Annotated in this window: 56 protein-coding genes (1 of these 56 cut by a window edge); 37 read left to right on the forward strand and 19 right to left on the reverse strand. The window is 60.7% G+C overall.

All coding sequences use genetic code 11. The annotated features are described in order from the left end of the window. The 8 genes from C1X29_RS09105 to C1X29_RS09140 all read left to right on the forward strand — a co-directional run. Window positions 1-208, forward strand: the 3' end of a protein-coding gene (locus tag C1X29_RS09105) for an ATP-binding protein (protein WP_162803872.1). 1220 nt of this gene lie to the left of the window's left edge; only the last 208 of its 1428 coding nucleotides appear in the window; its start codon lies beyond the left edge, outside the window; the stop codon is at window positions 206-208. A gap of 295 nt (window positions 209-503) precedes the next feature. Next, the gene (locus C1X29_RS09110) at window positions 504-1763 is read left to right on the forward strand and encodes an AGE family epimerase/isomerase (protein WP_102717275.1); all 1260 of its coding nucleotides are present in this window, start codon (window positions 504-506) and stop codon (window positions 1761-1763) included. A gap of 118 nt (window positions 1764-1881) precedes the next feature. Beyond that, window positions 1882-3183 carry an ABC transporter substrate-binding protein gene (locus C1X29_RS09115; RefSeq protein WP_007951167.1) on the forward strand — a complete coding sequence of 434 codons (1302 nt, stop codon included), beginning with the start codon at window positions 1882-1884 and terminating at the stop codon, window positions 3181-3183. A 110-nt stretch (window positions 3184-3293) separates the two neighbouring features. Then, entirely contained in the window at window positions 3294-4202 is a 909-nt protein-coding gene (locus C1X29_RS09120) for a carbohydrate ABC transporter permease (RefSeq protein ID WP_007951166.1), read from the forward strand. Beyond that, entirely contained in the window at window positions 4195-5040 is an 846-nt protein-coding gene (locus C1X29_RS09125) for a carbohydrate ABC transporter permease (protein ID WP_007951164.1), read from the forward strand. Before C1X29_RS09120 ends, C1X29_RS09125 begins: the two co-directional genes overlap by 8 nt. A gap of 2 nt (window positions 5041-5042) precedes the next feature. Then, window positions 5043-6203, forward strand: coding sequence for an ABC transporter ATP-binding protein (locus C1X29_RS09130; protein WP_085606573.1), 1161 nt, complete (start codon window positions 5043-5045; stop codon window positions 6201-6203). A 132-nt stretch (window positions 6204-6335) separates the two neighbouring features. Then, window positions 6336-7682 (forward strand): carbohydrate porin, encoded by a 1347-nt coding sequence (locus C1X29_RS09135; RefSeq protein WP_085745182.1) that lies wholly within the window; start codon window positions 6336-6338, stop codon window positions 7680-7682. Window positions 7683-7798: 116 nt separating this feature from the next. Continuing rightward, window positions 7799-8653 carry a D-hexose-6-phosphate mutarotase gene (locus tag C1X29_RS09140; RefSeq protein ID WP_102717276.1) on the forward strand — a complete coding sequence of 285 codons (855 nt, stop codon included), beginning with the start codon at window positions 7799-7801 and terminating at the stop codon, window positions 8651-8653. Between the two features lie 203 nt (window positions 8654-8856). Here C1X29_RS09140 and C1X29_RS09145 read toward each other — a convergent pair whose 3' ends face one another. Beyond that, window positions 8857-9717 (reverse strand): MurR/RpiR family transcriptional regulator, encoded by an 861-nt coding sequence (locus C1X29_RS09145; protein WP_169842436.1) that lies wholly within the window; start codon window positions 9715-9717, stop codon window positions 8857-8859. Window positions 9718-9943: 226 nt separating this feature from the next. On the opposite strand from C1X29_RS09145, the gene zwf reads away from it, so the two are divergent. The 4 genes from zwf to C1X29_RS09165 all read left to right on the forward strand — a co-directional run bounded on the left by zwf (window position 9944) and on the right by C1X29_RS09165 (window position 13711). Next, entirely contained in the window at window positions 9944-11410 is a 1467-nt protein-coding gene (gene zwf, locus C1X29_RS09150; protein WP_007951158.1) for a glucose-6-phosphate dehydrogenase, read from the forward strand. Further along, window positions 11397-12110, forward strand: a complete 714-nt coding sequence (pgl, locus tag C1X29_RS09155; protein ID WP_085606568.1) for a 6-phosphogluconolactonase — start codon at window positions 11397-11399, stop codon at window positions 12108-12110. Before zwf ends, pgl begins: the two co-directional genes overlap by 14 nt. A gap of 17 nt (window positions 12111-12127) precedes the next feature. Next, on the forward strand, window positions 12128-12793 hold the full coding sequence (locus C1X29_RS09160) for a bifunctional 4-hydroxy-2-oxoglutarate aldolase/2-dehydro-3-deoxy-phosphogluconate aldolase (RefSeq protein ID WP_064383724.1): 666 nt from the start codon (window positions 12128-12130) through the stop codon (window positions 12791-12793). A 201-nt stretch (window positions 12794-12994) separates the two neighbouring features. Further along, on the forward strand, window positions 12995-13711 hold the full coding sequence (locus tag C1X29_RS09165) for an intradiol ring-cleavage dioxygenase (protein WP_102717277.1): 717 nt from the start codon (window positions 12995-12997) through the stop codon (window positions 13709-13711). Here C1X29_RS09165 and C1X29_RS09170 read toward each other — a convergent pair. Then, the gene (locus C1X29_RS09170) at window positions 13708-14889 is read right to left on the reverse strand and encodes an aminotransferase class V-fold PLP-dependent enzyme (RefSeq protein ID WP_102717278.1); all 1182 of its coding nucleotides are present in this window, start codon (window positions 14887-14889) and stop codon (window positions 13708-13710) included. The genes C1X29_RS09165 and C1X29_RS09170 overlap by 4 nt on opposite strands. A 30-nt stretch (window positions 14890-14919) precedes the next feature. Then, window positions 14920-15156, reverse strand: coding sequence for a DUF3820 family protein (locus C1X29_RS09175; protein ID WP_003213031.1), 237 nt, complete (start codon window positions 15154-15156; stop codon window positions 14920-14922). Window positions 15157-15361: 205 nt separating this feature from the next. Between C1X29_RS09175 and C1X29_RS09180 the strand changes: the two genes are divergently transcribed. After that, a complete protein-coding gene (locus C1X29_RS09180; RefSeq protein ID WP_007951153.1) occupies window positions 15362-15829 on the forward strand; it encodes a PA2169 family four-helix-bundle protein in 468 nt (155 codons plus the stop codon). A gap of 69 nt (window positions 15830-15898) precedes the next feature. Here the strand turns inward: C1X29_RS09180 and C1X29_RS09185 are convergent, their stop codons facing one another. Together C1X29_RS09185 and C1X29_RS09190 are read right to left on the reverse strand one after the other, a co-directional pair. Next, complete coding sequence (locus tag C1X29_RS09185; RefSeq protein ID WP_003227420.1) at window positions 15899-16369, reverse strand: MaoC family dehydratase; 471 nt, start codon at window positions 16367-16369, stop codon at window positions 15899-15901. 42 nt (window positions 16370-16411) lie between these two features. After that, complete coding sequence (locus C1X29_RS09190; protein WP_102717279.1) at window positions 16412-17356, reverse strand: alpha/beta hydrolase; 945 nt, start codon at window positions 17354-17356, stop codon at window positions 16412-16414. Between the two features lie 248 nt (window positions 17357-17604). On the opposite strand from C1X29_RS09190, the gene fadD2 reads away from it, so the two are divergent. Both fadD2 and fadD1 read left to right on the forward strand, forming a co-directional pair. Then, window positions 17605-19293: a long-chain-fatty-acid--CoA ligase FadD2 gene (gene fadD2, locus C1X29_RS09195; RefSeq protein ID WP_007951151.1), complete on the forward strand. Its 1689-nt coding sequence runs from the start codon at window positions 17605-17607 to the stop codon at window positions 19291-19293. A gap of 347 nt (window positions 19294-19640) precedes the next feature. Continuing rightward, window positions 19641-21338, forward strand: a complete 1698-nt coding sequence (fadD1, locus tag C1X29_RS09200) for a long-chain-fatty-acid--CoA ligase FadD1 (protein WP_064598913.1) — start codon at window positions 19641-19643, stop codon at window positions 21336-21338. 238 nt (window positions 21339-21576) lie between these two features. On the opposite strand, the gene C1X29_RS09205 is transcribed toward fadD1, so the two are convergent. Further along, window positions 21577-21954, reverse strand: a complete 378-nt coding sequence (locus C1X29_RS09205) for a hypothetical protein (RefSeq protein WP_007951149.1) — start codon at window positions 21952-21954, stop codon at window positions 21577-21579. A 197-nt stretch (window positions 21955-22151) separates the two neighbouring features. Between C1X29_RS09205 and C1X29_RS09210 the strand changes: the two genes are divergently transcribed. The 3 genes from C1X29_RS09210 (at window position 22152) to def (ending at window position 24013) form a co-directional block, all read left to right on the forward strand. Then, window positions 22152-22343 carry a CsbD family protein gene (locus C1X29_RS09210; protein ID WP_102687273.1) on the forward strand — a complete coding sequence of 64 codons (192 nt, stop codon included), beginning with the start codon at window positions 22152-22154 and terminating at the stop codon, window positions 22341-22343. A gap of 177 nt (window positions 22344-22520) precedes the next feature. Beyond that, entirely contained in the window at window positions 22521-23471 is a 951-nt protein-coding gene (locus C1X29_RS09215) for a YihY/virulence factor BrkB family protein (protein ID WP_102717280.1), read from the forward strand. A gap of 2 nt (window positions 23472-23473) precedes the next feature. Next, window positions 23474-24013 carry a peptide deformylase gene (def, locus tag C1X29_RS09220; protein ID WP_102717281.1) on the forward strand — a complete coding sequence of 180 codons (540 nt, stop codon included), beginning with the start codon at window positions 23474-23476 and terminating at the stop codon, window positions 24011-24013. Here def and C1X29_RS09225 read toward each other — a convergent pair whose 3' ends face one another. After that, a complete protein-coding gene (locus C1X29_RS09225; RefSeq protein WP_102717282.1) occupies window positions 24014-24433 on the reverse strand; it encodes a GNAT family N-acetyltransferase in 420 nt (139 codons plus the stop codon). Between the two features lie 324 nt (window positions 24434-24757). Here C1X29_RS09225 and C1X29_RS09230 point away from each other — a divergent pair, with 324 nt between their 5' ends. From C1X29_RS09230 to C1X29_RS09250, 5 genes are all read left to right on the forward strand, one after another. After that, window positions 24758-25699, forward strand: a complete 942-nt coding sequence (locus C1X29_RS09230; protein WP_102717283.1) for a fatty acid desaturase — start codon at window positions 24758-24760, stop codon at window positions 25697-25699. A 7-nt stretch (window positions 25700-25706) separates the two neighbouring features. After that, entirely contained in the window at window positions 25707-26498 is a 792-nt protein-coding gene (locus C1X29_RS09235; protein WP_085745172.1) for a phosphate/phosphite/phosphonate ABC transporter substrate-binding protein, read from the forward strand. 126 nt (window positions 26499-26624) lie between these two features. Then, window positions 26625-27170: a sigma-70 family RNA polymerase sigma factor gene (locus tag C1X29_RS09240; RefSeq protein ID WP_085745171.1), complete on the forward strand. Its 546-nt coding sequence runs from the start codon at window positions 26625-26627 to the stop codon at window positions 27168-27170. Further along, complete coding sequence (locus tag C1X29_RS09245) at window positions 27167-28180, forward strand: ABC transporter substrate-binding protein (RefSeq protein ID WP_085745170.1); 1014 nt, start codon at window positions 27167-27169, stop codon at window positions 28178-28180. Before C1X29_RS09240 ends, C1X29_RS09245 begins: the two co-directional genes overlap by 4 nt. A 589-nt stretch (window positions 28181-28769) precedes the next feature. Continuing rightward, window positions 28770-30089 (forward strand): PAS domain-containing methyl-accepting chemotaxis protein, encoded by a 1320-nt coding sequence (locus C1X29_RS09250; protein ID WP_102717284.1) that lies wholly within the window; start codon window positions 28770-28772, stop codon window positions 30087-30089. A 57-nt stretch (window positions 30090-30146) separates the two neighbouring features. On the opposite strand, the gene C1X29_RS09255 is transcribed toward C1X29_RS09250, so the two are convergent. The 3 genes from C1X29_RS09255 to C1X29_RS09265 form a co-directional block, all read right to left on the reverse strand. Then, on the reverse strand, window positions 30147-30713 hold the full coding sequence (locus C1X29_RS09255) for a hypothetical protein (protein ID WP_102717285.1): 567 nt from the start codon (window positions 30711-30713) through the stop codon (window positions 30147-30149). A gap of 153 nt (window positions 30714-30866) precedes the next feature. Then, complete coding sequence (locus C1X29_RS09260) at window positions 30867-32288, reverse strand: MFS transporter (protein ID WP_007951130.1); 1422 nt, start codon at window positions 32286-32288, stop codon at window positions 30867-30869. Between the two features lie 125 nt (window positions 32289-32413). Next, window positions 32414-32854, reverse strand: coding sequence for a PACE efflux transporter (locus tag C1X29_RS09265; RefSeq protein WP_102687278.1), 441 nt, complete (start codon window positions 32852-32854; stop codon window positions 32414-32416). A gap of 121 nt (window positions 32855-32975) precedes the next feature. Between C1X29_RS09265 and C1X29_RS09270 the strand changes: the two genes are divergently transcribed. Continuing rightward, window positions 32976-33848, forward strand: coding sequence for a LysR family transcriptional regulator (locus C1X29_RS09270; RefSeq protein WP_102717286.1), 873 nt, complete (start codon window positions 32976-32978; stop codon window positions 33846-33848). A 51-nt stretch (window positions 33849-33899) separates the two neighbouring features. Here C1X29_RS09270 and C1X29_RS09275 read toward each other — a convergent pair whose 3' ends face one another. Beyond that, window positions 33900-34931 (reverse strand): LacI family DNA-binding transcriptional regulator, encoded by a 1032-nt coding sequence (locus C1X29_RS09275; RefSeq protein ID WP_039766142.1) that lies wholly within the window; start codon window positions 34929-34931, stop codon window positions 33900-33902. Between the two features lie 216 nt (window positions 34932-35147). Between C1X29_RS09275 and C1X29_RS09280 the strand changes: the two genes are divergently transcribed. Continuing rightward, entirely contained in the window at window positions 35148-35681 is a 534-nt protein-coding gene (locus tag C1X29_RS09280) for a gluconokinase (RefSeq protein ID WP_007951121.1), read from the forward strand. An 82-nt stretch (window positions 35682-35763) separates the two neighbouring features. Then, window positions 35764-37116 (forward strand): GntP family permease, encoded by a 1353-nt coding sequence (locus tag C1X29_RS09285; RefSeq protein WP_102717287.1) that lies wholly within the window; start codon window positions 35764-35766, stop codon window positions 37114-37116. A 180-nt stretch (window positions 37117-37296) separates the two neighbouring features. Here C1X29_RS09285 and alaC read toward each other — a convergent pair whose 3' ends face one another. Further along, a complete protein-coding gene (alaC, locus tag C1X29_RS09290) occupies window positions 37297-38505 on the reverse strand; it encodes an alanine transaminase (RefSeq protein ID WP_085697117.1) in 1209 nt (402 codons plus the stop codon). Window positions 38506-38645: 140 nt separating this feature from the next. Between alaC and C1X29_RS09295 the strand changes: the two genes are divergently transcribed. The 3 genes from C1X29_RS09295 to C1X29_RS09305 all read left to right on the forward strand — a co-directional run bounded on the left by C1X29_RS09295 (window position 38646) and on the right by C1X29_RS09305 (window position 40676). Further along, on the forward strand, window positions 38646-39308 hold the full coding sequence (locus C1X29_RS09295) for a LysE family translocator (protein ID WP_039766147.1): 663 nt from the start codon (window positions 38646-38648) through the stop codon (window positions 39306-39308). A 68-nt stretch (window positions 39309-39376) separates the two neighbouring features. Next, the gene (locus C1X29_RS09300; protein ID WP_102687283.1) at window positions 39377-39871 is read left to right on the forward strand and encodes a GyrI-like domain-containing protein; all 495 of its coding nucleotides are present in this window, start codon (window positions 39377-39379) and stop codon (window positions 39869-39871) included. Window positions 39872-40187: 316 nt separating this feature from the next. Then, a complete protein-coding gene (locus C1X29_RS09305) occupies window positions 40188-40676 on the forward strand; it encodes a GNAT family N-acetyltransferase (protein ID WP_011335577.1) in 489 nt (162 codons plus the stop codon). A gap of 5 nt (window positions 40677-40681) precedes the next feature. Here the strand turns inward: C1X29_RS09305 and C1X29_RS09310 are convergent, their stop codons facing one another. Next, window positions 40682-41287 carry a pyridoxamine 5'-phosphate oxidase family protein gene (locus C1X29_RS09310; RefSeq protein WP_102717288.1) on the reverse strand — a complete coding sequence of 202 codons (606 nt, stop codon included), beginning with the start codon at window positions 41285-41287 and terminating at the stop codon, window positions 40682-40684. A gap of 17 nt (window positions 41288-41304) precedes the next feature. Further along, window positions 41305-41790 (reverse strand): N-acetyltransferase, encoded by a 486-nt coding sequence (locus C1X29_RS09315; protein WP_102717289.1) that lies wholly within the window; start codon window positions 41788-41790, stop codon window positions 41305-41307. Between the two features lie 141 nt (window positions 41791-41931). Here C1X29_RS09315 and C1X29_RS09320 point away from each other — a divergent pair, with 141 nt between their 5' ends. Genes C1X29_RS09320 through C1X29_RS09330 form a run of 3 tightly spaced genes read left to right on the forward strand, consistent with a single transcriptional unit; the run spans window position 41932 to window position 43979 of the window. Beyond that, a complete protein-coding gene (locus tag C1X29_RS09320) occupies window positions 41932-42357 on the forward strand; it encodes a nuclear transport factor 2 family protein (RefSeq protein WP_102717290.1) in 426 nt (141 codons plus the stop codon). A gap of 40 nt (window positions 42358-42397) precedes the next feature. Continuing rightward, window positions 42398-42742, forward strand: a complete 345-nt coding sequence (locus tag C1X29_RS09325) for a YciI family protein (RefSeq protein ID WP_102717291.1) — start codon at window positions 42398-42400, stop codon at window positions 42740-42742. Beyond that, window positions 42735-43979, forward strand: coding sequence for an RNA polymerase sigma factor (locus C1X29_RS09330; protein ID WP_102717292.1), 1245 nt, complete (start codon window positions 42735-42737; stop codon window positions 43977-43979). Before C1X29_RS09325 ends, C1X29_RS09330 begins: the two co-directional genes overlap by 8 nt. 195 nt (window positions 43980-44174) lie before the next feature. Here the strand turns inward: C1X29_RS09330 and C1X29_RS09335 are convergent, their stop codons facing one another. Beyond that, the gene (locus C1X29_RS09335; protein WP_102717293.1) at window positions 44175-44900 is read right to left on the reverse strand and encodes an SDR family oxidoreductase; all 726 of its coding nucleotides are present in this window, start codon (window positions 44898-44900) and stop codon (window positions 44175-44177) included. 111 nt (window positions 44901-45011) lie between these two features. On the opposite strand from C1X29_RS09335, the gene C1X29_RS09340 reads away from it, so the two are divergent. Beyond that, window positions 45012-45848, forward strand: a complete 837-nt coding sequence (locus C1X29_RS09340) for a LysR family transcriptional regulator (protein WP_102717294.1) — start codon at window positions 45012-45014, stop codon at window positions 45846-45848. Between the two features lies 1 nt (window position 45849). On the opposite strand, the gene C1X29_RS09345 is transcribed toward C1X29_RS09340, so the two are convergent. Continuing rightward, window positions 45850-46704 (reverse strand): LysR family transcriptional regulator, encoded by an 855-nt coding sequence (locus C1X29_RS09345; RefSeq protein WP_102717295.1) that lies wholly within the window; start codon window positions 46702-46704, stop codon window positions 45850-45852. A gap of 88 nt (window positions 46705-46792) precedes the next feature. Between C1X29_RS09345 and C1X29_RS09350 the strand changes: the two genes are divergently transcribed. Beyond that, entirely contained in the window at window positions 46793-47230 is a 438-nt protein-coding gene (locus C1X29_RS09350; RefSeq protein WP_085745155.1) for a multidrug/biocide efflux PACE transporter, read from the forward strand. A 57-nt stretch (window positions 47231-47287) separates the two neighbouring features. Here C1X29_RS09350 and C1X29_RS09355 read toward each other — a convergent pair whose 3' ends face one another. Beyond that, the gene (locus C1X29_RS09355) at window positions 47288-48043 is read right to left on the reverse strand and encodes an SDR family NAD(P)-dependent oxidoreductase (protein WP_064598857.1); all 756 of its coding nucleotides are present in this window, start codon (window positions 48041-48043) and stop codon (window positions 47288-47290) included. Between the two features lie 120 nt (window positions 48044-48163). Between C1X29_RS09355 and C1X29_RS09360 the strand changes: the two genes are divergently transcribed. Next, on the forward strand, window positions 48164-49060 hold the full coding sequence (locus tag C1X29_RS09360; RefSeq protein ID WP_102717296.1) for a LysR family transcriptional regulator: 897 nt from the start codon (window positions 48164-48166) through the stop codon (window positions 49058-49060). A gap of 53 nt (window positions 49061-49113) precedes the next feature. Here the strand turns inward: C1X29_RS09360 and C1X29_RS09365 are convergent, their stop codons facing one another. Both C1X29_RS09365 and C1X29_RS09375 read right to left on the reverse strand, forming a co-directional pair. Further along, on the reverse strand, window positions 49114-50727 hold the full coding sequence (locus C1X29_RS09365) for an inorganic phosphate transporter (RefSeq protein WP_102687290.1): 1614 nt from the start codon (window positions 50725-50727) through the stop codon (window positions 49114-49116). Window positions 50728-50983: 256 nt separating this feature from the next. Further along, window positions 50984-52006 carry a transporter gene (locus C1X29_RS09375; RefSeq protein ID WP_085606510.1) on the reverse strand — a complete coding sequence of 341 codons (1023 nt, stop codon included), beginning with the start codon at window positions 52004-52006 and terminating at the stop codon, window positions 50984-50986. Window positions 52007-52276: 270 nt separating this feature from the next. Here C1X29_RS09375 and C1X29_RS09380 point away from each other — a divergent pair, with 270 nt between their 5' ends. Further along, on the forward strand, window positions 52277-53902 hold the full coding sequence (locus tag C1X29_RS09380) for a methyl-accepting chemotaxis protein (RefSeq protein WP_173940182.1): 1626 nt from the start codon (window positions 52277-52279) through the stop codon (window positions 53900-53902). 112 nt (window positions 53903-54014) lie between these two features. After that, complete coding sequence (locus tag C1X29_RS09385; RefSeq protein WP_102717298.1) at window positions 54015-54458, forward strand: hypothetical protein; 444 nt, start codon at window positions 54015-54017, stop codon at window positions 54456-54458. Window positions 54459-54636 lie beyond the last annotated feature (178 nt).

Consider the following 54636-nt stretch of genomic DNA (forward strand, 5'->3'; position numbering starts at 1 on the left):
CGATGATGAAGGTCCGGGGGTGCCGGAGCAGCGGTTGGAGCAGGTGTTCGAGCCGCACTTCCGGTTGGCGGGGCAGCAGCAGGGTTACGGTCTCGGTTTGGGGATTGCCCGCAACATTGCCCATAGCCATGGCGGTGAGGTGACGTTGCAGAATCTGCGTGAGGGTGGATTGCGCGTGACCCTGCAATTGCCGCGTTCGGCGGATTAAGTCAAAAGCTTGCCCTCACCCTAACCCTCTCCCGGAGGGAGAGGGGACCGATCGGGGGATGCTTTAAAGATGCATCGACTTGATCCTGCTTTACCGAATCCATAATCGACTCGGTTTTTCAGGTCGATGTATGACGCCAGACACCTCGGTCAGCTCCCTCTCCCTCCGGGAGAGGGCTGGGGTGAGGGTTGCTCTTTTGTCACCGATCGGTGACAAAACCCGCCCCCTTCGTTACAAGCCCCTCCCGGCTCGTTGTTTAGACTGCCCGCAGTCATAACAACAAAAAAGGCCACCCATGGATCACTTCAATCCGGGCTTCAGCAGTTGGCTGAACGCCCCTGCCCACCAGCAATGGCTCGCCGACGAAGGCCTGCGCCTGCTGGCGTTTGCCAAGGCTTCGCGACTGCCCGAAGGCTTCGGCAATCTCGATGAGCGCGGCCAGCTCCAGGCCGGCGCGCAAGCCGAAACCATGAACACCGCACGCATGACCCACAGCTTCGCCATGGCCCACATTCAGGGCCTGCCGGGGTTCGCCGAGCTGATCGATCACGGCATTGCGGCCCTGCGTGGCCCGTTGCGCGATGCGCTGCACGGCGGTTGGTTCGCTGTCGCCGAGCACCGTGACGGCAACACCGGCAAGAACGCTTATCTGCATGCTTTCGTCGCGCTGGCGGCCAGTTCCGCGGTGGTCGCGCAACGCCCCGGTGCGCAGGCATTGCTGGATGACGCCGTCGACATCATCGACACCTATTTCTGGAGCGAAGAAGAGGGCGCCATGCGCGAATTCTTCAATCGCGACTGGCGCGAAGAAGAAGCCTACCGCGGTGCCAACAGCAACATGCACGCCACCGAAGCCTTCCTTGCGCTGGCCGATGTCACCGAAGACCCGCGCTGGCTGGTGCGTGCGCAACGCATCGTCGAGCGGGTGATTCACGGTCACGCTGCCGCCAACGATTACCTGGTGATCGAGCATTTCGACCGCGACTGGCAGCCGCTGCGTGAATACAACCATGACAATCCCGCCGACGGTTTCCGTCCCTACGGCACCACGCCGGGCCACGGTTTCGAGTGGGCGCGGCTGTTGCTGCACCTCGAAGCCGCGCGGGTTCAGGCCGGCATGCTCACGCCCGGCTGGCTGGCCACTGACGCGCAAAAGCTGTTCGAGAACAACTGCCGTCATGGCTGGGACGTCGATGGCGCGCCAGGCATCGTCTACACCCTCGACTGGAACAACAAAGCGGTGGTGCGTCATCGCCTGCACTGGACTCACGCCGAAGCCAGCGCTGCCGCCAGTGCCTTGCTCAAACGCACCGGCGATGCGCAGTACGAAACCTGGTATCGCCTGTTCTGGGAATTTTGCGAAACGCATTTCATCGACCGCTGCGACGGCAGCTGGCACCACGAACTCGATCCGCAGAACCGCCCAAGTGCCGATATCTGGGCGGGCAAACCGGATCTGTACCACGCCTGGCAGGCCGTGCTGATTCCGCGTCTGCCGCTGGCGCCGAGCATGGCCAGTGCTCTGGCACAGCTTTCCCGAAGCGTTCCTGTGTAACCATGTGGTGACATTCGCGCGTCCCTTCGTTACCTGCGAGGGGAAACGCTCTGTTTAAACTCGTGTGCAGCGCAAGCACCAGACTTGCATGCATAACAACAAGAAAGGTACATCTCAGATGAATGCGATTTCTCGCCTCGCTACTGTCATTTCTGTCGCCTCCCTGTTCCCGCTCGCTGTGCTGCCCCTGAGTGTTTCCGCTGCCGAATCCAAAGGTTCGGTGGAAGTCGTGCATTGGTGGACGTCCGGTGGCGAAAAAGCTGCCGTCGATGTGCTCAAGGCACAAGTCGAGAAAGACGGTTTCACCTGGAAAGACGGCGCTGTCGCCGGTGGTGGCGGTGCGACTGCCATGACCGTGCTGAAAAGCCGCGCGGTAGCCGGCAACCCGCCAGGCGTTGCCCAGATCAAAGGCCCGGACATCCAGGAATGGGCGTCGACCGGTCTGCTTGACACTGACGTCCTGAAGGACGTTTCCAAGTCCGAGAAGTGGGACAGCCTGCTCGACAAAAAAGTCTCCGACACCGTGAAGTTCGAAGGTGATTACGTGGCCGTACCGGTGAACATTCACCGGGTGAACTGGCTGTGGATCAACCCGGAAGTCTTCAAGAAAGCCGGTATCGAAAAAGCCCCGACCACCCTCGAAGAATTCTACGCCGCCGGCGACAAGCTGAAAGCGGCGGGCTTCATCCCGCTGGCCCACGGCGGTCAGCCTTGGCAGGACAGCACCGTGTTCGAAGCGGTCGTGCTGTCGGTGATGGGCGTTGATGGTTACAAGAAAGCCCTGGTCGACCTGGACAACGCTGCCCTGACCGGCCCGGAAATGGTCAAGGCCCTGACCGAGCTGAAGAAAGTCGCGACCTACATGGACCAGGACGGCAAAGGCCAGGACTGGAACCTGGAAGCGGCCAAGGTCATCAACGGCAAGGCCGGCATGCAGATCATGGGTGACTGGGCCAAGTCCGAATGGACCGCCGCCAAGAAAGTCGCCGGCAAGGACTACGAGTGCGTAGCCTTCCCGGGCACCGACAAGGCGTTCACCTACAACATCGACTCGCTGGCCGTGTTCAAGCAGAAGGACGCGGGCACCGCGGCCGGTCAGCAGGACATCGCCAAAGTCGTGCTGGGTGAAAACTTCCAGAAAGTCTTCAGCATCAACAAGGGCTCGATCCCGGTGCGTAACGACATGCTCGCCGACATGGGCAAGTACGGTTTCGACTCCTGCGCCCAGACCGCTGCCAAGGACTTCCTGGCAGACGCCAAGAACGGCGGCCTGCAACCGAGCATGGCGCACAACATGGCGACCACGCTGGCAGTTCAGGGCGCGTTCTTTGATGTCGTGACCAACTACATCAACGACCCGAAAGCCGACCCGGCCGACGCTGCCAAAAAACTCGGCACTGCCATCAAGGCTGCCAAGTAAGCGGTAGCGACGAGCTGCGAGCTACAAGCTGCGAGACAAGAGCGCTGCTCTGCTGGTCTTGCAGCTCTCAACTCGTAGCTGCTCTTCTCTTTTTTTTATTGGATCTTCCCATGAGTTCTGTTGCTGTGTTCAGCAAGGCCTCGCCGTTCGACGCATTGCAGCGCTGGCTACCGAAACTGGTGCTGGCGCCGAGCATGTTCATCGTTCTGGTGGGCTTCTATGGCTATATCCTCTGGACGTTTGTCCTGTCGTTCACCACGTCGACCTTCCTGCCGAACTACAAGTGGGCAGGCCTGGCGCAATACGAGCGTCTGTTCGACAACGATCGCTGGTGGGTGGCGAGCAAGAACCTGGCCGTGTTCGGCGGCATGTTCATCGGCATCACCCTCGTAATCGGCGTGACACTGGCGATTTTCCTCGACCAGAAAATCCGTCGCGAAGGCTTTATCCGCACCATTTACCTGTACCCGATGGCGCTCTCGATGATCGTGACCGGTACTGCGTGGAAATGGCTGCTCAACCCGGGCATGGGCCTGGACAAATTGCTGCGGGACTGGGGCTGGGAAGGCTTCCGTCTCGACTGGCTGATCGACCCGGATCGCGTGGTGTATTGCCTGGTGATCGCGGCGGTCTGGCAGGCCTCGGGCTTCATCATGGCGATGTTCCTCGCCGGCCTGCGTGGCGTTGATCAATCGATCATCCGTGCCGCCCAGATCGACGGCGCGAGCATGCCGCGCATCTACTGGAAAGTGGTGCTGCCAAGCCTGCGTCCGGTGTTCTTCAGTGCGGTGATGATCCTGGCGCACATCGCGATCAAGAGCTTCGACCTGGTGGCGGCCATGACGGCCGGCGGCCCGGGTTATTCCTCCGATTTGCCGGCGATGTTCATGTACTCGTTCACGTTCAGCCGTGGACAGATGGGCATGGGCTCGGCCAGTGCAATCCTGATGCTCGGTGCGATCCTCGCGATCATCGTGCCTTACCTGTACTCCGAGCTGAGGACCAAGCGTCATGACTAGTCTCGCCTCCAAACCGGCCATCAGCCTGAGTCGCATCGCGATCTACGCGGTGCTGATCCTTGCGGTCCTGCTGTATCTGGTACCGCTGGTGGTCATGCTGCTGACCAGCTTCAAGACCCCGGAAGACATCTCCACCGGCAACCTGCTGAGCTGGCCGACCGTGGTCAGCGGCATCGGCTGGGTGAAAGCCTGGGCGACCGTTGACGGCTACTTCTGGAACTCGATCAAGATCACCGTTCCGGCCGTGATCATCTCCACCGCCATCGGTGCGTTGAACGGTTATGTGCTGTCGTTCTGGCGCTTCCGCGGTTCGCAGCTGTTCTTCGGCCTGCTGTTGTTCGGCTGCTTCCTGCCGTTCCAGACCGTGCTGCTGCCGGCGTCGTTCACCCTCGGCAAGATGGGCCTGGCGAGCACCACTACCGGCCTGGTGTTCATCCATGTGGTCTACGGTCTGGCGTTCACCACGCTGTTCTTCCGTAACTACTACGTGAGCATTCCGGATGCGCTGATCAAGGCCGCGCGTCTCGATGGCGCGGGGTTCTTCACGATCTTCCGCCAGATCATCCTGCCGATGTCCACTCCGATCATCATGGTCTGCCTGATCTGGCAGTTCACCCAGATCTGGAACGACTTCCTGTTCGGCGTGGTGTTCTCCAGCGGTGATTCGCAACCGATCACGGTGGCGCTGAACAACCTGGTCAACACCAGCACCGGGGCCAAGGAATACAACGTGGATATGGCGGCGGCGATGATCGCCGGGCTGCCGACCCTGCTGGTCTATGTGGTCGCAGGCAAGTATTTCGTGCGCGGGCTGACGGCCGGCGCAGTCAAGGGGTAATCATGGCTACGCTCGAACTTCGCAATGTAAACAAGACCTACGGTACCGGCCTGCCGGACACCCTGAAGAACATCGAACTGTCGATCAAGGACGGTGAGTTCCTGATCCTCGTCGGGCCCTCGGGCTGCGGCAAGTCGACCCTGATGAACTGCATCGCCGGCCTGGAAACCATCACCGGCGGCGCGATCATGATCGGTGACCAGGATGTCAGCGGCATGAGCCCGAAAGATCGCGACATCGCCATGGTGTTCCAGTCCTACGCGCTGTATCCGACCATGAGCGTGCGCGAGAACATCGAGTTCGGTCTGAAGATCCGCAAGATGAGCCAGTCGGCCATCGACGAAGAAGTCGCCCGCGTGGCCAAGCTGCTGCAGATCGAGCACCTGCTCAATCGCAAGCCGGGTCAGCTCTCCGGCGGCCAGCAACAGCGCGTGGCGATGGGCCGTGCCCTGGCGCGTCGGCCGAAGATCTATCTGTTCGACGAACCGCTGTCCAACCTCGACGCCAAGCTGCGTGTCGAGATGCGCACCGAAATGAAACTGATGCACCAGCGCCTGAAAACCACCACGGTCTACGTGACCCACGACCAGATCGAAGCGATGACCCTGGGCGACAAAGTGGCGGTGATGAAGGACGGGATCATCCAGCAGTTCGGTACGCCGAAAGAGATCTACAACGACCCGGCCAACCTGTTCGTCGCGAGCTTCATCGGTTCGCCGCCGATGAACTTCATCCCGCTGCGTCTGCAACGCAAGGACGGCCGTCTGGTGGCGCTGCTCGACAGCGGCCAGGCCCGTTGCGAATTGCCGATGGCAATGCAGGACGCCGGTCTTGAAGACCGTGAAGTGATCCTCGGCCTGCGCCCGGAGCAGATTGCTCTGGCCTACGGCGAGGGCAATGGCCTGCCGAGCATCAAGGCTGAAGTGCAGGTCACCGAGCCGACCGGTCCGGACACCCTGGTGTTCGTCAACCTCAACGACACCAAGGTCTGCTGCCGTCTGGCGCCGGACGTGGCGCCGCAGGTGGGCGAAACCCTGACCCTGCAATTCGATCCGTCGAAAGTGCTGCTGTTCGACGCCAAGTCCGGTGAGCGTCTGGGGGTTGCAGGCCTGCCGAAAACCGAATCGCACAGCGCCAACGTGGCCCAGTTCAAGGGTCGCTGATCAACTAATGCGGGAGCGGGTTCGCCCGTTCCTGCAGGGAGCACGCGGTGCGCGGCCTGTCGCGCGCCGCATCAGATGTAAACCGCGTTAGATAAGAAGAACAGTTAATAACAATAAAACGAGGATGTAGGGATGAAGAAGAACAACAACGCTCAGCGAATCGGCCAGTTGTCAGCAGTTGCGGCAATGATGCTGGCCGGTAGCGTCCACGCGGCTGACGCGTTCAGCTCCGATTCGGAGTGGATGACCGGGGACTGGGGTGGCGAACGTACCAAGCTGATCGAGCAGGGTATCGACATCAAGATGGACTACGTCGGTGAAGTGGGCGGCAACCTTCACGGCGGTTTCAACGACGACAAGACAGCGCGTTACGCCGACCAGTTCGGTCTGGGCGTGGCGCTGGATCTGCAAAAACTGTGGGGCTGGGACAACACCCAGGCCAAGATCCAGTTCACCAACCGTAACGGCTACAACATTTCCAACGATCGCGTTGGCGATCCGCGTGCCGGCACCCTGAGCTCCTCGCAGGAAGTCTACGGTCGTGGCCACATGGTGCGTCTGACCCAGTTGTGGATCAAACATCAGTTCTTCGACAACAAACTCGACATCAAGGCCGGTTACTTCGGCGAAGGCGAAGACTTCAACACCTTCCCGTGCGAGTTCCAGAACCTGGCGTTCTGCGGTTCGCAAGTGGGTAACTGGGCGACCAACATCTGGTACAACTGGCCGGTCAGCCAGGCGGCCATTCGCGTCAAATACAACATCAACGACGAGCTCTACGCGCAGATTGGTGCGTACAACCAGAACCCGTCGCAACTGGAACACGGCAACGGCTTCAAGTTGAGCGGCAGCGGCACCAAAGGCACCGTGTTGCCAGTGGAGCTGGTCTGGTTGCCTAACCCGAACGGCCTGCCGGGCGAATACCGTGTCGGTTACTACAAGAGCACGGCCGATGCCGACGACGTTCGCGAAGACGTCAACGGTTTCGACGCGGCGACCACTGGTGACGCCTACCGCACCCACAGCAGCAAGCACGGTTACTGGTTCGTTGCACAGCAACAACTCACCAGCCACAACGGTGACAAGAGCCGTGGTCTGAACATCGCTGCCAACGCCACGTTCCATGACAAGGACACCAACTTCATCGACAACTACCAGTCCTTGATGTTTGTGTACAAAGGCCCGTTCGACGCACGTCCGAAAGATGACGTCGGTATCGGTGCGGCACGCATTCACGTCAACAATGACGTGAAGAAAAACGCCGAACTGCTCAACGTCGCCAACGGTGTTTCGGACTACGACAATCCGGTCTTCTCGCCGATTCGTGAAACCGAATACAACTACGAGATCAACTACGGCTTCCACGTGACCAACTGGCTGACCGTACGTCCGAACCTGCAATACATCACTCATCCGGGCGGTGTGGATGAAGTGGATAACGCTTTGGTCGCTGGCCTGAAAATTCAGTCTACGTTCTGACGCGTCTGCGATAAGCTCCTCTCTATGTGCGCATATTTGCGGACAGCCAAGGCTGTCCGCTTTTTTTTGGACAGGGGTGTCGCAGCCCATGAAAGTTGAATCTGGAACCGTGGCCCATGCATGAGCATCCGCTGCAACGCTTCTTCAAATCCTTGCGCGAACGTCCGGTGTTCGCCTGGGAGCGCTATCAGATGCGCGATGTGCTGGTGATCGATCATCCGCTGTGTCAGGCGGTGTTCAGTCGCCAGGGCGCGCAATTGCTGCATTTTCAGCCGCGCGGGCAAAAGCCGTGGTTATGGTGCGCGGCGAAATGGCCGCATGTCGGCGCGATTCGCGGCGGCGTGCCGGTTTGCTGGCCATGGTATGGCCGTCACCCGAGCGAAAACGCGTGGCCGTCCCATGGCTGGGCGCGATTGCTGGACTGGAAACTGCTCGACAGCAGCACCGGCGATGACGGCGTGCGCCTGCATTGGCAATTGCAGTTGTGCGACTGGCAGGTGGACCTGCACGCGCACCTGGGTGAACGCATGGAATTGCGCCTGAGCACCGAGCATCAGGACGACATGCCGTGCCAGTTGAGCCAGGCTTTGCACGCTTACTGGCGTATTGGCGATGTGAGTGAGATAGCGCTGTCTGGGCTCGAAGGGGCGCAGGGTTACGACCAGTTGAACCGTGAGGTTTGTCAGCAGGAAGGCGAGTTGCGGGTTGATGGCGGCTGTCAGCGGGTGTTTCAGCATGACGGCGAATTACAGCTCAAGGATCACGCCTGGCAGCGCGAGTTGTGCATCGATACGGGTGACAGCGCGGACACCGTGGTGTGGCACCCGGGGGCGCGGCCGTTGCTGGGTGTGAGCTGGGATGAGATCTCGGAATTTGTCTGTGTTGAAGCGGCGGCGGGCGGCACCGACAGCCTGCATCTGGCGCCGGGGGAGAAGGCGCATTTGAGTTTGCAGGCTTGGGCTGGGGCTTGAGTGTGTCAGTTCGACCGCTGCCCTCACCCTAACCCTCTCCCAGGGGGAGGACCGATTGGGGGATATTTAAGAGATTCACCGAATTGAACGAATGTCTTTGAATCCATAATCGACCCAATCTTTCAAGTCGATGTATAGCGCAAGACACTTCGGTCAGTCCCCTCTCCCTCCGGGAGAGGGTTAGGGTGAGGGGCTTTTGATCTTCAGTTGAACTCGTCACCCACCGGATACCGGCTCGCATTCAAGCTCTCTTTGATCTTGCGCAGATGCGGCTGGAAATCCACCCCGCGACGCAGCGTCATCCCCGTCGCCAACACATCCAGCACGGTCAACTGAATGATCCGCGAAGTCATCGGCATATAGATGTCGGTGTCTTCCGGCAGCGGAATGTTCAGGCTCAGCGTACTGGCCTTGGCCAGTGGCGAATTCTCTGCCGTCAGGCCCAGCACCGAAGCGCCGTTCTCCCGGGCGATGCGCGCCACTTCCACCAGTTCGCGGGTGCGGCCAGTGTAGGAAATGATCACGAACAGCTCGCCGGTGTGCGCCACCGAAGCAATCATGCGTTGCATCAGCACGTCGGCGTGGGCGGTGACCGCCAGGTTGAAACGGAAGAATTTGTGCTGCGCATCCAAAGCTACCGGGGCGGATGCGCCGAGGCCGAAGAAGTGGATCTGCCGGGCCTGGATCAACAGGTCGACGGCGCGGCTGATCAGGTTCGGGTCCAGCGCCTGGCAAGCGCTGTCCAACGACGCGATCGCACTGCCGAAAATCTTCTGCGTGTAGGCCTCGGGGTTGTCGTCAGCTTCTACTGCGCGGCTGACATATGCCGCGCCGCTGGCCAGGCTCTGGGCCAGTTGCAGCTTGAGTTCGGGGTAGCCGCTGACGCCGAACGAACGGCAGAAACGGTTGACCGTCGGTTCACTGACCGACGCCGCCTGGGCGAGGGCGGCGATGCTGAAGCGGGTGGCCTGCTGTGGGTTGAGCAGGATCACTTCGGCGACTTTGCGTTCGGCCTTGTTCAGCTCTTCAAGGCGACTCTGGATCTGTTCCAGTAAATTTCGCACGCGGTCCATAAGAATTCCTAGATTCACCGGCGCCGATAAGCGCGCGGCTATGCAAATTGGGCCTTTGATGTGGCCCGTGACGGTGGCCTATCCTACTGATGGCTCCGACCGACCACCACTCGGAATCTGTATTTTGCGAAAATGTTGTGGTTATTACTACATTTTCCCTTGAGTGATGCCTTGAAAAAAGGTATTTGTAGCTTAACTTGATAAAAGAACAAACATCATGCCTTCGATTACGGTTGAACCGTGCACCTTCGCCTTGTTCGGCGCCTTGGGCGATCTGGCCCTGCGCAAGCTGTTTCCTGCTCTTTATCACCTTGATGGCGCCGGCCTGCTGCACGAGGACACGCGCATTATCGCACTGGCCCGTGAGGCGGGCACCGAGCAGCAGCACCTGGCGTTCATCGCCGCCGAGTTGCGCCGTTACGTGGGCAAGGAACTGGACGAGGCCGTGGCCGAGCGCTTTCTGGCGCGTCTGACCTACCTGCACGTCGACTTCCTCAAGGCTGAAGATTATGTGGCGCTGGCCGAACTGGCCGGCAGCACGCAACGCATGATTGCCTACTTCGCCACCCCGGCGGCGGTGTACGGCGCGATCTGCGAGAACCTGGCGAAAGTCGGTCTGGCGGAAAACACCCGCGTGGTGCTGGAAAAGCCGATCGGTTCCGACCTGGAATCCTCGCGCAAGGTCAACGACGCCGTGGCGCAGTTCTTCCCGGAGAACCGCACCTACCGCATCGACCACTACCTGGGCAAAGAGACCGTTCAGAACCTGATCGCCCTGCGTTTCGCCAACAGCCTGTTCGAAACCCAGTGGAACCAGAACTACATCTCCCACGTGGAAATCACCGTGGCCGAGAAGGTCGGCATCGAAGGCCGCTGGGGTTACTTCGACAAGGCCGGTCAGCTGCGGGACATGATCCAGAACCACCTGCTGCAACTGCTCTGCCTGATCGCCATGGATCCGCCGGCCGATCTGTCCGCCGACAGCATCCGTGATGAAAAAGTGAAAGTGCTCAAAGCCCTGGCGCCGATCAGTCCGGAAGGCCTGACCACGCAAGTGGTGCGCGGCCAATACATCGCCGGGCACAGCGAAGGCAAGTCCGTGCCGGGCTACCTTGAAGAGCCGAATTCCAACGCCCAGAGCGACACCGAAACCTTCGTTGCCCTGCGTGCCGACATCCGCAACTGGCGCTGGGCCGGCGTGCCGTTCTACCTGCGTACCGGCAAGCGCATGCCGCAAAAACTGTCGCAGATCGTCATCCACTTCAAGGAACCGTCGCACTACATCTTCGCCCCCGAGCAGCGCCTGCAGATCAGCAACAAACTGATCATCCGCCTGCAACCGGACGAAGGTATTTCCTTGCGCGTGATGACCAAAGAGCAAGGCCTGGACAAGGGCATGCAACTGCGCAGCGGCCCGCTGCAACTGAATTTTTCCGACACCTGGCGCAGCGCTCGGATCCCCGATGCCTATGAGCGGTTGTTGCTGGAAGTGATGAACGGCAATCAGAACCTGTTTGTCCGTAAAGATGAAATCGAAGCCGCGTGGAAATGGTGTGACCAGTTGATCGCCGGGTGGAAAAAATCCGGTGACGCGCCCAAGCCGTATGCGGCCGGGTCGTGGGGGCCGATGAGCTCCATTGCCTTGATCACGCGGGACGGGAGGTCGTGGTATGGCGATATCTGATGTGAAACTGCCCGAGGGCGTGAATGCCCGCGAATTCAAGAGCCCGGTGCTGCTTGCCGAAGGCCTGGCGCTGAATGTCGCCAAGCAATTGAGCGAAGCGCTGGCGGCACGTGGCAACGCCGTGTTGGTGGTGTCCGGCGGTCGTAGCCCGGTGGCGTTTTTCCAGCACCTGGCCAAGCAGGAACTGGACTGGTCGAAGGTCGTCGTGACCCTGGCTGACGAGCGCTGGGTACCGGTCGAACATGCCGACAGCAATGCCGGTCTGCTCAAGCAGTATCTGCTCAAGGGCCCGGCGGCCAAGGCGCAGTTCCTCAGCCTCTACAGCGCGGCGGCCAACGTCGAGCAGGCTGCGGAGCAGGCCGATCGTTTGCTCGCCGAGTTGCCGCCCATCGACGTGCTGGTACTGGGCATGGGCGATGACGGTCACACCGCGTCGCTGTTCCCGGACAGCCCGAACCTGGCCGAAGCCCTGCAAGCCGACGGCACCCGTCGCTGCTGGCCGATGCTCGCGCCAAGCGTGCCGCGTCAGCGCCTGACCATGAGCCGCGCACTGCTGGCCTCGGCCCGGCACAAGATTCTGTCGATTTCCGGTCAGTCGAAACTGACCACCCTGAATGCCGCACTGGCATCCAACGACGTCGCCGCCATGCCGGTTCGCGCGTTTCTGCAACCTACGTTAGAGATTTACTGGTGCCCATGAGCCAAGGAACAGCCGCTATGAAAACCCCATCCCCGACCGTTTCCATGGCGGACAAAGTTGCCCTGATCGACAGCCTCTGCGCCAAGGCGCGGATCCTGCCGGTGATTACCATCGCCCGTGAACAGGACGTGCTGCCGCTGGCCGACGCCCTGGCCGCCGGTGGTCTGACCGCGCTGGAAGTGACCCTGCGTTCGCAGTTCGGCCTCAAGGCGATCCAGATCCTGCGCGAACAGCGCCCGGAACTGGTGACCGGTGCCGGCACCGTCCTCGACCGCAACATGCTGGCCGCGGCCGAAGCCGCCGGTTCGCAATTCATCGTCACTCCGGGCATCACCCGTGACCTGCTGGAAGCCAGCGTCGAAAGCCCGATCCCGCTGCTGCCGGGCATCAGCAATGCCTCCGGCATCATGGAAGGTTATGGCCTGGGTTATCGCCGCTTCAAGCTGTTCCCGGCGGAAGTCAGCGGCGGCGTGGCTGCAATCAAGGCACTCGGCGGCCCGTTCGGCGAAGTGAAATTCTGCCCGACCGGCGGCGTCGGCCCTGCCAACATCAAGAGCTACATGGCGCTGAAAAACGTCATGTGCGTGGGCGGTAGCTGGATGCTCGATCCTGAGTGGATCAAGAACGGCGACTGGGCCCGTATTCAGGAATGCACCGCCGAGGCGTTGGCGCTTCTGGACTGATCGCTTCACCCGACACTTCGTTGTGTGTTCTACGGCTTTACGGTGCGCTTGGTCGGTGCACCGTTTTTTTTTGCCCGTAAAAAACTTCGTTATCTGGAGATACGTTATTTGGAGATACGTTATTTGGAGATACATAGTTACCGCACCTGGCTTCGCGTGTGACGTTAACCTGCGTTCATCTTAAGGAAGAGAGAACGCGTCATGGATAACCAGCCTTCAGCTCCATCGGTTTATCAACTGGCCCCCGAGCAAGTCGCCGGGCCGTATTTCCGCAATCCCAAACTGCTGCGCCGCAACATCAGTGAAGGCGCCGAAGGCCTGCCGCTGTTGCTGCGCCTGACCATCGTCGATGCCATGACCGCCGAGCCGGTCAGCGGTGCGCTGGTGGATATCTGGCACTGCAACGCACGCGGCGCGTATTCCGGCTGGAGTCGGGTGAACCCGGATCTGGAAGTCGACGTCGAGGACATTGGCGCGATCCCGCGAACCGACGACGACACCTATCTGCGCGGCGGCCAGTTCAGCGACCACAAGGGCAGGGTGCGCTTCACCACGATCTATCCGGGTTTCTATGCCGGGCGAGCGCTGCACATTCACGTGTCGGTACGCATCGTTGCCGGCAATGAGTACCTCGAGGAGCGCAACGTGGCCTGGGTCGGGCAGCTTTATTTTCCGGAGATGGTTTCCCGTGGCGTGCTCAATGCCAAGGCCTATCGCGGGCGCAGCTCGCTGCCGGTGTGCAACACCGACGATGCCTATTACGCCAACATGGGCGGTGAAGAGTCGACCCTGACGGTGTGGCCGATCAGCCGCGATTCACACGAGGACGGTTACTTCGGCCACCTCACGATCGGCATCGACACCTTTGCGGTGTCGTCGCAGATCAAGCCCGAGGACTTCGACAAGTACACGGTTTAACGCAGTTCATTCAACGCCAGAACCAGCTGCTGAATCTCCGTCGCCGTCGTGGTCAGCGACGGCGTGACACGGATGCACGGCCCGCAGGCAGCGCCGTTGCGCACCACGGTGAACAGGTTGTAGTCGTTGAGCAGGCGTCCGACCATCGCCTGCTGGTCGGCATGACGGGTAAAGCGCAGGGAGGTGATGCCGCAGTACAGGCGCGGATCGTCCGGGGTCGTGACTTCGATGCCCGGCAGATTGCGCACGGCGCTGACCCACAGGTTGCGCAGGTAATTCACCCGCGCGCCTTTGGCGGCCGCGCCACCGAGTGCGCGGTGTTCCTCGAACACCAGTGGCAAGGTCATCAGCGCCGGAATGTTCGGCGTGCTGTAAGGCGTGCGCGAACGGATGTCGCCAGCCGAAAAATGCATCTCGCCCATGTCCGGGTCGATGTCGGCCAGGCGCTGTGGAGCGATGTAGATAAAGCCGAGGGTCAGCGGCGAGCCGATCCACTTGTGCAGGTTGTACCCGGCGAAGGCGATGCCCAGCGCTTCCAGGTCGAACTCGATCTGACCAAGGGCATGGGCACCATCGAGGATGATGTCGACGCCGTATTCCTTGGCCAACGCGGCAATGGCCTGCACCGGCATCACCAGCCCGGTGCGGTGGGTGACGTGGGTCAGCGCCATCAGCTTGAGCTTCGGATAGCGGATGAAGGCTTCGCGGTAAGTCGCCAGCAGGCTGTCGAAGGTGGCGGGGTGGGCGTGTTCGATCTCGATCACCTCGACCCCGCGATGCTTTGCCAGCCAGCGCATGGCGCCCTTGACCGTGTCGTATTCCAGATCGCAGATCAGCACCTGATCGCCAGGTTGCAGGCGGTTGTAGTTGCGGATCAGCGATTGCAGGCCGGCAGTGGCGTTATGGGTAAAGGCCACGCTTTGCGCGCGTACACCGATCAGCTCGGCCAGTTGCGCGCGGATGTCGAGGCTGTCGTGCTGTTCGAAACGCTGGCGCACGTAGATCGAGTTGCTGTTGTTGATCAGCTCGATGTTGCGCTGGTACTCCTCGACCACCGTGCGCGACATGCGCCCGAAATAGCCGTTCTCCAGATTCACCGGGCCGGGGTGGCGGTCGTAACGGTCGGCGAAGGTTTGCCAGAAGGCTTCGTCTCGGGCGCGGCGGGTGTTATCGGGCATGGTCGACTCGACTCGGATCAGGGTGACGCCTTAGTGGCGTGGGGCAGGTTTGCCGTGTTTGGCGCGCAGCGGTTCGAGCAGTTCCGACAGGCCGTTGTGATCGATTTCCTGCATCAATGCCAACAGCCCGCCCAGTTCGCCATGGGGAAATCCTTCCCGGGCAAACCAGTTCAGGTAGGGGCCCGGCAGGTCGGCAATGATCCGGCCCTTGTATTTGCCGAAGGGCATTTCGCGGGTGATCAGCAGTTCGAGCTTTTCAGGGTTCATCGTTGGAATCGTCTGGCTTTGAAAACACTTCGGAAAATACAGGCATTCTGCATGCAGGCCAAATGACAGATCATGCAAATAACAGGCATACAGATTTTCCTTTTATTTATAAGTTATTGAAAAATAACGATTAATTTCTTTTCGAAAAGCTGGCATGACCACTGCAATACTCCTTGCATCTTTCACCCACGCAAGGAATTGAAAAATGACTGACATGAATAAAGAAGCCATCTCCGTCCTCAACGACCTGATCGAAACCAGCAAGGACGGTCAGGAAGGCTTCAAGACCTGCGCTGAAGACATCAAGCACCCAGAGTTGAAAACCCTGTTCGTGAAACGCTCCGCCGATTGCGCAACGGCTGCGGCCGAGCTGCAAGCCGCGGTGCGTTCGATGGGTGGCGATCCGGAAACCTCGACCAGTGTCAGCGGTGATTTGCACCGTCGCTGGGTCGACGTCAAAGCGATGTTCACCGGCAAAGATGAAGAAGCGGTGCTCAACGAAGCCGAGCGCGGTGAAGACCACGCCCTGAAGGCTTATCGTGAAGCGATCGAGAAGATCAACAAGCACAACCTGGTCGGCATTCGTGATCTGGTCGAACGCCAGTACCACGGCGTGCAACGCAATCACGATCAGGTGAAGGCGCTGCGTAACCAGGCTCGCGCACGCTCGTAAGCGTTCGAAGCCCACAAAAAACGCCAGCTGGTCTGGCGTTTTTTTGTGTCCGGATTTAACCGAGGACGATCAGCCGATGCTGATGGCCGGCAACGTCGGCAGGGTAACAGTCTGCTGCTTGCGCGGCGCCAGAATTTCGGCCTCGCCATCTACTACCAGCTCATCGCGCTGGTTGAATACGCGAGTGGCGATGCGCACGCGGAACTTCGGCAGTTTCTCGAGGATTTCCAGGCGCACGGTCAGGGTGTCGCCGATCTTCACCGGCTTCTGGAAGCTCATCTGCTGGCCGATATAAATGGTGCCCGGTCCTGGCAGCTCGCAAGCCACTGCCGCACTGATCAGCGCGCCGCTGAACATGCCGTGGGCGATGCGTTCCTTGAACATGCTGGCGGCGGCGAACTCGGCGTCCAGGTGCACCGGGTTGTGGTCGCCGGACATCGCGGCGAACAGCTGAATGTCGCGTTCCTCGACAGTCTTGCTGTAGCTCGCGGTCTGGCCCACTTCGAGGGCTTCGTAAGGGATATTGGTAACCTGGGTCATGGGTCTGAATTCCTGTGACGGATGAAATGAATCCACAAAAAATTATTCGCTGCGGTGCGGCCGGCGATGGCTCAGGGCCTGGTCGATCCAGACCAGCACATCGGCGGTCACTTCGTCGCGGTTGCTCTCGTTGAACAATTCGTGCCGCGCCTGCGGGTAGATCTTGAGTTGCAGGTTCTGGCTGCCGGCCGCGCGCAAGGCGTTGGCCAGATCAGTCAGACGCTTGCCTTCGCTCACCGGATCACATTCGCCGCCGATCACCAGCAGCGGCAGGCCCGGATCGATCTGGGCGAGATTGGACGCTTTGCTGATTTGCTGCAACCCGCCGAGCAAGTCGATCCACAGTTGATTTGTGCAGCGAAAGCCACACAGCGGGTCGGTGGCGTACTTGTCGACCTCGGCCGGGTCGCGACTCAGCCAGTCAAACGCGGTGCGCGCCGGTTTGAATTTATTGTTGAACGAGCCGAACGACAGCCATTCGATCAGCGCGCTGCGACCCTTGGCGCCCTGGCGCAGCTTTTCAAACCGGGCGATCTGCCGGGCCGCGCGATACAGCGCGACCGGCTGGAAATTCGAGCCGCTGAGAATCGCGCCATGCAGGCTGGCGCTGTGATGCAGTAGATAAGCCTGAGCGATGTAACTGCCCATGCTGTGCCCGAGCAGCACGATCGGCACCCCCGGATGGCGCTGGCCGAGGAACTGGTTGAGGCTCGCGAGATCACCGACCACCTTGCACCAGCCATCGTCATCGGCGAAATGCCCCAGCGTCCCATGATCGGCGGTTTTGCCATGGCCGCGCTGGTCGGGCGCGTACACGCCGTAGCCTTCAGCACAGAATGCTTCTGCCAGCCTTGCATAGCGGGCACTGTGTTCCGCCATGCCGTGAGCCAGCAGGATCACCGCCTTCAGCGGCGCGTTCGGCAGCCACAGGTTGACGAAGAGGCGGCTGCGGTCACTCGCGTCCAGCCAGAAGGTGTCGTGGATCATGGCGATTCCTTTTGCGGCCTGTTTTTGCTCAAGCGTCGTGCAGAGGTTGCATTGTATAGCGCGTCCGATCAGCTCACGCCACGGCAGGAAGATTCACACGATCAATGACGACCTTGCCCATATTTGCCTGATTGACCATAGCTGCTAGTGTCCGTGAAGCCCCGCTTTTTGCTCTCGACTTTTTCAGGGACAGAAAGAAATGACAGCGAAGCGGCCCCGGATCGGCTCAGGTAAAGAGGACAAGAACAATGCAACCTGATTTCTGGAATGACAAACGCCCGGCGGGCGTACCCCTGGACATCGACGCGGGTGAATTCAAGTCGGTGATCGAGGTGTTCGAGCGTTCCTGCAAGAAATTCGCTGATCGCCCGGCGTTCAGCAACATGGGCGTGACCCTGACCTATGCCGAGCTGGAGCGCCAGAGCGCCGCGTTCGCCGGTTATCTGCAAGCCCACACCGACCTGGTGCCGGGGGATCGCATTGCGGTGCAGATGCCCAACGTCCTGCATTATCCGATTGCCGTGTTCGGCGCCTTGCGTGCCGGGCTGATCGTCGTCAACACCAACCCGCTGTACACCGCGCGGGAGATGCGTCACCAGTTCAAGGACTCCGGCGCCCGGGCGCTGGTGTACCTGAACATGTTCGGTCAGAAGGTTCAGGAAGTGCTGCCGGACACCGACATTCAGTACCTGATCGAAGCGAAGATGGGCGACCTGATGCCCACCGCCAAGGGCTGGCTGGTCAACACCGTGGTCAGCAAAGTGAAGAAAATGGTCCCGGCGTATTCGCTGCCCCAGGCGATTTCCTTCAAGAGCGCGTTGCGCATGGGCCGGGGCCTGGGCATCAAGCCGTTGAAGGTCGGCCTGGATGACATCGCCGTTCTGCAATACACCGGCGGCACCACCGGCCTGGCCAAGGGCGCGATGCTCACCCACGGCAATCTGGTGGCGAACATGCAGCAGGTGCGTGCCTGTCTCGGTCAGTTCGGCAGCGACGGCCAGCCGTTGTTGCGCGAAGGGCAGGAGGTGATGATCGCGCCGCTGCCGCTGTACCACATCTATGCGTTCACCGCGAATTGCATGTGCATGATGGTGTCGGGCAATCACAACGTACTGATCACCAACCCGCGTGACATCGGCGGCTTCATCAAGGAGCTGAAGAACTGGAAGTTCTCGGCGCTGCTGGGGCTGAACACGCTGTTTGTCGCGCTGATGGATCATCCGGACTTCAAGACACTGGACTTCTCCACCCTCAAGCTCACCAACTCCGGCGGCACCGCGCTGGTCAAGGCCACCGCCGAGCGCTGGGAGCAGATCACCGGTTGCCGGATCACCGAAGGCTACGGTCTGACAGAAACCTCGCCGGTGGCCTGCACCAACCCGTACGGCGAGCTGTCGCGGATCGGCACGGTCGGCCTGCCGGTGCCGGGCACCCGATTGAAAGTCATCAATGACGACGGCGTCGAGCAGCCTTTGGGCGAGCGCGGCGAGCTGTGCATCAAGGGCCCGCAGATCATGAAGGGTTATTGGCAGAAACCCGAAGCCACCGCCGAAGTGCTGGATGCCGAGGGCTGGTTCAAGTCCGGCGACATCGCGGTAATCGACCCGGACGGTTTCGTGCGCATCGTCGACCGCAAGAAGGACATGATCATCGTCTCGGGTTTCAACGTGTACCCGAACGAAATCGAAGACGTGGTGATGGCTCACCCGAAAGTCGCCAACTGCGCAGTGATCGGCGTGCCGGATGAGCGTTCCGGTGAGGCGGTGAAGCTGTTTGTGGTGGCGCGGGAAACCGGGGTGAGCCTGGAAGAGCTGAAGGCTTACTGCAAAGAGAATTTCACGGCGTATAAGGTGCCGAAACACATCGTGCTGCGTGAGTCGTTGCCGATGACGCCTGTCGGGAAAATCCTGCGCAGAGAGTTGCGCGATATCGCCTGATCGGTGATGCGTACCCGTTGAGTACGAAAGATCGCAGTCTCTGGCGGCTACCTCAAGCTGCGGGAGGCTGCGATTTTTGCTTTCTATCCGCGACGTTTTCCCCGAAAACCGGGACTTTCAAGGTGTTATAGGATTTTTGCTCTAAAATGACTGCCAGTAGTTCTTGAGTCATTAAAATGACTGTAGGGGCCGCTTTTGGCTCTAGTCGACCCTTGGCAAAGCTGCTACTCTCGGCGCGCTTTGTGACTTCTCGGCCTTGTAAAAAGCCAGACTCACCAATAAACAAACACCAATAATAATCGCATCAAATGCGGTGCTGAATTCGCGTTGCTGAGGAGTGGGCTTCCATGATCGAAGACTTTTGGAAGGATAAGTACCCCGCTGGAATTGCTGCCGACATCAATCCAGACGAGTACCCGAATATTCAGGCAGTGTTGAAGCAATCCTGCCAACGCTTCGCCGACAAACCGGCGTTCAGCAACCTGGGCAAGACCATCACCTACGGTGAACTGTACGAGTTGTCCGGTGCGTTTGCCGCTTATCTGCAACAGCATACCGATTTGCAGCCCGGTGATCGAATCGCCGTGCAACTGCCCAATGTGTTGCAGTACCCGGTCGCCGTCTTCGGTGCCATTCGCGCCGGGCTGATCGTGGTCAACACCAACCCGCTGTATACCGCGCGGGAAATGGAACACCAATTCAACGACTCCGGTGCCAAGGCGCTGGTGTGCCTGGCGAACATGGCGCACCTGGCCGAAGCCGTGGTGCCGAAAACCGGCGTCAAGCACGTCATCGTCACCGAAGTCGCCGACCTGCTGCCGCCGATCAAGCGCCTGCTGATCAACAGCGTCATCAAGTACGTGAAGAAAATGGTTCCGGCCTATCACCTGCCAAAAGCCGTCAAGTTCAACGACGTGCTGAGCAAGGGCCAGGGTCAGCCGGTCGCCGAAGCCAACCCGGACAGCGGCGATGTCGCGGTGCTGCAATACACCGGCGGCACCACCGGCGTGGCCAAGGGCGCGATGCTCACCCATCGCAACCTCGTCGCCAACATGCTGCAGTGCAAGGCGCTGATGGGCTCCAACCTCAATGAAGGTTGCGAGATCCTGATCACCCCGCTGCCGCTGTACCACATCTATGCGTTCACCTTTCATTGCATGGCGATGATGCTGATCGGCAACCACAACATCTTGATCAGCAACCCGCGCGACCTGCCGGCGATGGTCAAGGAACTGTCGAAGTGGAAGTTCAGTGGCTTCGTTGGCCTCAACACGCTGTTCGTGGCCCTGTGCAACAACGAAGGTTTCCGCAAGCTGGATTTCTCGGCGCTGAAAGTCACCCTGTCCGGCGGCATGGCCCTGCAACTGGCCGCGGCCGAGCGCTGGAAAGCGGTCACCGGTTGCCCGATCTGCGAAGGTTACGGCATGACCGAAACCAGCCCGGTGGCCACGGTCAACCCGATCCAGAACATCCAGATCGGCACCATCGGCATTCCGGTGCCGTCGACCCTGTGCAAAGTCATTGACGACGCCGGTGTCGAGCAGCCGCTGGGCGAAATCGGCGAGCTGTGCGTCAAGGGCCCGCAAGTGATGAAGGGTTACTGGCAGCGTCAGGAAGCCACCGATGAAATGCTCGACAGCGAAGGCTGGCTGAAAACCGGTGACATCGCGCTGATCCAGCCGGACGGCTACATGCGCATCGTCGATCGCAAGAAAGACATGATTCTGGTGTCCGGTTTCAACGTGTATCCGAACGAACTGGAAGACGTGCTGGCGGCCCTGCCGGGCGTGTTGCAGTGCGCAGCCATCGGCGTTCCGGACGAGAAATCCGGCGAGGCGATCAAGATCTTCATCGTCGCCAAACCGGGTGTCACGCTGACCAAGGAACAGGTGATGGAGCACATGCGCGCCAATGTCACCGGCTACAAGGTGCCGCGTTCCGTTGAATTCCGCGATGCGCTGCCGACCACCAACGTCGGCAAAATCCTGCGTCGCGAGTTGCGCGACGAAGAGCTGAAGAAGATCAAGGCGAAGAGCGCCGCATAAAACAAAAAGCCCCGCAGATGCGGGGCTTTTTGTTGGTGCAGAGCAGGGCCTGGATTATGCGGTGAACCTGCCCCTCACCCCAGCCCTCTCCCGAGGGAGAGGGAGCCGATCGGGGGGGCTGTTCAAAACCCGAGTTCGGCTCGATATCTCAGGTCGACGTACCTTGTCCAATCACCTCGGTCGGTCCCCTCTCCCTCTGGGAGAGGGCTAGGGTGAGGGGGGAGGGGCCCCCGAAATCTTACTGGCGGAACGGCGCGAAGTTCACATTGGTGCCCGCCGGGCGCATGTCCTGCAGGTACGAGTCCTTGTCGGCGCTCAGTTCCAGGCTCAGGGCCGCCTTGCGCTTGCCTTCGTTGCGGATCACCAGGCCTTCGAGTTTTTCGCGCAGGAACACGGTCGGCACTTTCAGGTGCAGCAGTTCGTCGGTGGCCGGGGTGTGCATCAACAGGTGAATCCACTCGTACTGACCGATCGCCAGGCGCGACACCGGCAAGTCGAACCACCAGATGTTGCGGTTGCGGTTCAGTTCGGCGAAGTGGCAGTTGTTGGTGCCGAGCACGGCACCGCCCAGTTCCTGGTTGCGACGGGCGATGGCCTGCTTTTTATCGAGTTTCATAACATTCCTGCGGGATCGGTTCTGTGGCGCATGGCGCCCTTATGGTGGGCATTCTCGTGGGTACGCTCGCAAACATAAAGCCCAACCTGCACGCCGCGACGAAATGAAGCCGTGAAAATAAATGAAACTTGGCGCAAACCGGGCCAGTCAATCATTACGTACTGACTTTCCCCGTTAATGTTCCAAGGAGAATCACCATGGGTAGCACGAGCGATAAAGTGAAAGGCATGGCCAACGAAGCCGTCGGCAACATCAAGCAAGGTGTCGGCAAAGCCACCGACAACACCAAACTGCAGGCCGAAGGCAAAGTGCAAGAGAAGAAAGGCGAGGCCCAGCAAGCGGTGGGCAAAGCCAAGGACGCGGTCAAGAAAGGCGTCGACAAGGCTTGATAGAGCCTTGAACGAAACAACGAAGCGGCCATCCAAGGATGGCCGTTTTCGTGTCCCGTTCATATGCGGTCACGGATCACAGTGTTTCAAAGTCGCCAAGTAAGCTACTTTGATGAGAGAAAAACGGCCCCTGAGTCGCCACGACTTCAACCTGTTTTGCGGCGAAAGGAGACGCGAATGATTTTTCCGGACATGAAAGGTCTGCCCCTGCACCGGGTGATGGTGCGCACGGTCACTGAATTCGTCGACGACGAGATGTCGACCTATGCCTCGGCACTGGCCTACCAGATGCTGTTCTCGCTGTTCCCGTTCATTCTGTTCCTGATTGCCCTGATCGGCTTCCTGCACCTGCCGGACTTCTTCTCCTGGCTCCGCCTGCAATCGGAGCTGGTGTTGCCGCCCCAGGCGCTGGAACAGGTCAACCCGGTGATCGATCAACTGCAGCAGTCCAAGGGCGGCCTGCTTTCGTTGGGTATCGTCATCGCCCTGTACACCGCGTCCGCCGGCGTGCGCCTGATGATGAGCGCGATGAACGCCGCCTACGACGTGGTCGAGGGCCGGCCCCTGTGGAAGCGCTTCCCGCTGTCGATCATCTACACCGTCGGCATCGCCGGCATGTTGCTGGTGGCCGCGGCGCTGATGGTGCTCGGGCCGCAGGTGATGGGCTGGATCGCCGCGCAGGTCGGGCTGGAAGAAGTCATCGTCACTCTGTGGACCATCGCCCGCTGGCCGGTGATCGTGATCCTGATGATGGTGGCCGTGGCGCTGATCTACTACGTAATGCCCGACGTCAAACAGGAGTTCCGCTTCATCACGCCGGGTTCGGTGCTGGCGGTGGTGGTGTGGATCATCGCGTCATTGGGGTTCGCGTTCTACGTCAAGACATTCGCCAACTACAACGCCATGTATGGCAGCATCGGTGCGATCATCGTGCTGTTGCTGTATTTCTACATTTCCGCCGCCGTGTTGTTGCTCGGTGCGGAGATGAATGCGGTCATCGAACATATGTCCAGCGAGGGCAAGGATTCGGGCGAGAAAGTCCCCGGCGAACTCGATGAACATCCCAAACAACACGTTTCCGGCCTCGGGCGCGATCATTCGCTCAAGCCGAACACTGACGAAGCCTGACCATGATCCGTGAAATTCTGAAGATGGGCGACGAACGCCTGCTGCGCATCGCCCCGCCAGTGCCCGCCGAAATGCTCGACAGTCCGGAGTTGTGGCAACTGATCGACGACATGTTCCAGACCATGGAAAGCGTCGGCGGGGTTGGCCTGGCTGCACCGCAGATTGGCGTCGACCTGCAACTGGTGATCTTCGGTTTCGAGCACAGCGAGCGTTACCCGGACGCCGAAGCGGTGCCGCAGACGATCCTGATCAACCCGCTGATCACGCCGCTCAGTCCGCTGATGGAAGAGGGTTTTGAGGGCTGCCTGTCGGTGCCTGGCCTGCGGGGCGCGGTGGATCGTTATCAGCAGATTCGTTACGAAGGCGTCGATCCGAAGGGCGAGCCAATCGTGCGCGTGGCTTCGGGATTCCATGCGCGGGTGGTGCAGCATGAGTGCGATCACCTGATCGGGCGGCTGTACCCGTCGCGCATTACCGATTTCAGCAAGTTCGGTTTCACCGAGGTGATGTTTCCGGACCTCGACCCCTACGCCGACGACTGACTAGTCCACGCGCGGTGCCAGCTCCATGGCAATCATCGGTTTGCTCCGCGCATAACGGCTCAAGCGCTCGGCCATGGCCTGGGGCAGGGCGGGGTCGAAGGTGAAGCCGCGTCGCTCGTAGAAGCCGCGCAAGTCCGGGTGGCAGAACAGCCACACCGGCGCCTCGACGCCCTTCACCGCTTCGGCAATCAACTGCGCGGCAATGCCTTGTTCGCGACAGGCCGGATCGACGAACAACCCGGTCAGCCAATGCCCGCCGAACACCGGCCGCAGACACAGCGCCGCCACGATTTCCTCCCGCCGCGCCACCCACAATTGCGCCTCGCGCACCGCTTTCATCGACGATTGATGCTGGCGGTAGAACTTGTTCATCAAGGGCCAGGACAGGTCGTCGAGCTGGCTGTAACGGATGTCGGTCATGAATCGGACTGCCGGTGCAAAAGCCGCGGATTATAAAACAACGTGCCCGCCGGGATAGGTGTATACCTGATCTCACATCCCCTCTGAGTGGAGTACGCATCATGTCCAAAGGTATGGATTCGAAAAAAGCCGCGAAGAAGAAACCGGCCAAGACCGCCATCGAAAAACGCCACGAGAAAAGGGCGAAGAAAGTCGACATCTTTGGCCATTGATCACGCCGTTCGGGAGCCCGGATCCGGGCTCCCGCTACCTCCCAAAAAATAAACTGCAAGAATTTCCGTTGTCGTTGCACAGAAGGAATGGACTCCTTTTCCGAGCAACGCCATGGCCCATTACTTTGACGATCAGCATCGTCAGCAAATCGAAACCCTGCGCCAGCGCTTCACCGCCCGCACCGAGTGGCCGACCTGGCTGCTGCTGATCGGCGTGTACGGCGGCTGGTTTGCGATTGTGCTGGGCAGCGAATGGCTTGGCCTCTGGTGGAGCACGCTGCTGCTGATTCCGTTGCTGGTGTTGTGGCTGTCGGCTCAGCACGAATTGCTCCACGGACATCCGACGCGCTGGACCTTCGTCAACAAAATCCTCGGCTATGCGCCGTTTGCGGTGTGGTATCCGTACACGCTCTATCGCGACAGCCATTTGCAGCACCATCGCGACGAAGACCTGACGATCCCCGGTGTCGATCCCGAAAGCCGTTATCTGAGCGCCGAACGCTGGCAGGGCAGTTCGCTGTTCGAACGCAGCCTGCACTGGCTGAACAAAACCGTATTGGGCCGCTTCATTCTTGGCGCACCGCTGGCGTTGCTGGCGCTGGCCGGCGAAGAACTGCAACGCCTGAAAAACCGTGAACGCCAGGCCTGGCTGATGTGGCTGACCCACGGCGCCCTGACCGTACTGATGCTGTTTTTCATCGCCCGCTACAGTGTGTTGCCGATCTGGCATTACCTGTTTTTGATCAGCGTGCCGGCACTGTCGATCGCGATGATCCGCTCCTACTATGAACACCGGCCGCACACGCAACCGGAGCAGCGCACGGTGCTCAACGAAGCCGGATGGCCGTGGCGCTGGCTGTTCCTGAACCTGAATTTCCATCTGGTGCACCACGATTTGCCGAAGCTTTCGTGGTACGACTTGCCCGAGGCCTACCGCATGCGCCGGGAGCAATGGGTGGCGCGCAGCGGCGGATTTCTGGTGCAAGGTTATGGGCAACTGTGGCGCCGGCACGGCATCAAGCCGATCGACAGCCCGCAGCATCCGTTTATTTGAGGCGACCATGACGTCAGGTTACGCAGAGCTATTGATGTACATCGCACCCGAGCCGATCCGCGCGGCGAACGAGCAGTGGCTGGCGCGGATCCTCGAACACCTCGGCCGTTCGCGGCTTGATGCCGACGGTCAGTCGTTGCTCGAACTCTGGCGCTCGCCTGAGTTGCTGCTGACCCAGACCTGCGGCTATCCGCTGATGACCGCGCTGCGTGGGCAGGTGAGGATTGTCGGCCGTCCGCGCTACGAATTGCCGGACGCCAGCGCCGGCAATCATTGCAGCCTGATCCTCGCCCGCGCCGATGATCCACGCCGCAGCCTGGCGGAGTTCTTCGACAGTCGCGGGGTGATCAACAGCGAAGACTCCAACAGCGGCATGAACCTGTTGCGTCAGCGTCTGGCGCCGTTGCACCGGGACGGCCAGTTTTTCGCCTCGGTCGGCATCAGTGGCGGTCACCGCGAAAGCCTGCTTTGGTTGCGCGAAGACCGTGCCGATCTGGCGGCCATCGACAGCGTGACCTTTGCGTACCTGGCGCAGTACGCCGCCGAAGAGGTCAGCGGATTGCGAGTGGTAGCGCGCAGCGCGTTCAGTCCGACATTGCCCTTCATCACTTCGGCCAGCACGACTGACGGACAGATCGAACACCTGCGCCGGGCCATGAACCGCAGTCTTCAAGACCTGCCCGATGTGGCCCGCACCCTCGGTTTGCCCGAAGTATTGCCCGCCAGCGAAAGCGATTACCTCGTCTTGCTGGATTACCAGCGCGAGGCCGAAGAACTGGGTTATGGCCGCTTGCGTTAGCGGCTTCTTGTAATTCACTAATGGAATATAAAAATTCTTTTTAAGTATTTTTAACGCATAAGGCACCTTGCTAGGATCGCGCCACCGGACGACCGGACATCAGCGACCCTTTACCAAGGAGCCCCCATGTCCGGCGCCGACTCATCCCATCGCAATCATGTGAACACGTTGTTTCGCGACCATTACCAGTGGTTGTGCACACGTCTGCGTCGGCAATCGAATGATGCGGCCACGGCCGAAGACATCGCCGCCGAAACCTTCGCGCAACTGCTCGAAGCGCCGGGGCTGACCGCCATCCGCGAACCCCGCGCCTTGCTCACCACCATCGCCCAACGTCTGCTGTATGAGCGCTGGCGGCGGGGCGATCTGGAGCGTCGGCATCTGCACCAACTGCAACAAGGTGACCTCGATCACGCGCCGTCTCCCGAAGAACTCGCCGACCTGTCGCAGAGCCTCAAGCACCTGGACCGGACACTACGGCGCCTGCCAGGCAAGGTGCGCTCGACCTTTCTGCTGGCGCGCATCGACGGCCTGACCTACCCGCAAATCGCTGCCGAACTGGGCATCTCCCAGCGTTCGGTGAGCCTGTACATGACCCGTTCCCAGGCCCTGTGCAACCGCCATAGCGCCAACCAAACCCTGATTTCCTCCCAGAACAAGAGGTCCGCATGAGATCGATCAAAACCCTGCTCGGCAGTTCGCTGCTGGCCCTGACCCTGACTGCCGGGCACGTCGTGGCAGCGGAAAAAACCGCGCCGATCCACTTCGGCGACATCACCTGGGAAAGCGGCAGCTTCATCACCGAAGTGCTGCGCCTGATCGTCGAAAAAGGCTACGGCTACCCGACGGACACGCTGCCGGGCAGCACCGTCAGCCTGGAAGCGGCGCTGGCGAAAAACGATATTCAAGTGATCGGCGAAGAGTGGGCCGGGCGCAGTCCGGCGTGGGTCAAGGCTGCCGCCGAGGGCAAAGTGTTCGGCCTCGGTGACACGGTGAAGGGCGCCACCGAGGGTTGGTGGGTGCCGGAGTACGTGATCAAGGGCGATCCCGAGCGCGGGATCAAACCGCTGGCACCGGAGCTGAAATCGGTGGCCGACCTGCCGCGCTACAAGGATGTGTTCAAGGACCCGGAAGACCCGAGCCGTGGGCGCTTCCTCAACAGCCCGACCGGCTGGACCTCGGAAATCGTCAACAGCCAGAAGCTCAAGGCGTATGCGCTGAACGACACCTTCGTCAACTTCCGCACCGGCTCCGGCGCGGCGCTGGATGCCGAGGTGGCGTCGTCGATCAAGCGCGGCAAACCGGTGCTGTTCTACTACTGGTCGCCGACGCCGCTGCTCGGTCGCTTCAAACTGGTGAAGCTGGAAGAGCCGCCGTTCGACGCCGAAGCCTGGAAAACCCTGGCCGACGCCAACAACCCCAACCCGAAAGGCACCCGCTCGATGCCGGCGAGCCTGGCGATTGGCGTGTCGGCGCCGTTCAAGGCGCAGTATCCGGAGCTGGTGACGTTCTTTGAGAAAGTCGATTTGCCGATCGATCTGCTGAACCAGACCCTGGCCGGGATGAGCGAGAAACGCCAGCAACCACGGCAGGTGGCCGAGGCGTTCCTGCGCGATCAGCCGCAAGTGTGGAAGCCTTGGGTGCCGGGTGATGTGGCAAACAAGGTGAGCGGGAGTCTGTAGTTCGTTTCTGATATTTCTGTAGTGCTGCACCGATACCATCGCGGGCAATCCCGCTCCCACAAGGTTCTGCGCGATGTTCAAGCCTGCGTGGTACCTGTGGGAGCGTGGCTTGCCCGCGATGGCGTTCGACCAGACAAAACTTTTTTGCGCTGAACCGTTTCTCGTCCGCTTCCTGTCCGAATTCCCTCAGTACTGGCCGACTAGTGGCCTTGCGCAAGGCTTCGTGCTGTCTATGCTCATTCATAACTAACTATGTCGAACGCCATCCAATGCGCTACGACCGCTAGCGGTTACCGATCTCAAAGCTGCCAGAGTGCGCAATCCAAGGCACCGACACTTGACCGACAAGGAGCTGTTTTTTAAATGGAAGTTCTTCTGCATGTTAGGAATGGCCCGCCCGCGGGCTATCAAGAGAAGGATGTCTTGATTAGAGCGTCGTCGCATGGACTCTCCGATTAATCATCGTTTATCACCTGACAACTTCCTCCCGTGGAGGAAGGCGTGTGCCTGTTCTGTGGAACGTAGTGGTGGATTCTGAAAGACCTGAACTTTCATCAAATCAAAAGAACGCGCGGAAGGTGATCGAGACATGTTCAACCTACATCACAAGGCTGACCTGCAGGAAATCGAACGCTTCAGTTGTGCCCTGACCGAGGCCAACGCCAAGTTGGCGGCGATCAGCCGTTCGATGGCAATGATCGAATTCACCCCCGAGGGCATCGTGCTGGATGCCAATGACAACTTCTGCAAGACCATGGGCTACAGCGCCGAAGAAGTGCGTGGCAAACATCACCGGGTCTTTTGTGAAGAGGAGTTTTATCGCAGCGAGGAATACGCCAAGTTGTGGCGTGACCTGGCCCGGGGCGAACCCATCAGCGGCACTTTCCTGCGCTTGAACAAAAGCGGCCGGGAGATCTGGCTCGAGGCCAGTTACATGCCGGTGTATGGCCCGGACAAACAAGTCAGAAGCGTGATCAAAGTGGCGGCGGACATCACGGCGCGCGTGAACAAGGAAAAGGAAGAAGAGAGCATGCTGGCGGCGATCGGTCGCTCGATGGCAGTGATCGAGTTCACCCCGGAAGGCAATGTGATCACGGCCAACGACAACTTCCTCAAGACCATGCAGTACTCGCTCAACGAAATCGTCGGCCATCACCACAGTCTGTTCTGTCACCGGGTCGAAGCCGAGTCCGCGCAGTACAAGGCGTTCTGGGCTTCGCTCAATCGCGGCGAATATCACTCGCACCGGTTCGAGCGCAAGAACAAGTCCGGGCAGACCGTTTACCTCGAAGCCTCGTACAACCCGTTGTTCGACGCCAAGGGCCGGCTGTACAAAGTGGTGAAGTTCGCCAGCGATATCACCCACCAGATGACCACCTTGCAGACCGCTGCGGAATCGGCCCACAGCACTTCGGTACAAAACGACGCCTGCGCGCAAAAAGGCTCACAGGTCGTGCAGCAAACGGTGCAGATCATTCAGGACATTTCCCGCGACCTCAACGAAGCGGCGCTGAGCATCGATGCCGTCAGCAAGCAGTCGGACATCATCGGCACCATCGTTCAGACCATTCGCGGAATTGCCGACCAGACCAACTTGCTGGCGCTCAACGCGGCCATCGAAGCGGCGCGGGCGGGTGAGCACGGGCGCGGTTTTGCGGTGGTGGCAGACGAAGTGCGCAGCCTCGCGGCACGGACCAGTCAGGCGACCCTGGAGATCGTCGATGTGGTGCGCAAGAACCATGAGTTGTCATTAAGCGCAGTGTCGAGCATGCAGTCGAGCCTGAGCCGCACCGGGCTCGGGGTGGAACTGGCGAACGAGGCGGGGGATGCGATCCGCGAGATTCAGCAGGGCTCGCGGCATGTGGTGGATGCGATCAGTCAGTTCAACGAGACGTTGCAGTTGAACTGACGGTTTCACGGCTGAAAAAAGGATCCCCGTGGGGATCCTTTTTTATTGCACCGCTTTTCAGAGCGAAGCGAGGAACTTGTCAGCCGACTCGTCGCTGATCTTCGCCGAGTTGGCATCTTGCTTGTTCTGCTTCTCGGCTTCGGCCAGCTTCATCTTGTCCTGCAGTCGCTCGGCGATTTCTTTGCCGATGGCCAGTTGTTTCTCCGGCGGCATGGCTTTGATGTCGTCTTCGGTCAGACCCATTTCCTTGAGGATACTGTCGCGCAGACGCTGTTCCGGCGTTTTGCTCATGTAGTCCTTGAACTCGTCCAGGGCCGATGAGCCTGAGGATTTGCTCGGCGAAGTATCGGAGGTTTGCAGGGCGACACGGGTCTTGGCGAATGCTTCGTCGACGTTGTCGCTGATGCGCGTGGCTTCGCTGACTTGCTGGGTCGCCAGTTGGGTGGCCGATTCCTGCACTTTGGCGGTGGCTTCGGCGGTTTGCGCCTGGGCCTGGTTTTGCAGGGTCTGCAGCATCGCGCCGTGCAGGCCGCCTTGCAGGCCGGCCGCGGCCGTGGCGGTTGCATCGTCATTCAGCGGCTTGGGCAGGTGAATGATTTGCTGTTGTTTTGCACTGACCAACATGATGAAAGGACCTGTAGGTAATGACTGTCAGCCCTAGGGAGCAATTACCATGCCTATCTAATAAGTGCTTTTACTTCAATGGCTTGTGATCTTTATTAAACAGCCAAAGCGGTCATCCCTTGCCGGTGGGCGGCAGAGGATGACCGTTGTCCGTCAGCGATGGGCGATGTTTTCCAGCGCCAGGTTACGGGTGCGGGGGCCGAAATAGCCGATGGTCAGCATCACGATCAACATGCTGGCGACGATGAACGCCAATACGCCCGGTGTGCCGAAGTGGTCGAGGAACAAACCGATCAACAGGCTGCTGAACACCGTCGACAAACGACTGAACGAATAGCAGAACCCCACCGCCCGGGCGCGGATGTTGGTGGGGAACAGTTCGCTCTGATAGGAGTGGTAACTGAAGCTCAGCCAGGCGTTGCAGAAGGTGATCATCACACCGCAGAAGATCAGGCCGAAGGCGCTGGTCTGCAGTGCGAACAAGGTGCCGAAGGTCATGGCGCCGAGGGCCGAGCCGACGATCTGCCATTTGTTCTCGAAGCGGTTGGCGAATTTGACGAACAGCAGCGGCCCGAGCGGGTAGGCGAGGGTGATGATGAACGCGTACATCAGGCTGTGAGTGACGCTGACACCCTGACCGGAGAGCAACGCCGGCAGCCAGTTGCCGAAGCCGAAGAAACCGATGGCCTGGAAGATGTGGAAGACGATCAGCATCAGCGCGCGACGCCGGTAAGGTGGCTGCCAGATGTCGGCGAAACGGCCCTTGCCTTCGACATCCACTGCTACCGCTTCCGGCGCATCCAGTGGCTGACGGTGATCTTTCTCGCAGCGCGCCTCGATGCCATCGAGAATCCGGTTCGCCTCATCGAAGCGGCCGTGCTGGGCCAGCCAGCGCGGCGACTCCGGCAGACGCTTGCGCAGCCACCAGATGAACAACGCAAACACCGCGCTCGCCAGCACCACCCAACGCCAGCCGGACACCCCGAACGGCGCCTGCGGCACCAGCCACCAGGACATCAACGCCACTGCCGGTACCGACAGGAACTGCACGAAAAATGCGAAGGCAAACGCTGAGCTGCGCATGCGTTTGGGCACCAGTTCCGAGAGGTAGGCGTCGATGGTCACCAGCTCGATGCCGAGGCCGATGCCCACCAGAAAACGCATACAGATGATCCCCAGTGCCGAACTCTGCACGCCCATCAGCACCGTGGCCACGGTGTACCAAACCAGCGCGAAGGTGAAGATCGCGCGCCGCCCGAACCGATCCGCCATCGGGCTCAGCAGGCTGGCGCCGAGAAACAAACCGAGGAACGTCGCCGAGGCGAACGCAGCCTGATCGGAGAAACCGAACACGCCCTGATTGCCGGTGGCGAAGATGCCGTCGCGGATCAGGCCGGGGCTGATATAGGCGGTCTGGAACAGGTCGTAGAGTTCGAAGAAACCACCGATCGACAGCAGCGCCACCAGCCGCCAGATCGTGGCGACGGCCGGAAGGCGGTCGATGCGGGCGGAAATCTCGGCGGCGCGTATCGGGTCGATACCGTCGCGTTGCGCGGCGGGGGCGTGTGCAGTCATGGGCTGATCCATTTTTTATTGATGGAAAAGCTTAGCCGGCTATCGGAAATCAAGGATTGTTTATATCGGTGGTTGGCGCGGTAAAACCGCCGATTTCTTGCAATATCCGCTTACCAATTAACGATTTATGTCGCGGGCGCCGGATCGGGCAGCGCAGACGCTGGCAAGCCGAATACCCGGTCGAACAGCCAGTTGAACGCGAAGGTGTAGCAAGGGATGAACACGATCAGCGCCAGATCCAGCAAAAAGGCCTGCACCAGACTGATGTTCATCCACCACGCGATCAGCGGAATCAGGAATACGATCAGCGTCAGCTGGAACCCGACGGCGTGGGCGATGCGCCGTTTCACCGTGCGGGTGCGTGACACCTGGCGGCTTTCCCAGCGCTCGAACAGCGAGGTGTAGATGAAGTTCCAGGTCACGGCGATGGTGGTGATGATCACCGCCAGCGGACCGGTGCTGCCGGGCGAAGTGCCGGACAACAGGGCGAGGCCGAGGGCCGAGAAGGTCATGCCGATCACTTCATAGAGCGACACATAGACCAGTTTGCGTTTGACGCCTTGCATGGGGAATTGCCTCTTTCTTGCGACTTGTGGCCAATGGGACTGGCGAAGGCGACGAAAGATAGCTTCAATATAGATGACAGAAAAAGTCAGTAGCTTTCAGTTTTATTGATAGGTGTGCGAAGTGAATTTCAACAGTGAAAGCATCGAGCTGTTTCTCGCCGTGATCGAACGCGGCTCGTTTTCCGCCGCTGCGAGGGCATTGGGCAGAGTCCCGTCGGCGGTGAGCATGGCCATCGGCAATCTGGAGGCGGAACTCGGTTACTCGCTGTTTGATCGCAGTCACCGCGAACCGCAACCCACGGCAATGGCGCTGTCGCTGGTGCCCCATGCTCGGTTGATCGCCGATCAGCTCAAGCAATTGCAGGTGCATGCGGTGCAGTTGTCGCTGGGGCTTGAGAGCAAATTGTCGATTGGCGTGGCGGCGGATATCGATCGCCGACGGTTGCTGACGGCGATCAAGGATCTCAGCGAGCGTCATCCACTGCTCTACATCGAAGTGCTGACCGCGCCGCAGGATGATGTGCTGGCGATGCTCCATAGTGGCCGGGTCAGCGTGTGTCTGGCGTTCGCCGGGTTGAGCGTGAATGTGCTGGAGCGTTTTCAGTTTGTCGGCAGTGAGCGGATGATCGCCACGCTGGCGGCGGACAGCCCGTTGTTGCAGGGGCAGGATCTGTTTCTTGAGGACCTGGTGCATGTGCGGCAGATCGTCGTCGGCAGCCGCGACTTGCCGATCAGCGAAACCCGGCCGCTGGTGGCCGAATCCCACTGGCGCACCGACAATCTGGAGACAGCACTGGAAATGGTCGAGGCTGGGTTGGGCTGGGGCAATTTTCCGCTGTCGGTGGTGCAGCCGTGGCTCGATAGCGGACGGCTGAAACGGTTGAACTTCCGCAATATCGAAAACGGCCTGGTGCTGCCGGTGCACGCGGTGTGGCTCAAGAGCCAGCCGTTGCAGAAGGGGGCGCTGGCGCTTGTTGAAATACTCGGCCGGTGATCGTTCCCACGCTCTGCGTGGGAACGATCAACAGGTTATTGCCGTGCGGGGTCAGGTGCTCTCGCGAATCTTCAGCTCGAACCCCATGTCTTCGACCGGCCGCGCCACGCTATTGCCGGCCATCAGCGTCAGCATCTGCTCCGCCGCTCGCTTGCCGATCGCTTCGCGGGGCGTGTTGATGCTGCTCAGGCGCGGCACCATGTGTTCCGACATCGGCAGGTCGTTGAAGCCGAGGATCGCCACTTGCTCGGGGATCCTGATCCCGTTGCGCAGCGCTTCGAGCAGGGCGCCCTGAGCCAGGTCGTCGTTACCGAAGAAGATCGCATCGACATCCGGATGCGCCGCCAGCAGTTGCAGGAACAACTCGCCGCCCAGGCCCACGGACGATGAACGCGGGGTCAGCACTTCCAGATCCGGGTCGTAGCGACCGGCCTTCTGTAGCGCTTTGCGAAAGCCTTCGCCACGCAGCAGGGTGCGCTGATCGAGCTGCGCGCCGATGTACGCCAGACGCTTGCGGCCACGGGACAGCAAATGTTCGGCAGCCGTTTCCCCGGCGCTGAGCTGGGAGAAACCGACGCAGTTCACCCCGGCCGCGCTGTCCAGCTCCATCATGTACACGCAGGGAATGTTGCTGGCCTCGATCATCCGCCGCGAGCTTTCAGTGCGGTCGAAGCCGGTGAGCAGCAAACCGCGTGGCTGATAGGCCATGTAGTTGCGCAGCAGGTTTTCTTCTTCATCGCGGGAATAGTGGAAGTTGCCGATCAGCACCTCGAAACCTTTGGGCGTCAGTACCCGATGAATGGCTTCCAGGGTGTCGATGAACAACAGGTTGGACAGCGAAGGCACCAGAACCACCACCGAATGGCTCTGGGCCGAGGCCAGAGCGCGGGCGGCGGGGTTGACCACATAGTTGAGTTCCAGCGCGGCTTTCTGGACTTTCTCCACCAGTTCGGTGGCAACCGTGCTGACCCCACGCAGGGCGCGCGAGGCGGTAATCGGGCTGACGCCGGCCAGACGGGCGACTTCATTGAGGGTGGGACGGCCGGTGGTGCGGGTGTTTTTATCGTTTTTAGGGGTGGTCATCGGGCGGCTTGCCAAACAAAAATCAAGGCACTAAGGTAGCGCTGTCCTTATGCAGCTGCAAATGCGTAAGCGAGGTCCTGCCTGATCCTCGCTTTTTGGCGTACCGACAAAACCTGCTGCAACCCAAAAAAACGACAAGAAGGCGTCGGCAACTTCTGCCTGTGCACTAGAGTCATAGCTAGCAAAGGTAGCGCTGTCTGCGCGCTGAGGTGTTACATGAATCATCCCATCACCGCCCTGGTCATCATGGGCGTTGCCGGTTGCGGCAAGACGTGCGTCAGCGAGGCCCTGTGCCAATTGAGCGGCGCCACTGCCATTGAAGGCGATACTTTCCATCCGGCCGCGAACATCGAAAAGATGAGCGCGGGGATCCCCCTGAATGACGAAGACCGTGCCGGCTGGCTCGACAGCCTGTGCGATGAACTGCGTCGCGTCGATGCCCTGGGCGAACGCCCGGTGCTGACCTGCTCGGCCCTCAAACACATTTACCGCGAACGTCTGCGCAGCGCCTTGCCGGGCCTGGGCTTCGTGTTCCTCGAATTGACGCCTGAAGTGGCCGCCGAACGTGTGTCCCACCGTCCGGGCCATTTCATGCCAGCCACTTTGATCGAAAGCCAGTTCGCCACCCTCGAATCGCCCAAGGGCGAGCCGTTGACCCTGGCCCTGAATGCTTCGATCCACAGCGTTGAAGAACTGGCGTCGCAAGCCCACGTCTGGTGGCAGGCCCATGGCCTGAAACAGGCGGTATGAGTGTGATTGCGAAGATAGCGCTGTCCTTTCGACTTCTGATTAACCCGCTTTAATAACAACAACAAACCAGGAGACACCCCCAATGTTTGGCATGTCCCATGACGCCTATCTGCTGCTCGATGCAGTAGTCACGGTGATCGGGCTTATCGTCCTGATCACCAAGTTCAAGCTCCATCCCTTCATTGCCCTGACCATCGCCGCTGCGTTCCTCGGCCTGACGTCCGGCATGCCGATCGGCACCATCATCAAGGCGTTCCAGGACGGCTTCGGTGGCGTGCTCGGTTTCGTCGGCATCATCCTTGCGCTGGGTACGATGCTCGGCAAGATGATGGCCGAATCCGGCGGTGCCGATCAGATCGCCCAGACCCTGATCCGCGCCTTTGGCAAGGACAAGGTTCAGTGGGCGATGATGTTCGCCGCGTTCCTGGTGGGCATTCCGCTGTTCTTCGAAATCGGCTTCGTGCTGCTGATTCCGCTGGTGTTCATCGTGGCTCGCCGCACCGGTGTGTCGATCATCAAGATCGGTATCCCGCTGCTCGCCGGCCTGTCCGCCGTGCACGGCCTGGTGCCGCCGCACCCGGGCCCGCTGCTGGCCATCGGCGTGTTCGGTGCCGACATCGGCAAGACCATTCTGTACGGTCTGATCGTCGCGCTGCCGACCGCCATCATTGCCGGTCCGATCTTCGGTACGTTCATCGCCAAGCACATTCCCGGTACGCCAAATCAGGAACTGGTCGATCAACTTGCCCGTGAGTCGGACTCGCAGGATCTGCCAAGTTTCGGCATCACCCTGGTCACCGTGCTGCTGCCGGTGTTCCTGATGCTGCTGAAAACCTTCGCCGACGTGGCGCTGCCGGACGGTCATTTCTTCCGCACCTGGATGGACATGATCGGTCACCCGATCTCGGCACTGTTGCTGGCATTGCTGCTGTCGCTGTACACCTTCGGCTACAAGCAGGGCATCGGTTCTCAGCAGATGCTCAAATGGCTCGACGCGAGCCTGGCGCCAACTGCCGCGATCATCCTGATCATCGGTGCCGGCGGCGGCTTCAAGCAGATGCTGGTGACCAGCGGCGTGGGCGACGTGATCGGCCACATGGCGGTCAGCGCGCAGATCTCGCCGATCCTGCTGGCGTGGCTGGTGGCAGCGGTGATCCGCATCGCGACCGGTTCGGCCACCGTGGCGACCATCACGGGAGCGGGCATTGTGGTGCCGGTGGTGGGGATGATTCCGGGCGTGAACCGTGAGTTGCTGGTGCTGGCCACCGGTGCTGGCTCGCTGATCCTGTCCCACGTCAACGATGCCGGTTTCTGGCTGGTGAAGCAGTACTTCAACATGACCGTGGCCGAAACCTTCAAGACCTGGACGGCGATGGAAACCATCCTGTCGGTGGTGGGGCTGGGCTTTATTCTGTTGTTGTCGCTGTTCGTTTAACCTCGAACGCCAGACACAAAAAAACCGCAGCGATGCGGTTTTTTTGTGCCTGGATCGTTCCCACGCTCCGCGTGGGAATGCAGCCCGGGACGCTCTGCGTCCCAAAGCGGACGCAGAGCGTCCATTGAGGCATTCCCACGCAGAGCGTGGGAACGATCAGGTCAGGAGGAGAGGAGGCAGTTACTTGGTGCCCAGACCATCCGCCCGGAACATCCCGCGAATCCCGCGTACTGCCTGGCGAATCCGGTCCTGGTTTTCGATCAGCGCAAAGCGCACGTGATCGTCGCCGTACTCACCAAAGCCGACACCCGGCGAGACGCAGACCTTGGCCTCGGCCAGCAGCTTCTTGGCGAATTCCAGCGAGCCGAGGTGCGCGTAGGCTTCGGGAATCTTCGCCCAGACGTACATCGAAGCTTTCGGGTTCTCGACCATCCAGCCCAGCTCATGCAGGCCCTTGACCAGCACGTTGCGGCGCTGGCGATACTGTTCGGCGATGTCGCGCACGCATTGCTGATCGCCTTCCAGCGCAGCAATCGCGGCCACCTGCAGCGGGGTGAAGGTGCCGTAGTCGTGGTAGCTCTTGATCCGCGCCAAAGCGCTGACCAGTTCCGGATTGCCGACCATGAAGCCGATCCGCCAGCCCGCCATGTTGTAGCTCTTGGACAGGGTGAAAAACTCCACCGCGATGTCCTTGGCACCCGGCACCTGCATGATCGACGGGGCTTTCCAGCCGTCGTAGACGATGTCGGCGTAAGCCAGGTCGTGCACCACCAGCACGTCGTACTGTTTGGCGAGAGCAATCACCCGCTCGAAGAAATCGAGTTCCACGCACTGCGCGGTCGGGTTGGACGGGAAGCCGAGGATCATCATCTTCGGTTTCGGGATCGAGCCGCGAATCGCCCGTTCCAGCTCGGCGAAGAAGTCCACGCCCGGCACCAGCGGCACCGACCGCACCTGGGCGCCGGCAATCACGGCACCGTAGATGTGAATCGGGTAGCTCGGGTTCGGCACCAGCACGGTGTCGCCCTGATCCAGGGTCGCCAGCATCAGGTGCGCCAGGCCTTCCTTGGAACCGATGGTGACGATGGCTTCGCTTTCCGGGTCGATCTCGACCTCGTAGCGTTCCTTGTACCAGTTGGAAATCGCCCGGCGCAGGCGCGGAATGCCCTTGGACGTGGAGTAACCGTGGGTGTCTTCGCGCTGTGCAACCTGCACCAGTTTTTCAACGATGTGCGGCGGCGTGGCGCCGTCGGGGTTGCCCATGCTCAAGTCGATGATGTCTTCGCCACGACGTCGGGCGGCCATCTTCAGCTCGGCGGTGATGTTGAAAACGTAAGGGGGGAGTCGATCTATGCGCGCAAAGCGGCGCGGCGAACCTTGTTCAGCCATTGTTGCCTCGGATAACGTAAGCGCCCGGAACCGTCCGAGCGACGCTGGTCACTGCGGTGACCTGTGGCGGACGATAAGGGCAGCGATGGCAGACTGTCCAGAGCCTTTGTAAACAAATTTTTCTCAAGGAAAACCGGTTGATGGAATTTACCAGCGGCTTCTTGCTGAGCCTTTCGCTGTGCCTGGATATTGGCGTGGCCAACATCGCGATGATCACCCTGGCGATGCAGCGCGGCTATTTTCAGGGCTTCGCACTCGGCCTCGGCACCTGCGTCGGCGACCTGATCTACGCGGTGCTGGCGCTGGCCGGGATGACCGTTCTGCTGCAATACGAAACCGTGCGCTGGGTGTTGTGGATCGGCGGTTCGGCACTGTTGATCTACTTCGCGGCGAAGATGATCTATTCGGCGATCCATCACGAAGCGCAATTGGCGGCGACCGCCGAAGTGGGCCAGAACTCCCATCGCAAGGAATTCTTCCGTGGGATCTTTCTCGCCATGTCGTCACCCAGCGCCATCCTCTGGTTCGCGGCAGTGGGCGGCACGTTGATCGCCCGTTCCGGCGGCGGCGGTCCTTTGAGCTCGGCGCTGTTCCTCGGCGGCTTCCTGTGCGCCGGGCTGTTGTGGTCGGCAGGCCTGTGCTTCGCCGCGAGCCATGGCGGCAAGTTGCTCGGCGACAAACTGTTGCGCTATTCCTACATGGCATCTGCAGCGATCTTCTGCTATTTCGCGGTCTACGTGATCGTATCCGGTTATAACGAGTTCGTCGGTTCCGGCGCCGCCGAGGCCCTGCATACGCTGTAAATGTGCGAATCGGGTTTGGCTTCTATACTCCCAGCCGAACCCACTTTTTTCGTTCAAGGAGTCGAGTCATGGATGAGCAAAAACGCGTCGAAGTGGCTGAACCTCGCTTCGAACATGGACACTTCCTGCTGATTGCAGGATTTCGCGATCGCTTCACTCAAGAGACCGTTCAGGACATCCCTGCGCTGTGGGAAAAACTGATCCCGCACATCGGAAATATTCCGGGGCAGAAGGGTGAAGTGACCTACGGTGTCTGCAGCAATTTCGACGGCAACGGCGGTTTCGATTACATGGCCGGAGTCGAAATCCGCAAGCTGGACGATTTCCCGCAGGAAAAATATCCGTGGATCGAAATCCTGCCGCGCCAGTACGCGGTGTTCGAACACAAGGGTTCGCTGGATCAGCTGCCGCAGACCATTGATTACATCTACAACACCTGGCTGCCAGCGTCCGACTACAAAGGGCTAAACGCCCCGGAGCTGGAACGCTACAGCGCCGATTTCAACCCGAAGCTCAATACCGGCAAGCTGGAAATCTGCGTCCCGGTGGAAAAGAAAACCTGATCGGCAACCGGCAGCGCGAACCCGCTTCGCGCTGCCGGTCGAACCTTACTTGCCCTTGATTCGTCGTGCCCGCAACAGGTCGATGCCCAGGGTAATGAAGCCGAAGAAGCTGATGCCCAACACCATCAACAAACCGATCTCAACGCTGCTCATAAACGGTTCCCCCCTCGGGTGATCAGAGACAGGCGTCAGAAATAGACCGTCCCGAATCCGAAGAAAAGCGCTTATACGCAGGCTTTACGCCGCCCGTGCGGATCGATATGAACACCTTATTCCTTTATCCTTGGCGGCCTTGTTCCACTGATTTCGAGCCGCCATGAACACCGTCATCCGCCACGTCACCGCCGCCGACCTGGACCGCTGCTACGCCATCGAAACCCTCGCCTACGAGGGCGACGAAGCCGCGACCCGTGAGAAGATCGCCACGCGCATCGCTACCTGGCCGGACGGTTTCATCGTCGCCGAGGTGGACGGGCAGGTAGCCGGCTTCATCAACTCCGGTGCAGCGTTTGATGTGCAGATGTCCGACGAGGCGTTCAAGGAGTTGATCGGCCACGACCCGGCCGGGCCGAACGTGGTGATCATGTCGGTGGTGGTGCACCCGGACTATCAGGGGCTGGGTCTGGCCAAGCGCCTGCTGGGTGAATTCATTGATCGCATGCGCGAGCAGGGCAAAGCGACGATTCACCTGATGTGCAAGGAACGGCACATCCCGCTGTACGCCGGATTCGGTTTTGCCTACATCAAACCGTCCGAATCCGACCACGGCGGGATGGCGTGGCACGAGATGATCCTAACGCTGTAACCGCGTCAGTAGAGGGTGTCACGCACCCTCGTCGGGGCCTCGCGATCATAGGCCTCGGCATCAAACTGCCCATCATTCAGACGCTTGTGAAACGCGCCCGCCGTCGGCAGCGCCGAGCGCGGCAAGTGGGTTTCTGGATTCCACGCATCCGAACGCACGAATGCCTTGGAGCAATGAAAGAACGCCGCTTCCACCGTCACCAGCAACACCGTGCGCGCCGGTTTGCCGTTCACCGCGAAGCTATCCAGCAACTGCGGGTCAGCGCTGATGGTCGCCGTACCGTTGACCCGCAACGTCTCGCCGATCCCCGGAATGATGAACAGCAGCGACACTCGCGGATCGTGCAATACGTTGCGCAAGGTATCGATGCGGTTGTTGCCGGGGCGATCCGGCAGGGCCAGGGTGCGCTCGTCGATGATCCGCACAAACCCCGGCGCGTCGCCGCGCGGAGAACCGTCGATGCCGTCGGCACCCACCGAGCTGACAATCACCAGCGGCGAGACCCGGACCATCGCCTGATAGTCCTCGTTGAGAAAACCGATCTGTTTGCGCACCGCCCGTTCGTGGGGCAAGCCGTAGATGGCTTCCAGCGCTTCGATTGAGTCGATCATCGTTGCTCCCCCGACGATTAGAAAAACAGGCCCATGCGCCGCTCGTAACCGATGCGGCCCTTGTACGCTTCGCCGCTGTCGACGAAACCGTACTTGGCGTACAGCGCAATCGCGGCGTCGTTGTCGGCGTCCACCGACAGTTCCAGCCCTTTGATTTCCGGCCAGGCCTGGCGCGCAACTTCCGGCAACGCCAGCAGACAGGCCTTGCCGTAACCCTTGCCCTGTGCGCGGTGATCGACCTGCAACGCATGCAGGGTGGCGCTGTGTTCATTGGCCCATTCCGGCAGAACCGGCGGGCGCTTGAGCAGCAGGAACGCCACTGGCTCATCTTCTGCCAGCAGGGCAAAACCCTTTACGCCGGGGCCGGGTTTCGACAGCAGCGTGTGCAGGGCGCCGTGGATGTCGCCGGAGAACTTGATCTGCTCGGCGTGGATTTCAATCGCTTCGACCTGCTGGCGCTGCAAGGCGTTAAGGCTCTCGTACGGCACGAGTTTGGCTGACAAGGGAATTTCCTTTTTCCTACAAAGATGAGCCTCGGATTCTAGCGACTTTGCGTTCGCTGGAATTTTTTTGTTTCAGCTGTCGATCCGGCAAATCGCCGAACGACTAAGGGTGTCTTCACAACAAAAACCACGGAGAACACCATGAGCGCACAAAGCGATATCCAGACCCTGATCAACACCTACCGCGAAGCCGTCATGACCAAGGACGTCGAGAAAGTCATGGCGCTGTACGCCGACGACATCCTCTCGTTCGATGCGATCAAGGCCCTGCAATTCAAGGGCAAACCGGCCTACCGCGCGCACTGGGTGGATTGCATGGAAATGTGCCCCGGCCCGCACATCTTCGAGTTCCACGAAATCGCGATCGAAGCAGGCGACAACATCGCCTTCGCCCACTGGGTTGCCAACTGCGGCGGTACCAATGAACAGGGCGAAACCCAGAGTTGCTGGATGCGCGCCACCGCCTGTTATCGGCTGGTCGGCGGTGCCTGGAAAATTGCCCACGAACACTGGTCGGCGCCGTTCGATCCGATGACCGGCTCGACCCTGTTCGATGCGAAACCCTGATCTTCAGCCATAGTTGATTCGTCCGATTCAGGAGAACGCCATGAAGTATTTATGCCTGGTCTACAGCGATGAGCGCCTGCTGCATTCGTCACCCGACAGCCCGGAGGACGCCGAATGCTGGGCCTACGCCGAGTCGATCCAGGGCAGCGGCCGAATGGTCGCCGCCGAAGCGCTGGAGTCGGTGCAGACCGCCACCACGGTGCGCATGCGCAACGGCAAAATGTCGATCACCGACGGCCCGTTCGCCGAGACCAAGGAGCAGTTGGCCGGCTTCTACCTGATCGACGCGCGGGACCTCAACGAAGCGATTCAGGTCGCCGGGAACATTCCGGCGGCCCGGGTCGGCAGCGTCGAAGTGCGCCCCGTGCGCCAGTTGAATGTCTGAAGTCAGGGCGCGGGTCGAGCAGGTCTATCGTGAAGACTCGCGGCGGATCCTCGCGACCCTGATCCGCCTGCTCGGCGATTTCGACCTCGCCGAAGAAGCCCTGCACGAGGCGTTCTTCGTCGCGGTCGAGCGCTGGCAGCGCGACGGCGTGCCGGACAATCCGCGAACCTGGCTGGTGTCCACCGGGCGCTTCAAGGCGATCGACGTGCTGCGTCGCCGCGCACGGTTCAAGGCCTCGCAGCCGTTATTGCTGGCGCAACTGGAAGAACTGGAACAGTCCGAATGGGACGCCGAAGACGTGGAAGACGATCGCCTGCGCCTGATCTTCACCTGCTGCCACCCGGCGCTGGCGGCGGACGCGCAAGTGCCGCTGACCCTGCGTGAGGTCTGCGACCTCACTACCGAAGAAATCGCCCGCGCATTTCTCTCGGCCCCGGCGGCGATTGCCCAGCGCATCGTGCGCGCCAAGGCGAAGATTCGTGACGCGAAAATTCCTTATCAAGTGCCGAGCCTGAGCGAATTGCCCGAGCGCCTCGACAGCGTGTTGCGGGTGATTTATCTGGTGTTCAACGAGGGTTATTCGGCGTCCGGCGGCGCCCAGGTGACCCGCGAAGACCTGACCCGCGAGGCGATCCGCCTCGGGCGGTTGTTGCTGGAGTTATTGCCGGATCCGGAGGTCATGGGGCTGCTGGCGTTGATGTTGTTGCACGAATCGCGGCGGTCGGCGCGGTCGACGCCTGATGGGGAATTAATTCTGCTGGATGATCAGGATCGCCGATTGTGGAATGCCGAGCTGATTGTCGAAGGCTGCGATCTGGTGGAAAAAGCGCTGACCACGGGGCGCTTCGGGCCGTACTGCCTGCAAGCGGCGATTGCGGCGGTGCACGCCGAGGCGCCCACGGCAGGGGAGACGGATTGGGAACAGGTCGTCGGGCTGTATGACGTGTTGCTGCGGGCGGTGCCGTCGCCGGTGATCGAGTTGAACCGGGCGGTGGCGGTGGCCAAACGTGATGGGGCGCTGGCAGGGTTGACCCTGGTTGAAGGGATTCTGGACCGTGGAGAATTGCAGGATTACCACTTGGCGCATTCGGCGCGGGCGGAGTTTTGTCGGCAGCTTTGGCGGGTTGAGGAGGCTAGGGCGGCTTACCGGCGAGCCTTGGAATTGACTCGGCAAGAGCCGGAGCGGCGGTTTATCGAGGGGCGGCTTTCGGCTTTGGATCGCTTGCCCTCACCCTAGCCCTCTCCCGGAGGGAGAGGGGACCGATCCGGGGATATTGGAGATATGCGCCGACGTGAGAGATTTGCTGTGAATCCATAATCGACTCGATATTTCAAGTCGATGTATGACGTAAGACACCTCGGTCAGTCCCCTCTCCCTCCGGGAGAGGGTTAGGGTGAGGGCGCTTTTGATTTTGCCTTTCGCCTTTAGCTTTTAGGCCTGCTGCCGAGTCGCAGCCATCACAATCTCGCGAATACAAACCCCCTGCGGCTGCCCATACGCATAGGCAATCGCTGTCGCCACATCCTCGGCGCTCAACACCGTGCCGCCCATGTCCTGCTTCCACGCCTGATACCCGGTTTTGATCGCCTCATCCGTGGTGTGGCTCAGCAACTCGGTCTCGACCGCACCCGGCGCAATAGTGGTCACCCGCACGTTATGCGGCGACAACTCTTCACGCAGGTTTTCCGACAATCCATGCACCGCAAACTTGGTGCCGACATAGGCCACATGGTTCGGGAACGTCTTGCGTCCGGCCACCGAGCTGACGTTGATGATCGTGCCGTGCTTGCGCTCGATCATCCCGGCGACCACCGCGTGCACGCCATTGAGCAGGCCCTTCACGTTGACGTCGAGCATCTGGTCCCACTGCGCCGGGTCCTGCTTGCTCATCTCGCCCAGCAGCATCACCCCGGCGTTGTTGATCAGCGCATCGGCAGGGCCGAACTGCGCTTCCGCCTCGGCCACAGCGGCCAGCAACGCGGCGCGGTCGATGATGTCGACGCGGCGGCTGAGGGTGTTCGGCAGGGCCAGTGCTTCGAGGCGTTCGATGCGCCGGGCCAGCAACAGCAGCGGATGGCCGGCAGCGCTCAAGCGGCGGGCGGTGGCTTCGCCGATGCCCGAGCTGGCGCCGGTGATGATGATCAATGGCTTGCTCATGGTTGAACTCCTGAGATAAGAAAAACAAATAACCAGATTCGTGACGCAGTATATTTAGTCCGCTGGAAGCTGAAAAATGCCTTATTCCTCTGTCTGCTATCGGAATCTCCTATGGATATCCGCCATCTCAAAGCCTTCCTCGCGGTGTTCGAGGAACGCAACATCACCGCTGCCGCGCAACGGCTGTTCATCAGTCAGCCCACGTTGTCGGTGACCATCAAACAGCTGGAAGAAGAACTCGGCGCGACGCTGTTCGTGCGTCAGCCCCGTGGTGTGGAAGTCAGCGACGAAGCGCGTCTTCTATACCCGCAGGCACGGCGGATGGTGGCCGAGTCCGAGGCACTGAGCCGGATGTTTCGCGGCCGCGAAAACCGTGCGCCGCTGACCCTTGGTATCGAGGGCGACATCGCCGCAAGCCACATCGAAGCCTTTGTGCGCATGGCCCATCAGGCGTTGCCCAATCTGCTGCTGACACTGGAGGAGGGCTGTCATGGCGATGGTCGATTGGCGGTCGAGGAAATGTGCTGCGAGGACGAACTGTTCCTGCCGCTGTGGGAAGAGTCCTATGTGATGGCGCTACCCCTCCATCACCCGATGGCCAACGCGCAGGCCGGCTGGGCGCCGATCGAGGACTGGATCACCTGCCCGCAACATCCTTCGCATCAGCGTTTGATGGCGCTTTATGGCCGTTCACCGGAAGCGGTGGCGGGGCATGCCAGCTCATTGCAACAGGCGTTGCACATGGTGGCCGCGGGTGTTGGTGTGGCGATGTTGCCGCAGTCGCTTGTCAGCAGGCATGAACGCATCGTCGTGCGCGCGCTGCACCTGCCGGCGCCGACCCGGCGGGTGGGATTATGCTACGCGGCGCAGGCGTTGGAGCTGCCGACAATGCGCGGGTTGCACGAGTATTTTCAGGTGAACCGCCCGGCAGCCATCGAAGCCGCCTGAGCTACTCCAGCATCTTGCTCAGCAACCAGCTCCCCGCCGGCCCCGGCGGGTACATCCGCGACCACAGCGCATCGACGAACACCGGTTTCGGCCAGCCGCGCACCTTCAGTTCCACCAGCAAATCATTGCCGAAACGCTCCACCAGCCAGCGTGGCAGCGGGGCCCAGCCAAAACCTTTCTCGGCCATTTCCAGCAGCATCAGGTAACTCGGTGCCGACCACACCCGGCCTTTGCCGCGACTGTCATAGGGATTGACGATGGTGGCCAGGCGCAGTTCGCGATGCTGCTCAAGGACCGTTTGATCGATGGATTCCTGAGTCGCCAACGGATGCCCACGACCCACAAACAAGGCGATTTCAGTGCGCTCGGCGACGGTCGCGCTCGCCAGATCCGGCGGGTAGTTGTCCTGCATCTCGGCGAACGCCAGGTGCGCCCGACCGCGCTGCACCAGTTCGACCAGGTCATCGCATTCGGCGATCAGGCATTCCAGTTCCAGATCCGGATAACGCTGCTCGAAACCCACCAATGCGGCTTCGAAACGGTCGGACTGATAAGTGTCGGAAATCGCCACCGTCAGTTTCGGCTCGACGCCCTGGGCCAATTGCCGGGCGGTCATTTCCAGGCGGCTGGTGGCCGCCAGAATCGCCTCGGCCCGTTGCAGCATCACGTGCCCGGCCGGGGTCAGCGTCGGCTTGCGGCTGCTGCGGTCGAACAGCACCAGGTCCAGATCGATCTCAAGACTCGCCACCGCCGCACTCACCGTCGACTGACTGCGCCCGAGTTTGCGCGCCGCCGCCGAAAACGAACCTTGAGTCGCCGCCTGGACAAACGCCAGCAACACTTCCTGAGATGCCATGAACTATCGCCTTGATCGATGGTTACTGGTTATGAAGTATCGGTGTGGTGCTGGATCATGGCAACCATCTTCACAGAGGACTTCGGCCATGACTGCCAACAAATCCATCACTGAACGTATCTTCCAGGCCATCGGTTTCGAACTGCTGGCGATCTTGATCTGTACCCCGTTGCTGGCGTGGATCATGGGCAAACCGCTGGTCGAAATGGGCGCCGTCACCATCGCAATCGCGTTGCTGGCCCTGGGCTGGAACGTGGTGTTCAACGGCTTCTTCGACCGGATGCTCAAGCGCTGGAACATCGCTCACAATGCCTGGGTGCGAGTGGCGCACGCGCTGCTGTTCGAGGGCGGGTTGATCGTGATGGGCGTGCCGCTGATTGCCTGGTGGCTGTCGGTCAGTCTGTGGCAGGCGTTCCTGCTCGACATCGGCGTGCTGCTGTTCTTCCTGCCGTACACCTACATCTACCACTGGGGTTATGACGTGGTGCGCGAGCGGCTGGTGATGCGCAGCGTCTGCCAGAACTGAAAAAAAAATCGCAGCCTGTGAGGGCTGCGATTTTTTTGTCCTGGGTTTTTGCAGGGTTTAGAGAAACATCCCGCCCGACGCTTCAATCCGCTGACCGTTGATCCACTGCGCCCCCGGCGACAGCAACAGCGCCAGCGCACCGCCAATGTCATCCGGCTGCCCGGCCCGGCCCAGCGCGGTGTTGCTGGCGACCATCGCATTCAACGCCGAATTGTCGCGCACCGCGCCGCCGCCGAAGTCGGTTTCGATGGCGCCCGGTGCCAGGATATTCACGGCGATCTGCCGCGCCCCCAGCTCCTTGGCCTGATAACGGGTCAGCACTTCCATCGCGCCTTTCATCGCCGCGTAAGCCGCGTAACCCGGCAGGGTGAAGCGGGCCAGACCGCTGGAGATGTTGATGATCCGCCCGCCATCGTTGATCAGCGGCAGCAGTTGCTGAGTGAGGAAGAACGGCCCTTTCAACTGCACGTTCATCAGTAGGTCGAACTGCTCCGGCGTGGTGTCGGCGAAGGAGGCATGCACGCCAATCCCGGCGTTGTTGATCAGGAAATCGAAGCGCGGACGCTCGAGCTGTTGCAGCGCCTGCTCGACTCGCACAGCGAAATCGGCAAAGCCTTCGCTGCGGCCGACATCCAGTTGCAGCATCACGGCTTTGGCACCGAGTGTTTGCAGTTCCTGCACCAGCGCCTGGGCTTCATCGGCGCGGCTGTTGTAGGTGCCGATGATGTCCACGCCTTGCGCGGCGAGGTGCAGGGCGGCGTTCTTGCCGAGGCCACGGCTGGCACCGGTGATCAATGCGATTTTGCGGTTCATGGGTCTTCCTCGATGGCAGTGACGGTTGATGGGGCTCAGTTTATTTATCCGCCATGAGGTGATAAACAGACTGAAACCGGAATCACTGGTCGGATTGTTCGAACAATCAATGGGTGGCCCATGAACAAACTGGAACTGCTGCGCACCTTTGTCCGGGTCAGCGAATTGTCGAGTTTCACGATGGCGGGGGAGAGTCTCGGGCTGCCGCGTTCAACGGTGTCCGAGCAGGTGCAAGCCCTGGAAAGCCTGCTCGGCACGCGCCTGCTGCAACGCACCACGCGCAAGGTCCAGGCGACTCAGGACGGCCTCGCGCTGTACGAGCGAAGCAAGGATCTGCTGTCGCACATGGACGAAATCGAGAACCTGTTCCATCAGGACGAAGCGTCGCTGACCGGGCGGATCCGGGTCGATATGCCGAACATTCTGTCGCGGCGGCTGATCATGCCGAAGCTGCCGGAATTCATGGCGCGCCATCCGAATCTGGAGCTTGAAATCAGCAGCACCGATCGCCGGGTCGACCTGCTCGCCGAAGGCTTCGATTGTGTGGTGCGCATCGGCGCGCAGCCCGATCAATCGGTGGTGGCGCGGCATCTGGGGGATTTCAGCATGATCAACTGCGCCAGCTCCGCGTATCTCGAACGCTACGGCGTGCCGCAAACGCTTGAGGATCTGGCGCAGCATCGGCTGGTGCACTACGTCGGTGTGCTGGGTTCGCGTTCGGAAGGATTTGTTTACGAGCAGGACGGGCAAGTGCATCGCGTACCGATGGCCGGCAGCGTGACGGTCAACAGCACCGATGCGTACGAGTCGGCGTGCCTTGGGGGATTCGGTCTGATCCAGGTGCCGCGAACCGGCATGAATACTTATCTGGACACTGGTGAGGTGGTGACGGTGCTGCCGCAATACACCGCGCCGGCGATGGGCATTTCACTGCTGTACGCGAGGCAGCGGCATCTACCGTTGCGGGTGCGGGTGTTCATGGATTGGCTGGGGGATTTGATTCGTTCGACGCTCTGATTTCTGCCGCAAATCCCTGTGGGAGTAAAGGCTCTCACAGGGATTCGGCTGGATCAGAAGATCTGGGTGAACAGCCAATACAAACTGCCCGACAGCAGAATCGCCGCCGGCAACGTCAGCACCCACGCCATCAGCAGATTGCGGATGGTCTTCATCTGCAAACCGCCACCGTTGGCGACCATGGTCCCGGCCACGCCCGAGGACAGCACATGAGTGGTCGACACCGGCAGGCCGAACATGTCGGCGGCGCCGATGGTCAGCATCGCTACCGTTTCCGCCGACGCGCCCTGGGCGTAGGTCAGGTGGGTTTTGCCGATCTTCTCGCCGACCGTGACCACGATCCGCTTCCAGCCGACCATGGTGCCCAGCCCCAAAGCAATCGCCACTGCGATCTTCACCCACAGCGGAATAAACCGCGTGGCGTTGTCGATCTGTTGCTTGAACAGTTGCAGCTTGCCGCTGGTGTCGGCGTCGAAGGTGCCGACCTTGTTCTTGTCCATCAGGCGAATGGTTTCGCTGGCCAGGTACATGTCGTTACGCACGTTGCCCATGGCCTCGGCCGGGACTTTCGCCAGCGAGCCGTAGCCTTTGACTTCTTCACCGATGTGTCCGGTCAGGGAGGCGAGGGCGGGGATCAGTTGCGGCGTGGCTTCCTTGCTGCGCACGTAGTCGGAGAGCACAGCGCGCGGATCGGCCGGTGCCGGCAGTGGCGCACTTTTCACCAGCGCTTGCTGGGTCACTTGGGCGACAGCGGCGAATTGCAGCGACTGTTCTTCCGGCATGGTGCGGTTCAGCGCATAAGCCATCGGCAGGGTGCCGACCAGAATCAACATGATCAGGCCCATGCCTTTCTGGCCGTCGTTGGAACCGTGAGCGAAGGACACGCCGGTGCAGGTCAGGATCAGCAGACCGCGAATCCACCACGGTGGCGGGGTGTTGCCTTCCGGCGCCTTGTACAGCGAACGGTTCTTCACGAACGCGCGCAGCGCCAGCAGCAACAGCGCCGCACAACCGAAGCCCACCAGCGGCGACAGCAGCAGCGCGTAACCGATCTTGGTCGCTTGGGCCCAGTCCACACCGCTGGTGCCATCGCGGCCGTGCATCAGCGCGTTAGCTACGCCGACGCCGATGATCGAACCGATCAGCGTGTGCGATGACGAGGCCGGCAGGCCCAGCCACCAGGTGCCGAGGTTCCACAGGATCGCCGCGATCAGCAGGGCGAAAATCATCGCGAAACCCGCGGACGAACCGACTTGCAGAATTAGCTCCACCGGCAGCAACGCAATGATGCCGAACGCCACCGCGCCGCTCGACAGCAGCACTCCGAGGAAGTTGAAGAATCCCGACCACACCACGGCCACATTCGGGGGGAGCGAGTGGGTGTAGATCACCGTGGCCACGGCGTTGGCGGTGTCATGGAAACCGTTGACGAATTCAAAACCCAGTGCAATCAACAGCGCCACGCCGAGCAGCAGGAACGGGGTCCAGGTGGTGACCACCGTGCCGAGTTCGTGCATGTCGTGCATCAGGCTGTAGGCGGTGAACAGCATCCCCATCGCCAGTACCGCGAAAAACACTACGTAGGTGAACGGGCCGGTTTTCTTGTCGAGGGCCGGCCTGCCACTGGCAGCGGGGGCCGGGCTGGCGGTCAGGGAGGGAGTAGCCATGGGAGGACAATCCTGAGCGGGGGAAGGAGTGTCGCCCATGATCGTTGCTAAATATTACAGAGAGGCTGCGATAGATCAGTGTTTGGCGGATTAGCCGCGCCGTTGGTCTTCTGACTGAAGACGGTGATCGTTCCCACGCTCTGCGTGGGAATGCATAAGGTGACGCTCCGCGTCACAGGGACGCGGAGCGTCCCGGGCGGCATTCCCACGCAGAGCGTGGGAACGAGCGTGCGACTGTAGCGGCGCTGAATAAAGGTCAGTAATCCCGCCGCTTGCGAAACGCCCAGCGCCCGGCAATCACGGTGAACGTCGCCACCAGCGCCACCAGAATCCAGAACCCTTCCGGATCGGTGGCCAGCGGCACGCCGCCGACGTTCATGCCGAAGAAACCGGCAATGATGTTGATCGGCAGCGCCAGCACCGTGACCACGGTCAGGGTGAACAGCGTGCGGTTGCTCTGTTCGTTGAGGTTGGCGGCGATCTCCTCCTGCAACAGCTTGATCCGCTCGCCGAGGGCGGTCAGGTCGTTGATGATCAGCGCGAACTCCTCGGTGGACTTGCGCAACTCCTTCACGTCTTCCTTCTGCAACCACGGCGGTGGTCGGTTGAGCAGGCGCAGCAGCGAACCCGGTTCCAGCGCCAGCAGCCGTTGCAGGCGCACCAGCACCCGCCGGTTGGCGCCGAGTTCGGCGCGGTTGGTCGACAGTCGTGAGGAGAGCAATTCGTCCTCGACCTGATCGACGCTCATGCTGGTCTTGCGCACGATCTGGGTCAGTACTTCGCCCTGATCGCGCAGCAGGTGCACCAGCAGTTCCAGCGGCGAACGAAAGCACTCGCCGGACTTCACCGAAGAACGCAGCTTGTCCACCGAGTGCAGCGGTTGCAGGCGCGCACTGACGATCAGTTTGCTGCGCACGCAGACCCACAGCGTCGACACGTCCGATGACACCATGCTGCTGAGGTTGAACACCACATCGTTGACCACCGCCAGCAACGCCGAATCCACATGCTCGATGCGGGTCGAGCGCGAACCTTCGTGCAGCGCTTCGAAAAACTCTTCGGGCAATTGCAGATGGCTTTTCATCCAGCGCTCGCACGCGGCGTGCGCCAGGTTCAGGTGCAGCCAGAGAAATTCATCGCCCTCGCTGTCGTCTTGCAGACAGCGCAGGGCGGTCGCCGAATCCACCTCGCGCCCGCGTTCGCCGGGGCGAAAGCGAAAGCCGTAAAGCAGGCCGAACAGGTCAGGATCACGATGACTGATATCGAGGCTGTGGTTCATGAAGGCTCGCTGCGAGGAGGCGTCTGTCGCGGGATTTGCAGATTCACCTGAGCCGCATCATCGCAATGTCACATGACGTTTGTGTGACAGCAAAATGACGTCAAATCAACGCGTTACCGAGGGTCGGATTTTTCTCAAGAAGGGCGCTGGAACGCCGATCACGCATGAGTTAGGTTGCGCGCCTTCGCCATGAGCCAAGGTCCGCCGACACGGATGTCCGGCAACAATTCACGTCTTACCGGGCGTGCCTCATCCCTGTCCTGAGTACCTGTGATGCTGCAAAAATCCCTGAGAGCGCAAATTCTCGCCCTGCTGAGCGGCAGCCTGCTGGCGATGCTGTTGATCGCGCTGGCCTGCTTTCATTTCCTGTCCAACGGCGTGCAGAACTACAGCCAATTGATCGCAGGTCCGTTGCACACCTCGCAACTGATCGATGAAGCCAACCTGCAATTCAAGGTGCAGGTTCAGGAGTGGAAAAACGTTCTGCTGCGCGGCAAGCAACCGGCGGATCTGGCCAAGTACTGGGGCCAGTTCGAAGACCGTCAGCGCGATGTGCAGGGCATCCTCGGTGAGCTGGCCAACCAGAAAGGCCTCGAGCCTGCGCTGAAAACCCGCATTGATCGCCTGCGCGAAGAACACCGTCTGCTTGGTGCTGCGTACCAGAAGGGCCGTAATGCCTACGTCGCCGCCGGTGCCGATCCGACTGCGGGGGACGCCGCCGTCAAAGGCGTCGACCGTGCCGCCAGCGACCAGATGAGCGAGCTGGTCGCCGAGCTGCGCAAGCAGGGCACCGAGCAATCGGCGCAGATCAGCGCCAGTGCTGACCGCACTGTGTGGCTGGGGCTGTTGGTGATGCTCGCGTCAGGCTTGCTGATCGGTCTGCTCAGCCTGTGGCTGGTCAACCGCAACCTGGTCGAGCCGATCCGCAAACTCATCGACTACGTCACCCAGTTGAGCAAGGGGCGTCTGGTCGAGCGTGTGTCCAGCGACCGTCAGGACGAGCTGGGTAACCTGGCCGCAGCGGCCAACACGTTGCGCGATTTCCTCGCCGAAACCTTCAATCATCTGCAACGCAGCGCCAAGGATCTGGACAGCGCCAGCGGCGAGTTGAACGCCATCGCCACCGTGATGGCCGGCGGCACCAACGAGCAGTTCAGCCGCACCGATCAGGTGGCCACGGCAATGAATGAAATGTCCGCCACCGCCCAGGAAGTCGCCCGCCACGCGGCCGATGCGGCGCGTGCGGCCGACGATGCCGACCAGTCCGCGCAACAGGGCGAGAAGGTCATGCAGAGCACCATCCACAGCATCACCCAGATGCGCGGCGAAATCGCGAATACCGCCACGGTCATCCGCCGTCTGGAAGCCGACAGCGGGCGCATCGGCAAGGTGCTGGAAGTGATTCGCGGGATCGCCGAACAGACCAACCTGCTGGCGCTCAACGCCGCCATCGAAGCGGCTCGCGCGGGTGAGGCCGGGCGTGGTTTTGCGGTGGTCGCCGATGAGGTGCGCAACCTCGCGCAGCGTACGGCGGAGTCGATCATTGAGATCAACCAGATCATCCACAGCGTGCAGACCGGTGCGGTGGACGCGGCCCAGGCCATCGACAGCGGCCAGACCCGCAGCGATGAAAGCGTCGAGCAAGTGACCCAGGCCGGCGCCATGCTCGAGCGCATCACCCACGCGGTGGAAGCGATTCGCGACATGAACCGCCAGATCGCCACCGCCGCCGAGGAACAGACCTCGGTCGCCGAAGACATCTCGCGCAACCTGACCGAGATCACCTCGATCGCCAGCACCAACCTCGACAACGTGCAGCGCACCGAAAGCGCCAGCCAGAACCTGCACGGCCTGTCCGGCCAACTGAACGACGTCACCGCTCGCCTGAGCGCCTGACCGGCCAGTGACTGTGTACCGGTTCGGTTACCGAGTCGGTACACAGTCGATCTCAATTCGTGCAGACCGCCGCCGATGCCCGGTTATCTATAACCGGCATTGGAGACTTCCCATGGTCAGCATCACGTCTGTTTCGATCAATCAGACCGTTACCACGCCCACCAGCAAAATCTCGATTGCCGACACCGGTGACGACACCTCGATCACCGCGGCAGCCAGCACCGGCGTGAAAGCCGACACCAGCAAAGTGGCCGCGGGCGGCGGTGCGGCGCCGGCGGGGGACAGCAGTTCCAGCAGCGAAGAATCGGATACCGTGAAAGAACTGCGCAAGCAGATTGCCGAGTTGCAGAAGCAGTTGCAGGAAGAGCAAAAGGCGCTGCAAGCGGCTCAGGCGAAGCAAGAAAGCCAGGATGCCAAGGCGGCGGATGTTGCGGCGGCGCAGTCGCAGATTGCTACGACGTCGGCTTCGTTGCAGACGGCGACGGCGGCGTTGTTGGCGGCTTTGCAGGGTTCGGATTCGAGTACGTCGGGTTCGCTGGTCAGTACCTCCGCGTGAAGCCTTTTCCCCTCACCCTCGCCCTCTCCCCGAGGGAGAGGGGACTGACGGAGTTGAATGTTCGAGTTACGCCGACCTGAAAATCTTGTGTCGAACTCAGGTTTAGAAACCCATGGAGATCGGCTCCCTTTCCCCCTCGCCCCCTTGGGGGCGGTCCGACGTTTCGGGAGGGCTGGGG

Source organism: Pseudomonas sp. GW456-12-10-14-LB2, assembly GCF_002884345.1.
In the GTDB taxonomy this organism is placed as follows: Bacteria; Pseudomonadota; Gammaproteobacteria; order Pseudomonadales; family Pseudomonadaceae; genus Aquipseudomonas; species Aquipseudomonas paraglycinae.

Excerpts from the sequence above, each read along its gene's own strand:
- C1X29_RS09110 (WP_102717275.1), top strand. The coding sequence starts at position 504 with ATGGATCACTTCAATCCGGGCTTCAGCAGTTGGCTGAACGCCCCTGCC.
- C1X29_RS09115 (WP_007951167.1), top strand. The coding sequence starts at position 1,882 with ATGAATGCGATTTCTCGCCTCGCTACTGTCATTTCTGTCGCCTCCCTG.
- C1X29_RS09120 (WP_007951166.1), top strand. The coding sequence starts at position 3,294 with ATGAGTTCTGTTGCTGTGTTCAGCAAGGCCTCGCCGTTCGACGCATTG.
- C1X29_RS09125 (WP_007951164.1), top strand. The coding sequence starts at position 4,195 with ATGACTAGTCTCGCCTCCAAACCGGCCATCAGCCTGAGTCGCATCGCG.
- C1X29_RS09130 (WP_085606573.1), top strand. The coding sequence starts at position 5,043 with ATGGCTACGCTCGAACTTCGCAATGTAAACAAGACCTACGGTACCGGC.
- C1X29_RS09135 (WP_085745182.1), top strand. The coding sequence starts at position 6,336 with ATGAAGAAGAACAACAACGCTCAGCGAATCGGCCAGTTGTCAGCAGTT.
- C1X29_RS09140 (WP_102717276.1), top strand. The coding sequence starts at position 7,799 with ATGCATGAGCATCCGCTGCAACGCTTCTTCAAATCCTTGCGCGAACGT.
- zwf (WP_007951158.1), top strand. The coding sequence starts at position 9,944 with ATGCCTTCGATTACGGTTGAACCGTGCACCTTCGCCTTGTTCGGCGCC.
- pgl (WP_085606568.1), top strand. The coding sequence starts at position 11,397 with ATGGCGATATCTGATGTGAAACTGCCCGAGGGCGTGAATGCCCGCGAA.
- C1X29_RS09160 (WP_064383724.1), top strand. The coding sequence starts at position 12,128 with ATGAAAACCCCATCCCCGACCGTTTCCATGGCGGACAAAGTTGCCCTG.
- C1X29_RS09165 (WP_102717277.1), top strand. The coding sequence starts at position 12,995 with ATGGATAACCAGCCTTCAGCTCCATCGGTTTATCAACTGGCCCCCGAG.
- C1X29_RS09170 (WP_102717278.1), bottom strand. The coding sequence starts at position 14,889 with ATGCCCGATAACACCCGCCGCGCCCGAGACGAAGCCTTCTGGCAAACC.
- C1X29_RS09175 (WP_003213031.1), bottom strand. The coding sequence starts at position 15,156 with ATGAACCCTGAAAAGCTCGAACTGCTGATCACCCGCGAAATGCCCTTC.
- C1X29_RS09180 (WP_007951153.1), top strand. The coding sequence starts at position 15,362 with ATGACTGACATGAATAAAGAAGCCATCTCCGTCCTCAACGACCTGATC.
- C1X29_RS09185 (WP_003227420.1), bottom strand. The coding sequence starts at position 16,369 with ATGACCCAGGTTACCAATATCCCTTACGAAGCCCTCGAAGTGGGCCAG.
- C1X29_RS09190 (WP_102717279.1), bottom strand. The coding sequence starts at position 17,356 with ATGATCCACGACACCTTCTGGCTGGACGCGAGTGACCGCAGCCGCCTC.
- fadD2 (WP_007951151.1), top strand. The coding sequence starts at position 17,605 with ATGCAACCTGATTTCTGGAATGACAAACGCCCGGCGGGCGTACCCCTG.
- fadD1 (WP_064598913.1), top strand. The coding sequence starts at position 19,641 with ATGATCGAAGACTTTTGGAAGGATAAGTACCCCGCTGGAATTGCTGCC.
- C1X29_RS09205 (WP_007951149.1), bottom strand. The coding sequence starts at position 21,954 with ATGAAACTCGATAAAAAGCAGGCCATCGCCCGTCGCAACCAGGAACTG.
- C1X29_RS09210 (WP_102687273.1), top strand. The coding sequence starts at position 22,152 with ATGGGTAGCACGAGCGATAAAGTGAAAGGCATGGCCAACGAAGCCGTC.
- C1X29_RS09215 (WP_102717280.1), top strand. The coding sequence starts at position 22,521 with ATGATTTTTCCGGACATGAAAGGTCTGCCCCTGCACCGGGTGATGGTG.
- def (WP_102717281.1), top strand. The coding sequence starts at position 23,474 with ATGATCCGTGAAATTCTGAAGATGGGCGACGAACGCCTGCTGCGCATC.
- C1X29_RS09225 (WP_102717282.1), bottom strand. The coding sequence starts at position 24,433 with ATGACCGACATCCGTTACAGCCAGCTCGACGACCTGTCCTGGCCCTTG.
- C1X29_RS09230 (WP_102717283.1), top strand. The coding sequence starts at position 24,758 with ATGGCCCATTACTTTGACGATCAGCATCGTCAGCAAATCGAAACCCTG.
- C1X29_RS09235 (WP_085745172.1), top strand. The coding sequence starts at position 25,707 with ATGACGTCAGGTTACGCAGAGCTATTGATGTACATCGCACCCGAGCCG.
- C1X29_RS09240 (WP_085745171.1), top strand. The coding sequence starts at position 26,625 with ATGTCCGGCGCCGACTCATCCCATCGCAATCATGTGAACACGTTGTTT.
- C1X29_RS09245 (WP_085745170.1), top strand. The coding sequence starts at position 27,167 with ATGAGATCGATCAAAACCCTGCTCGGCAGTTCGCTGCTGGCCCTGACC.
- C1X29_RS09250 (WP_102717284.1), top strand. The coding sequence starts at position 28,770 with ATGTTCAACCTACATCACAAGGCTGACCTGCAGGAAATCGAACGCTTC.
- C1X29_RS09255 (WP_102717285.1), bottom strand. The coding sequence starts at position 30,713 with ATGTTGGTCAGTGCAAAACAACAGCAAATCATTCACCTGCCCAAGCCG.
- C1X29_RS09260 (WP_007951130.1), bottom strand. The coding sequence starts at position 32,288 with ATGACTGCACACGCCCCCGCCGCGCAACGCGACGGTATCGACCCGATA.
- C1X29_RS09265 (WP_102687278.1), bottom strand. The coding sequence starts at position 32,854 with ATGCAAGGCGTCAAACGCAAACTGGTCTATGTGTCGCTCTATGAAGTG.
- C1X29_RS09275 (WP_039766142.1), bottom strand. The coding sequence starts at position 34,931 with ATGACCACCCCTAAAAACGATAAAAACACCCGCACCACCGGCCGTCCC.
- C1X29_RS09280 (WP_007951121.1), top strand. The coding sequence starts at position 35,148 with ATGAATCATCCCATCACCGCCCTGGTCATCATGGGCGTTGCCGGTTGC.
- C1X29_RS09285 (WP_102717287.1), top strand. The coding sequence starts at position 35,764 with ATGTTTGGCATGTCCCATGACGCCTATCTGCTGCTCGATGCAGTAGTC.
- alaC (WP_085697117.1), bottom strand. The coding sequence starts at position 38,505 with ATGGCTGAACAAGGTTCGCCGCGCCGCTTTGCGCGCATAGATCGACTC.
- C1X29_RS09295 (WP_039766147.1), top strand. The coding sequence starts at position 38,646 with ATGGAATTTACCAGCGGCTTCTTGCTGAGCCTTTCGCTGTGCCTGGAT.
- C1X29_RS09300 (WP_102687283.1), top strand. The coding sequence starts at position 39,377 with ATGGATGAGCAAAAACGCGTCGAAGTGGCTGAACCTCGCTTCGAACAT.
- C1X29_RS09305 (WP_011335577.1), top strand. The coding sequence starts at position 40,188 with ATGAACACCGTCATCCGCCACGTCACCGCCGCCGACCTGGACCGCTGC.
- C1X29_RS09310 (WP_102717288.1), bottom strand. The coding sequence starts at position 41,287 with ATGATCGACTCAATCGAAGCGCTGGAAGCCATCTACGGCTTGCCCCAC.
- C1X29_RS09320 (WP_102717290.1), top strand. The coding sequence starts at position 41,932 with ATGAGCGCACAAAGCGATATCCAGACCCTGATCAACACCTACCGCGAA.
- C1X29_RS09325 (WP_102717291.1), top strand. The coding sequence starts at position 42,398 with ATGAAGTATTTATGCCTGGTCTACAGCGATGAGCGCCTGCTGCATTCG.
- C1X29_RS09330 (WP_102717292.1), top strand. The coding sequence starts at position 42,735 with ATGTCTGAAGTCAGGGCGCGGGTCGAGCAGGTCTATCGTGAAGACTCG.
- C1X29_RS09335 (WP_102717293.1), bottom strand. The coding sequence starts at position 44,900 with ATGAGCAAGCCATTGATCATCATCACCGGCGCCAGCTCGGGCATCGGC.
- C1X29_RS09340 (WP_102717294.1), top strand. The coding sequence starts at position 45,012 with ATGGATATCCGCCATCTCAAAGCCTTCCTCGCGGTGTTCGAGGAACGC.
- C1X29_RS09345 (WP_102717295.1), bottom strand. The coding sequence starts at position 46,704 with ATGGCATCTCAGGAAGTGTTGCTGGCGTTTGTCCAGGCGGCGACTCAA.
- C1X29_RS09350 (WP_085745155.1), top strand. The coding sequence starts at position 46,793 with ATGACTGCCAACAAATCCATCACTGAACGTATCTTCCAGGCCATCGGT.
- C1X29_RS09355 (WP_064598857.1), bottom strand. The coding sequence starts at position 48,043 with ATGAACCGCAAAATCGCATTGATCACCGGTGCCAGCCGTGGCCTCGGC.
- C1X29_RS09360 (WP_102717296.1), top strand. The coding sequence starts at position 48,164 with ATGAACAAACTGGAACTGCTGCGCACCTTTGTCCGGGTCAGCGAATTG.
- C1X29_RS09365 (WP_102687290.1), bottom strand. The coding sequence starts at position 50,727 with ATGGCTACTCCCTCCCTGACCGCCAGCCCGGCCCCCGCTGCCAGTGGC.
- C1X29_RS09375 (WP_085606510.1), bottom strand. The coding sequence starts at position 52,006 with ATGAACCACAGCCTCGATATCAGTCATCGTGATCCTGACCTGTTCGGC.
- C1X29_RS09385 (WP_102717298.1), top strand. The coding sequence starts at position 54,015 with ATGGTCAGCATCACGTCTGTTTCGATCAATCAGACCGTTACCACGCCC.